The 55873-nt window shown below is 68.6% G+C and carries 53 protein-coding genes (2 of these 53 running past the window's edge); 41 read left to right on the plus strand and 12 right to left on the minus strand.

Annotated features, from left to right (window positions below):
- The 11 genes from AC07OZ_RS22315 to AC07OZ_RS22365 all read left to right on the plus strand — a co-directional run.
- Positions 1 to 214, plus strand: the 3' portion of a protein-coding gene (locus AC07OZ_RS22315; RefSeq protein ID WP_495469255.1) for a methyl-accepting chemotaxis protein. 2048 nt of this gene lie to the left of the window's left edge; the window shows 214 of its 2262 coding nt (coding positions 2049-2262); the start codon falls outside the window, past its left edge; the stop codon is at positions 212 to 214.
- A gap of 88 nt (positions 215 to 302) precedes the next feature.
- A complete protein-coding gene (locus tag AC07OZ_RS22320; protein ID WP_495469256.1) occupies positions 303 to 7094 on the plus strand; it encodes a hybrid sensor histidine kinase/response regulator in 6792 nt (2263 codons plus the stop codon).
- Between the two features lie 62 nt (positions 7095 to 7156).
- The gene (locus AC07OZ_RS22325) at positions 7157 to 8215 is read left to right on the plus strand and encodes a GGDEF domain-containing protein (RefSeq protein WP_495469257.1); all 1059 of its coding nucleotides are present in this window, start codon (positions 7157 to 7159) and stop codon (positions 8213 to 8215) included.
- 4 nt (positions 8216 to 8219) lie between these two features.
- Positions 8220 to 9269 carry an alpha/beta hydrolase family protein gene (locus AC07OZ_RS22330; protein ID WP_495469258.1) on the plus strand — a complete coding sequence of 350 codons (1050 nt, stop codon included), beginning with the start codon at positions 8220 to 8222 and terminating at the stop codon, positions 9267 to 9269.
- A gap of 342 nt (positions 9270 to 9611) precedes the next feature.
- A complete protein-coding gene (locus AC07OZ_RS22335; protein WP_495469259.1) occupies positions 9612 to 11057 on the plus strand; it encodes a CHASE3 domain-containing protein in 1446 nt (481 codons plus the stop codon).
- Complete coding sequence (locus tag AC07OZ_RS22340; RefSeq protein ID WP_377160262.1) at positions 11038 to 11676, plus strand: response regulator; 639 nt, start codon at positions 11038 to 11040, stop codon at positions 11674 to 11676. Before AC07OZ_RS22335 ends, AC07OZ_RS22340 begins: the two co-directional genes overlap by 20 nt.
- Before the next feature lie 17 nt (positions 11677 to 11693).
- Entirely contained in the window at positions 11694 to 12716 is a 1023-nt protein-coding gene (locus tag AC07OZ_RS22345) for a response regulator (protein ID WP_495469260.1), read from the plus strand.
- A 10-nt stretch (positions 12717 to 12726) separates the two neighbouring features.
- Complete coding sequence (locus tag AC07OZ_RS22350; RefSeq protein ID WP_495469261.1) at positions 12727 to 13230, plus strand: Csu type fimbrial protein; 504 nt, start codon at positions 12727 to 12729, stop codon at positions 13228 to 13230.
- 102 nt (positions 13231 to 13332) lie between these two features.
- Positions 13333 to 14091 carry a fimbrial biogenesis chaperone gene (locus AC07OZ_RS22355; protein WP_495469262.1) on the plus strand — a complete coding sequence of 253 codons (759 nt, stop codon included), beginning with the start codon at positions 13333 to 13335 and terminating at the stop codon, positions 14089 to 14091.
- A gap of 34 nt (positions 14092 to 14125) precedes the next feature.
- The gene (locus AC07OZ_RS22360) at positions 14126 to 16576 is read left to right on the plus strand and encodes a fimbria/pilus outer membrane usher protein (RefSeq protein ID WP_495469263.1); all 2451 of its coding nucleotides are present in this window, start codon (positions 14126 to 14128) and stop codon (positions 16574 to 16576) included.
- Entirely contained in the window at positions 16573 to 17082 is a 510-nt protein-coding gene (locus AC07OZ_RS22365) for a spore coat protein U domain-containing protein (protein ID WP_495469264.1), read from the plus strand. The genes AC07OZ_RS22360 and AC07OZ_RS22365 overlap by 4 nt, the downstream gene beginning before the upstream one ends.
- Positions 17083 to 17085: 3 nt before the next feature.
- On the opposite strand, the gene AC07OZ_RS22370 is transcribed toward AC07OZ_RS22365, so the two are convergent.
- The gene (locus tag AC07OZ_RS22370; RefSeq protein WP_495469265.1) at positions 17086 to 18552 is read right to left on the minus strand and encodes a cryptochrome/photolyase family protein; all 1467 of its coding nucleotides are present in this window, start codon (positions 18550 to 18552) and stop codon (positions 17086 to 17088) included.
- A gap of 35 nt (positions 18553 to 18587) precedes the next feature.
- Between AC07OZ_RS22370 and AC07OZ_RS22375 the strand changes: the two genes are divergently transcribed.
- The 7 genes from AC07OZ_RS22375 to AC07OZ_RS22405 all read left to right on the plus strand — a co-directional run bounded on the left by AC07OZ_RS22375 (position 18588) and on the right by AC07OZ_RS22405 (position 24262).
- Positions 18588 to 19166, plus strand: coding sequence for a YqgE/AlgH family protein (locus tag AC07OZ_RS22375; RefSeq protein WP_331615556.1), 579 nt, complete (start codon positions 18588 to 18590; stop codon positions 19164 to 19166).
- A 76-nt stretch (positions 19167 to 19242) separates the two neighbouring features.
- Positions 19243 to 19674, plus strand: a complete 432-nt coding sequence (gene ruvX, locus AC07OZ_RS22380; RefSeq protein WP_495469266.1) for a Holliday junction resolvase RuvX — start codon at positions 19243 to 19245, stop codon at positions 19672 to 19674.
- The gene (pyrR, locus tag AC07OZ_RS22385; RefSeq protein WP_495469267.1) at positions 19671 to 20171 is read left to right on the plus strand and encodes a bifunctional pyr operon transcriptional regulator/uracil phosphoribosyltransferase PyrR; all 501 of its coding nucleotides are present in this window, start codon (positions 19671 to 19673) and stop codon (positions 20169 to 20171) included. Before ruvX ends, pyrR begins: the two co-directional genes overlap by 4 nt.
- Positions 20172 to 20175: 4 nt before the next feature.
- Positions 20176 to 21138, plus strand: coding sequence for an aspartate carbamoyltransferase catalytic subunit (locus tag AC07OZ_RS22390; RefSeq protein ID WP_431260647.1), 963 nt, complete (start codon positions 20176 to 20178; stop codon positions 21136 to 21138).
- Entirely contained in the window at positions 21135 to 22463 is a 1329-nt protein-coding gene (locus AC07OZ_RS22395; protein ID WP_495469268.1) for a dihydroorotase, read from the plus strand. The genes AC07OZ_RS22390 and AC07OZ_RS22395 overlap by 4 nt, the downstream gene beginning before the upstream one ends.
- Complete coding sequence (locus tag AC07OZ_RS22400) at positions 22463 to 23200, plus strand: lysophospholipid acyltransferase family protein (RefSeq protein WP_495469269.1); 738 nt, start codon at positions 22463 to 22465, stop codon at positions 23198 to 23200. The genes AC07OZ_RS22395 and AC07OZ_RS22400 overlap by 1 nt, the downstream gene beginning before the upstream one ends.
- Before the next feature lie 189 nt (positions 23201 to 23389).
- Positions 23390 to 24262 carry a ribose-phosphate diphosphokinase gene (locus AC07OZ_RS22405; protein WP_495469270.1) on the plus strand — a complete coding sequence of 291 codons (873 nt, stop codon included), beginning with the start codon at positions 23390 to 23392 and terminating at the stop codon, positions 24260 to 24262.
- 128 nt (positions 24263 to 24390) lie between these two features.
- Here the strand turns inward: AC07OZ_RS22405 and gpmA are convergent, their stop codons facing one another.
- On the minus strand, positions 24391 to 25134 hold the full coding sequence (gpmA, locus tag AC07OZ_RS22410; RefSeq protein WP_297526590.1) for a 2,3-diphosphoglycerate-dependent phosphoglycerate mutase: 744 nt from the start codon (positions 25132 to 25134) through the stop codon (positions 24391 to 24393).
- A 208-nt stretch (positions 25135 to 25342) separates the two neighbouring features.
- Between gpmA and AC07OZ_RS22415 the strand changes: the two genes are divergently transcribed.
- The 8 genes from AC07OZ_RS22415 to AC07OZ_RS22450 all read left to right on the plus strand — a co-directional run bounded on the left by AC07OZ_RS22415 (position 25343) and on the right by AC07OZ_RS22450 (position 32278).
- Positions 25343 to 26551 carry a porin gene (locus AC07OZ_RS22415; RefSeq protein WP_495469271.1) on the plus strand — a complete coding sequence of 403 codons (1209 nt, stop codon included), beginning with the start codon at positions 25343 to 25345 and terminating at the stop codon, positions 26549 to 26551.
- Positions 26552 to 26572: 21 nt separating this feature from the next.
- Positions 26573 to 27001, plus strand: coding sequence for a type 2 periplasmic-binding domain-containing protein (locus AC07OZ_RS22420; RefSeq protein WP_331615564.1), 429 nt, complete (start codon positions 26573 to 26575; stop codon positions 26999 to 27001).
- A 152-nt stretch (positions 27002 to 27153) separates the two neighbouring features.
- Positions 27154 to 28668 carry a methyl-accepting chemotaxis protein gene (locus tag AC07OZ_RS22425; protein WP_495469272.1) on the plus strand — a complete coding sequence of 505 codons (1515 nt, stop codon included), beginning with the start codon at positions 27154 to 27156 and terminating at the stop codon, positions 28666 to 28668.
- A gap of 184 nt (positions 28669 to 28852) precedes the next feature.
- A complete protein-coding gene (locus tag AC07OZ_RS22430; protein ID WP_495469273.1) occupies positions 28853 to 29272 on the plus strand; it encodes a rhodanese-like domain-containing protein in 420 nt (139 codons plus the stop codon).
- A 73-nt stretch (positions 29273 to 29345) separates the two neighbouring features.
- Positions 29346 to 29603: a glutaredoxin 3 gene (gene grxC / locus AC07OZ_RS22435; RefSeq protein WP_495469274.1), complete on the plus strand. Its 258-nt coding sequence runs from the start codon at positions 29346 to 29348 to the stop codon at positions 29601 to 29603.
- A 120-nt stretch (positions 29604 to 29723) separates the two neighbouring features.
- Positions 29724 to 30194 (plus strand): protein-export chaperone SecB, encoded by a 471-nt coding sequence (gene secB, locus AC07OZ_RS22440; protein ID WP_495469275.1) that lies wholly within the window; start codon positions 29724 to 29726, stop codon positions 30192 to 30194.
- A gap of 102 nt (positions 30195 to 30296) precedes the next feature.
- Entirely contained in the window at positions 30297 to 31307 is a 1011-nt protein-coding gene (locus AC07OZ_RS22445; protein WP_495469405.1) for an NAD(P)H-dependent glycerol-3-phosphate dehydrogenase, read from the plus strand.
- Positions 31301 to 32278: a Bug family tripartite tricarboxylate transporter substrate binding protein gene (locus AC07OZ_RS22450; RefSeq protein WP_495469276.1), complete on the plus strand. Its 978-nt coding sequence runs from the start codon at positions 31301 to 31303 to the stop codon at positions 32276 to 32278. The genes AC07OZ_RS22445 and AC07OZ_RS22450 overlap by 7 nt, the downstream gene beginning before the upstream one ends.
- 6 nt (positions 32279 to 32284) lie before the next feature.
- Here the strand turns inward: AC07OZ_RS22450 and trmL are convergent, their stop codons facing one another.
- On the minus strand, positions 32285 to 32755 hold the full coding sequence (gene trmL / locus AC07OZ_RS22455) for a tRNA (uridine(34)/cytosine(34)/5-carboxymethylaminomethyluridine(34)-2'-O)-methyltransferase TrmL (RefSeq protein ID WP_495469277.1): 471 nt from the start codon (positions 32753 to 32755) through the stop codon (positions 32285 to 32287).
- A 24-nt stretch (positions 32756 to 32779) separates the two neighbouring features.
- Positions 32780 to 33268 (minus strand): ComF family protein, encoded by a 489-nt coding sequence (locus AC07OZ_RS22460; RefSeq protein ID WP_495469278.1) that lies wholly within the window; start codon positions 33266 to 33268, stop codon positions 32780 to 32782.
- 288 nt (positions 33269 to 33556) lie between these two features.
- Between AC07OZ_RS22460 and AC07OZ_RS22465 the strand changes: the two genes are divergently transcribed.
- The 7 genes from AC07OZ_RS22465 to AC07OZ_RS22495 all read left to right on the plus strand — a co-directional run bounded on the left by AC07OZ_RS22465 (position 33557) and on the right by AC07OZ_RS22495 (position 39677).
- The gene (locus tag AC07OZ_RS22465) at positions 33557 to 34474 is read left to right on the plus strand and encodes a biotin synthase (RefSeq protein WP_495469279.1); all 918 of its coding nucleotides are present in this window, start codon (positions 33557 to 33559) and stop codon (positions 34472 to 34474) included.
- Between the two features lie 279 nt (positions 34475 to 34753).
- Positions 34754 to 35938, plus strand: coding sequence for a cytochrome c oxidase subunit II (gene coxB, locus AC07OZ_RS22470; RefSeq protein ID WP_495469280.1), 1185 nt, complete (start codon positions 34754 to 34756; stop codon positions 35936 to 35938).
- Between the two features lie 132 nt (positions 35939 to 36070).
- On the plus strand, positions 36071 to 37702 hold the full coding sequence (gene ctaD / locus AC07OZ_RS22475; protein ID WP_495469281.1) for a cytochrome c oxidase subunit I: 1632 nt from the start codon (positions 36071 to 36073) through the stop codon (positions 37700 to 37702).
- 13 nt (positions 37703 to 37715) lie between these two features.
- Positions 37716 to 37835, plus strand: coding sequence for a cytochrome oxidase small assembly protein (locus tag AC07OZ_RS22480; protein WP_297529912.1), 120 nt, complete (start codon positions 37716 to 37718; stop codon positions 37833 to 37835).
- Positions 37832 to 38473: a cytochrome c oxidase assembly protein gene (locus tag AC07OZ_RS22485; protein WP_495469282.1), complete on the plus strand. Its 642-nt coding sequence runs from the start codon at positions 37832 to 37834 to the stop codon at positions 38471 to 38473. Before AC07OZ_RS22480 ends, AC07OZ_RS22485 begins: the two co-directional genes overlap by 4 nt.
- A 39-nt stretch (positions 38474 to 38512) precedes the next feature.
- Entirely contained in the window at positions 38513 to 38767 is a 255-nt protein-coding gene (locus tag AC07OZ_RS22490; RefSeq protein ID WP_495469283.1) for a DUF2970 domain-containing protein, read from the plus strand.
- 25 nt (positions 38768 to 38792) lie between these two features.
- Complete coding sequence (locus AC07OZ_RS22495; protein ID WP_495469284.1) at positions 38793 to 39677, plus strand: cytochrome c oxidase subunit 3; 885 nt, start codon at positions 38793 to 38795, stop codon at positions 39675 to 39677.
- Between the two features lie 60 nt (positions 39678 to 39737).
- On the opposite strand, the gene AC07OZ_RS22500 is transcribed toward AC07OZ_RS22495, so the two are convergent.
- The gene (locus tag AC07OZ_RS22500; protein WP_297529916.1) at positions 39738 to 39947 is read right to left on the minus strand and encodes a DUF2909 domain-containing protein; all 210 of its coding nucleotides are present in this window, start codon (positions 39945 to 39947) and stop codon (positions 39738 to 39740) included.
- Between the two features lie 67 nt (positions 39948 to 40014).
- Between AC07OZ_RS22500 and AC07OZ_RS22505 the strand changes: the two genes are divergently transcribed.
- From AC07OZ_RS22505 to AC07OZ_RS22525, 5 genes are read left to right on the plus strand one after another with little or no spacing between them, the layout of a single operon-like run.
- Positions 40015 to 40809, plus strand: a complete 795-nt coding sequence (locus tag AC07OZ_RS22505) for an SURF1 family protein (RefSeq protein WP_495469285.1) — start codon at positions 40015 to 40017, stop codon at positions 40807 to 40809.
- Complete coding sequence (locus AC07OZ_RS22510; RefSeq protein ID WP_495469286.1) at positions 40802 to 41518, plus strand: SCO family protein; 717 nt, start codon at positions 40802 to 40804, stop codon at positions 41516 to 41518. Before AC07OZ_RS22505 ends, AC07OZ_RS22510 begins: the two co-directional genes overlap by 8 nt.
- A 19-nt stretch (positions 41519 to 41537) precedes the next feature.
- A complete protein-coding gene (locus tag AC07OZ_RS22515) occupies positions 41538 to 42737 on the plus strand; it encodes a COX15/CtaA family protein (protein ID WP_495469287.1) in 1200 nt (399 codons plus the stop codon).
- Positions 42734 to 43642, plus strand: coding sequence for a heme o synthase (gene cyoE, locus AC07OZ_RS22520; protein ID WP_495469288.1), 909 nt, complete (start codon positions 42734 to 42736; stop codon positions 43640 to 43642). Before AC07OZ_RS22515 ends, cyoE begins: the two co-directional genes overlap by 4 nt.
- A gap of 43 nt (positions 43643 to 43685) precedes the next feature.
- Positions 43686 to 44306: an SCO family protein gene (locus AC07OZ_RS22525; protein ID WP_495469289.1), complete on the plus strand. Its 621-nt coding sequence runs from the start codon at positions 43686 to 43688 to the stop codon at positions 44304 to 44306.
- 68 nt (positions 44307 to 44374) lie between these two features.
- On the opposite strand, the gene rpoH is transcribed toward AC07OZ_RS22525, so the two are convergent.
- From rpoH to AC07OZ_RS22550, 5 genes are all read right to left on the minus strand, one after another.
- The gene (gene rpoH / locus AC07OZ_RS22530; protein WP_495469290.1) at positions 44375 to 45289 is read right to left on the minus strand and encodes an RNA polymerase sigma factor RpoH; all 915 of its coding nucleotides are present in this window, start codon (positions 45287 to 45289) and stop codon (positions 44375 to 44377) included.
- Between the two features lie 157 nt (positions 45290 to 45446).
- Positions 45447 to 48263 (minus strand): ATP-binding protein, encoded by a 2817-nt coding sequence (locus tag AC07OZ_RS22535; protein WP_495469291.1) that lies wholly within the window; start codon positions 48261 to 48263, stop codon positions 45447 to 45449.
- Between the two features lie 88 nt (positions 48264 to 48351).
- Positions 48352 to 49767: an efflux transporter outer membrane subunit gene (locus tag AC07OZ_RS22540; protein ID WP_495469406.1), complete on the minus strand. Its 1416-nt coding sequence runs from the start codon at positions 49765 to 49767 to the stop codon at positions 48352 to 48354.
- A gap of 109 nt (positions 49768 to 49876) precedes the next feature.
- Positions 49877 to 51517 carry an MDR family MFS transporter gene (locus AC07OZ_RS22545; RefSeq protein ID WP_495469292.1) on the minus strand — a complete coding sequence of 547 codons (1641 nt, stop codon included), beginning with the start codon at positions 51515 to 51517 and terminating at the stop codon, positions 49877 to 49879.
- Positions 51510 to 52604 (minus strand): HlyD family secretion protein, encoded by a 1095-nt coding sequence (locus AC07OZ_RS22550; protein ID WP_495469293.1) that lies wholly within the window; start codon positions 52602 to 52604, stop codon positions 51510 to 51512. The genes AC07OZ_RS22545 and AC07OZ_RS22550 overlap by 8 nt, the downstream gene beginning before the upstream one ends.
- Positions 52605 to 52711: 107 nt before the next feature.
- On the opposite strand from AC07OZ_RS22550, the gene AC07OZ_RS22555 reads away from it, so the two are divergent.
- Positions 52712 to 53443, plus strand: coding sequence for a CerR family C-terminal domain-containing protein (locus tag AC07OZ_RS22555; RefSeq protein WP_495469294.1), 732 nt, complete (start codon positions 52712 to 52714; stop codon positions 53441 to 53443).
- A gap of 200 nt (positions 53444 to 53643) precedes the next feature.
- On the plus strand, positions 53644 to 54057 hold the full coding sequence (locus tag AC07OZ_RS22560) for a VOC family protein (protein WP_495469295.1): 414 nt from the start codon (positions 53644 to 53646) through the stop codon (positions 54055 to 54057).
- Positions 54058 to 54110: 53 nt separating this feature from the next.
- On the opposite strand, the gene AC07OZ_RS22565 is transcribed toward AC07OZ_RS22560, so the two are convergent.
- Both AC07OZ_RS22565 and AC07OZ_RS22570 read right to left on the minus strand, forming a co-directional pair.
- The gene (locus AC07OZ_RS22565; RefSeq protein ID WP_495469296.1) at positions 54111 to 54413 is read right to left on the minus strand and encodes a putative quinol monooxygenase; all 303 of its coding nucleotides are present in this window, start codon (positions 54411 to 54413) and stop codon (positions 54111 to 54113) included.
- Entirely contained in the window at positions 54410 to 55090 is a 681-nt protein-coding gene (locus AC07OZ_RS22570; RefSeq protein WP_495469297.1) for a type 1 glutamine amidotransferase domain-containing protein, read from the minus strand. Before AC07OZ_RS22570 ends, AC07OZ_RS22565 begins: the two co-directional genes overlap by 4 nt.
- 151 nt (positions 55091 to 55241) lie before the next feature.
- Between AC07OZ_RS22570 and AC07OZ_RS22575 the strand changes: the two genes are divergently transcribed.
- Positions 55242 to 55873, plus strand: the start of a protein-coding gene (locus AC07OZ_RS22575) for a C13 family peptidase (RefSeq protein ID WP_495469298.1). 742 nt of this gene lie beyond the right edge of the window; only the first 632 of its 1374 coding nucleotides appear in the window; the start codon lies at positions 55242 to 55244; the stop codon falls past the right edge of the window.

Consider the following 55873-nt stretch of genomic DNA (forward strand, 5'->3'; position numbering starts at 1 on the left):
GCGTCGCCTGGACGACCTGATCGGTCAGATCTCGACGGTTGCGCAGAACGAAGCACGCGCCGCCAACGAGGTCGGGGCCAACATCCAGCACATCTTCGCTGTGACCGAGCAGACCTCCGACGGTACGCGGTCCACCGCCCAGATGGTGCATGAGCTGTCGCGGTCGGCGGAAGCGCTGAAGCAGTCGGTGGCCCGGTTCAAGGTCACGTCCTGATCGGGACTGGCCCCCGCCACGTGGCCATACCGGTAGAACAGGGATCACCCCGCACCGCGTCGACAAATAGAAGAGAACAAGAGCGAGCATGGACCTTACGCGCGAATCCGAGTTCCCCGCCGACCTGAGCCCATTGGCCTGGGTCCAGGAGGAGCTGCGCCGCACGCTGGAATCGGTGCACAAGGCCCTTCGCCGCGTGCTGCGCGATGCCGATGCGCGGTCGACGACACTGGGTGGCGACGGCCAACCCAGTCCCGCCCTGCAAGGCGCGGCCCAGCAGATGCATCAGGCCGCCGGCGTGCTGGCGGTCGTCAGTCTGCCTGCCGCCGCGCACCTGCTTCGCGCCGCCGAGGCGACGCTGTTCCGTCTGGCCGAAAACCCGGGCAGCGTGAGCATCGCCGAGGTCGAGGCGGTCGAGCGCGCGGACTTCGCGGTGCTCGCTTTCATCGCCAAGACCCTGGCCGGCGGACAGCCGAGTTCGCTGGCCTTGTTCCCCGCCTATCAGACGCTGCAGGAACTCAACGGCGCGGGTCGGATCCACCCGGCCGATCTGTGGACCGAGGAATTCCGCTGGCGCGAACTGCCGCTGGACCGCGGCGTGCGCGCGCTGACGTCCGAGCAGATGCGCACCCCGTTCGAGGCGCTGCTGCTCAAGCAGATGCGTGCCCCCGCGCCGGGACAAGGACAACTGCTGAGCGACCTGTGCGCCGGTTTGGCGCTCACGCAGAACCAGGCCAACGCGCGGACGTTGTGGATGCTGGCCGCAGGCCAGTTCGAAGCCCAATCGCGCGGCCTGCTGCCGGTGGACACGCTGGTCAAGCGACTCGGCTCGCGCCTGCTCGCGCAACTGCGCGCCGGCAGCGACGCGGCACCGTCCGAGCGCCTGGCCAAGGATCTACTGTTCTTTGCCGCCGCCGCCAAGCATGCGGAGCCCGGCTCCGCGCCGCGTCTGAGCGCGGTGCAGCAGGCCTATGGCCTGATCGAGGCCGACACTGTCGACTACCGTGACGATGCGCTGGGCCGCATCGATCCGAACTGGGTCGCCGCCGCGAAGCGTCGCGTCATCGCGGCGAAGGAATCGTGGGCCTCCGCCGCCGAAGGTGAGACCCATCGCCTGGGAGGACTGGACGAGCAGTTCGCCAACGTTGCCGAGTCGCTGCAGAAGCTGTTCCCGAGCGGCGAAGTGCTGGGCGACACGCTGCGCCGCGCCGTCGTCGCGACGCTGCGTTCGGGCCGCGCGCCCGAGCCGGCTCTGGCCATGGAGATCGCCACGTCGATGCTCTATCTGGAAGCCGCGCTCGAGGACGAGGCCTTCGACCAGCCGGAGCAGGGCGAGCGCGTGAAGAGCCTGGCCCGCCGTATCGAGTCGGTCGGCCACGGCGAAGCGCCGCTGGCGCTCGAGAGCTGGATGGAGGAACTCTACCGCCGCGTCGCCGATCGGCAGACGCTCGGTTCGGTCGTCCATGAACTGCGCGCCAGCCTGTCCGAGGTCGAGCGCCAGTGCGACGAATATTTCCGCGATCCCAGCAAGCGTGACCTGTTGATCCCGGTGCCGGGACAACTGCAGGCGATGCGAGGCGTGTTCAGCGTGCTCGGCCTGTCGCAGGCCGCGCAAGCCACGCTGAAGATGCGCGATCAGGTCGACGAACTGGCCAATACGGAGGTTGATCCGACGCTGTCGGGACCGCGCGCGCAATTCGACAGGCTCGCCCACAACCTGGGCGCACTGGGTTTCCTGATCGACATGCTGAGCGTGCAGCCGCAACTGGCCAAGCGCATGTTCCGCTTCGAGGAAGATACCGGGCTGCTGCAGTCGCTGGTGGGCCGCGAAAGCGAAGCGCAGGCGAATGCGCAGGAATCGGCCGCCGCGGAAGCCGCGGCGCAGCCGCAACTGATCGATCAGTTGCAGGCGACAGCGCAGGCCGTCGCGCAGGGCGATCGTTCGACTGAGGATCTCGCCCGCGATCTGGAGCGGATCTCCCACGAAGCCCGTGCCGCCGACGACCTCGGCATGGCACAGGCGGCACAGCAGGCGCAGCAGCAGCTGTTGTCGGCCGGCGGCGATGCATCGGGCAGTCATGCGGCCGAGTCGCTGCAACAGTTCATCGAGGCTGCCGCTCCCGCCGCGCCTCCGGCGCAGGCGCCGAGCGCGCCGATCCCGCAGGCTGAGGAAGCGATCGACGAGGAGATGCTGGGCATCTTCCTGGAAGAGGCGGCCGAAGTCGTGTCGACGGCGCGCGAGGCCATGACCGCGCTCGCCCGCAACGGCAGCGACAAGGAGCAGTTGACGACCGCGCGCCGTGCCTTCCATACGCTGAAGGGCAGCTCGCGCATGGTCGGGCTGAACGAGTTCGGAGAAGCGGGCTGGGCCTGCGAGCAGCTGTACAACCATCGCCTGTCGGAGCATCCGCAGGCCGATTCAGACCTGCTGCGCTTCAGCAATGAAGCGTTGGATGCGTTCCAGGCTTGGGCTGCGGCGATCGCCGAAGGACGGCCGCACGGCTTCCACAGCGCTCCGTTCCGCGCGTCTGCCGATGCACTGCGTCTGGAGAACCGTTACCTGCCGCTGCAGGTGTCGGCCGCGCCGGTCGCTGCCGTCGCCGAGCCGATCGCTGCCCTGCCGGAGACGATCGAAGTCGTTGAACTGGTCGACGTTGGCACGATCCCCGAAGTGATCGAGACCGCCGAGGTGGTCGAAGTCGTTGAGCTTGCCCCCGTCGACGAGGGGTACGAGCTCGATCTGTCGGGTCTGCCCGAACTGTCGCTCGCCGACGAGGTCGCCGCGCCCGCGCGGTCGACCACGCCCGACGAACAGGCCGCGCTGGACCTGCTCGCCACGCTGGACGCGGAACCGGTCCCGGCGGGCTCGGTCCTGCCATCGCTGGACCTGCCTGCATTGGATCTGCCAGGTCTGGACGTGCCTCCGCTGCCGGTGGCCGACCTTGGCATCGTCACTGCCGTCGAGGCGGCGACGCCCTTGGACCTGTCCGCAGACATCCCGGGCGAACTGCCCGAGTTGACTCAGGCGGTGCCGGATCTGCGCTCCTCGATCGACCTGGACACGCTGTCCGCGGCCGATCTACCTGCACTCGACACGACGATGTCCTTGCCGACCGTGGCCGACGTGATCGACCCGTCGTCGCTGCAGACGCCGTCGACATCCGGGCAGCCCCTCGCCGTCGAGCCGCCGGTCTTCCACGATGAACCGACGCAGGCCTTGGAGCCGACACTGACGTCCGCCGATGACGCGACCGTCACGATGGACCTGCCGGACGGTTGGCCAGCGGATGCGCCGATGGTCGAGATCGAGGCCACGACACCGATGCCGCTGGATGAACTGCCGGCCGCGCCGGTGTTCGACGAGCCGGCTCTCGACCTGCTGGATCTGTCCGGCTTGAACACCGAGCCGGTGACCGCGATCGATGCGGCCTCCACGCCGGATCTGTCGCTGACGCTGGACCTGGGTCAGGAACTGGTCGATACGCCGCCTGAAGGCCTCTCGCCGCGCACGCTGTCTGATCTGGAACTGCCGGATCTCAATCTGGACACGCCGGCTGTGCCCGCGACGCACGCGGCGCCGGCGTTGAGTCTGGTAGGCGGGACGGCGGTGACGCCGCCGGTTGCCGGGACTTCGATCGAATCGCTCGACGAGGAGACCGACGCCGAGGACAGCGATGAAGGCGTCAAGGTCATCGGCCCGCTGCGCATCGGCATTGCGCTGTTCAACATCTTCCTGAACGAAGCCGACGAGCGTTCGCGCCGTCTGCAGGTGGAGCTGACCGAATGGTCGCTGCTGCCGCAATCGCCTCTGCCGCAGGACGCGGAAGCCTTGGCGCACGGTCTGGCCGGCAGTGCGGCGACGGTCGGCTTCGACGACCTGTCGACGCTTGCCCGTTGTCTGGAACATGCCCTGGGCCGCGCCCAGGGGCATGAGGTCGGCGACCCGACGCTGTTCCAACGCGCCTCGGATGAGATCCGGCGACTGCTGCATCAATTCGCTGCCGGATTCCTGAAGGAAGTCGATCCCGCCTTGCTGGTCGAACTGCAGGCTTTCGAGCCGGGCGCGGTGCTGCCCGACGGGCATGCCGACAGCGACGAGGGTCTGCTGGCCATGTCGCTGGAGGAAGTGTCGACGGCTTCGCTGCCGGCCAGCCTGCTGGTCGCTCCTGTCGCGCCGGCCGAGCCCGATTTCCCGACCTCGCAGGCTGAATTCCATCGGGCCGCCGAGGCGACCGACGACGATTTCGACTTCAACCAGCCCGACCAGATCGAGCCGGAGCTGATGCCGATCTTCGAGGAGGAAGCCGAAGACCTGCTGGGTGAGTTGCACGGCGCGTTGCGCGAGTGGGCGGCCCAGCCGGCGGACACCGGTCGTGCCGCAGCCTGCATGCGTGTGCTGCACACCTTCAAGGGCGGGGCACGCCTGTCCGGCGCGATGCGCCTCGGCGAGGAAGCGCACCGCCTGGAATCGCAGATCGAGCGCCTGCTGGCCGACGGCGAGCCGCGCTTCGAGCAACTGCTCGCATTGCAGGACGCAGGCGACAGCCTGGAGCACACCTTCAAGACGCTGCAGCGCACATGGCGCAATCCGGCGCCGCTGGTGCCCGCGCCCATGGCGCCGATCGCCGAGCAGCCGGCCCCCGTGCCTGTCGCGGAAGCTGTCGAGACCATCGAATCGCCCGCAGAAGGTTCGGATGCGATTCCGGATTCAGGCGGTGACGTGATTGCTGAAACGGGAATCACGGTCGAGGAAACCGCGGAACTGGTCGAGCCAGCCGCACCGGTGGTTGAGACGGTTGAAGCGCCGATCGCCGAGCCGGTGATCGATGAACCCGTGGCAGAACTCATCGTCGAGCCGGTCGCTGAAATCGCTCCGGAGGTCGTCGAGGAGCCCGCTCCCGTGCAGCCGGCCGCTATCGCGTCCGCTGTGGTCGTGCCGCCTGCCGATATCGAGATCGACTGGGCCCACTTCAGCGAGGTCGCCGACCTCGGCCAGCCGTTGGAGAGCGCGCCGGTCGCGCCGGCCGCACAAGTGCGTGTCCGTGGCGCTCTGCTGGAACGCATGGCCGCACTGTCGGGCGAAGTGTCCATCCGTCGCGCCCGACTGGAATCCGAACTGGGCCAGATGCGCACGTCGCTGGGCGACCTCGACGACAACCTGGAGCGGTTGCGCACGCAGTTGCGCGAACTGGAACTGCAGGCCGAGGCCCGCATCGCCGCTCGCCAGGAAGCCGCACAGGCCACGGGCAAGGACTTCGACCCGCTCGAGTTCGACCGCTACACCCGCTTCCAGGAACTGACCCGGATGCTGGCCGAGTCCGTCAACGACGTGGCGACCGTCCAGCGCGGCCTGCAGCGCAACGTGGCGGCGGGCGAAGATGAACTGGCCGGCCAGTCCCGTCTGACGCGCGAGTTGCAGGATGACCTGCTGCGCACGCGGATGGTCGAATTCGACAGCAGCCTGGGCGAACGTCTGCATCGCGTCGTCCGGCAAGCCTCCCGCGAGAGTGGCAAGCAGGCGCAACTCGAGATTCGCGGCGGCGGCGTCGAACTGGACCGCGCCGTGCTGGAGCGTCTGACGGGCGCTTTCGAGCATCTGCTGCGCAACAGCGTGGTGCACGGCATCGAGACGCCGGACGTCCGCCAGCAGGCCGGCAAGGCCCCGGTGGGCCGGATCGTGCTGAACCTGCATCAGGAAGGCAACGAGATCCAGGTCCGCTTCAGCGATGACGGCGCCGGCCTGAACCTGGCGCGCATCCGCGCCCGTGGCGAGAGCCAAGGCCTGATTCAACCGGGTCAGGACGTCGGCGATTCACAGCTGATGGATCTCATCTACGAGCCGGGCTTCTCCACCGCTGACGCGCTGACCGAGATGGCCGGGCGTGGCGTCGGCATGGACGTGGTGCGCTCGGAAGTGAACACGCTGGGCGGCTACGTCCTGACGCAGTCGACCCCGGGGCAGGGCGCGAGCTTCGAGCTGCGCGTGCCGCTGACGACGGCGCTGACGCAAGTGGTCGTGCTGCGCTACGGTGACCGCAAGGTGGCCGTGCCCGCGGCGCTGATGCTGTCGGTGCAGCGTCTGCCGGTCGACACGGTGGAACAGGCTTACGTCGACGGCTCGCTGATGGCGGCCGGTGAGCGCATGCCCTTCTACTGGCTGGGCGGGCTGATGCGCCACAGCGACCGAGGCTTCGCTCATGGCAAGACCTTGCCGGTGGTTCTGGTGCACAGCGCGCAGCAGCGTCTGGCCCTGCACTGCGACGAAGTCCTGGGCAACCAGGAAGTCGTCATCAAGAACCTGGGCCCGCAACTGATGCAGGTGCCGGGCCTGGCGGGCATCAGCCTGCTGGCCTCGGGTGACGTCGCGCTGATCTACAACCCGGTGGCGCTGGCCAACCGCTATGGTCATGCCGCGCAGCAACGCGTGCATGACGCCGAAGAGGCGGCGCGCCAGGAGGTGATCGAGGAAGCCAAGGTCCAGCTGGCGCCGCTGGTGATGGTCGTCGACGACTCGTTGACCGTCCGCCGCGTCACGCAGCGCCTGCTGGAGCGCGAGGGCTACCGCGTGCTGTTGGCCAAGGACGGCCTCGATGCGATGGAGCGGTTGGGCGGCGACGAGTTGCCGGCCGTCGTGCTGTCGGACATCGAGATGCCGCGCATGGACGGTTTCGACCTGGTCCGCAACCTGCGCGCGGACACGCGTCTGGCGGGGCTTCCGGTGATCATGATCACGTCGCGGATCGCTCAGAAGCACCGCGAGTATGCACAACGGCTCGGAGTCAACGATTACCTGGGCAAGCCCTATGACGAAGAGCACCTGCTGGGTCTGATCGCCCGATACACTTCGCATCTGTCCGCCGGCCAGCCGGCGAGGGCGTAGCGTCCGGCCTCCCGGACATCGGGAAGCCGGCGCCAGGATCCTCCCTCCACGCTGCAAACACCATGTCCGGGGTAGTTGACCATCTTGCCGAACTGACGGGCTTCCGTGACCGCGATGTCATGGACGTCACGCTCGTCACCGCGCTGCGGGATCTGCTCAACGGTCCGGTCGCCGCGGTGGCGATCTATCGCTGCGTCGGCGAGCCCGGCCAACAGCGCTGGCTGACGCGAGCCCGGCTGCGCTCGAACGATTCCGTGGCCACGGCCGACTCGCTGTGGGTCGATCCCGAATCCCTGCCCCGACTGGCCGAACACCCGCGCCGCCTCGAATGCCTGACGCAGCGCAGCGTGCTGCAGCAACGCGAGGGCGAGGAGTGGGTGACGCTGTTCCCTCTCGCCACCGAGCGCGAAGTCGTGGGCGTGCTGGAACTGCACACGGCGCGTCGCCTCAAGGCCGAGGCGCAGCGCATGGTCTCCAGCGTGCTGCGGATCTATCACAACTTCCAAGGGCTGCTCGACTACAGCGAGCGCGACACGCTGACCGGCCTGCTCAACCGCAAGACTTTCGACGAGAGCTTCCTGAAGGCTGTATCGGAACTGCCGCAACGAGCGCACGGCGAGGCCGGCGCGCAGGACGAGGCGGGCCAGGATCGCCGGCATGCCGCCGTGCATCCGCGCTACTGGCTGGGGGTCATCGACATCGATCTGTTCAAGTCGATCAACGACCGCTTTGGCCATCTGATCGGCGACGAGGTTCTGCTGCTGCTATCGCGCCTGATGCGCAGCAGCTTCCGCTTCAACGACCTGCTCTACCGCTTCGGTGGGGAGGAGTTCGTCGTGCTGATGCGCTGCGAGGATGAGCCCGACGCGGCCCACGCCTTCGAGCGCTTCCGCAACAACACTGCGCAGTACGCGTTCCCGCAGGTTGGCCGGATCACGGTCAGCATCGGCTTCACGCAGATCCGCGGCGGTGATTCGCCGGCTGCGGCTTTCGAGCGCGCCGACAAGGCCGTCTATCACGCCAAGGGTGCAGGACGGAACCAGGTGCAGAGCCACGCCACGCTGGTCGCGCAAGGCGCGATGTCCGAGGCCAAGCATCTGAGCGACGTCGAACTCTTCTGACAGCGTGACCAGCACCAGGCGCTGGACTGCGCTGGCCGCCTCGGCGTTGATGGCGGTCGCGGCGCTGCTGATCGGTTGCGCCTCTCCTCCGCCTGCGAGCGGACCTGACCTGCCGGCGCAGCCCGGCGTGCAACTGGCCGACGACGGCAGTCACCATTGGCAGGACTTCGACTGGACTGATCCCGCCCGCAATCGCGCGGTGCCCGTGCGTGTCTATTGGCCTAGCGGTGCGGCTCCTGTCCGTGGCTGGCCGGTGATCGTGTTCTCGCACGGCATGGGCGGCTCCCGCCGCAGCTACAGCTATCTCGGCAGCTACTGGGCCGCCCACGGCATTGTCGCCATGCATGTCCAGCACATCGGGAGCGATCGCCGCTTGTGGTCCGGCGGCTTCGGCTGGTCCAACTCGCTGAATCTGGTACTGCGACTGCAGCACGCGGCCCAGCCGGAAGAGGCGGTCGACCGCACGCAAGACGTCCGTTTCGCGCTGGACCAACTGCTTGCCGGGCCATTGGGTTCTCAGCTCGATCCGGCGCGGCTCGCGATTGCAGGGCATTCCTACGGCGCCAACACCAGTCTGCTGCTCGCAGGCGCCAAGGTGCCGGCATCGACAGGGCCGCTGGGTGGCGGCGTACCGTTGCCCGCCATGGCCGATCCGCGCTTCAAGGTCGCGATCCTGATTTCCGCACCACCGTTCTATGGCGAGAGTGACCTCACACCGATCCTGGGCAGCATCGCGATCCCCACGCTGCATATCAGCGCCACGGACGACGAGATCACCATCCCCGGCTACTACAGCGGCCCGGCGGACCGCGTGGCGCTGTTCGACGCGATCGGTGGCCAGCACAAGGCGCTGGCGATGTTCAGTGGCGGCTCGCACAGCATCTTCACCGACCGGATGAACACCGGTGGCTTCGATCTCAATCCGAAGGTCAAGGCCGCCACGCGCGAACTGAGCCTGGCCTATCTGCGGCTGGTGCTGGACGGCGAGGACGCCCCGCTGCGCGACTGGCAGCGGCGTCACGGCGCATTGCTCGCGCGCTGGCAGGCCCCCTGACCTGACTCCCGGAGGTGCTGGGGCGAGTCAAGGCCTGACCCCGCGACCATGCCCGCCTGGCCTCAAGCCGCAGTCCCTGAAGCGTCGGCGTGGCTTTCGCGGGACGCGGCACGTGAGCAGGGACTTGCTTTTCCTGCGCTACCCCTCTAGCGTTAGGCCCATGTGAACGGTCTCCGCAGAGAGACGCATCACCGGCCCCGGATGCGAAGGGCCGCAGAGAGAGGCGCGACGACACGTCGCGAGCAACAGAAGCACTGGGGTGGATGTCGACGCGGATGTCATCGCTGTGATGTCGTCGTCCACAGGGTTGTCCTAACACGGGCGAGCAAGCCCGGATCTTCGATGCGCATGCTGACCTTTCCGGTGGCTGCGGGCCTGTTGCTGGCCGGCTGCATCGCTTTCGTGGCCACCGCCTACGGCGAGTACCGCAGTCTTGGCGAATTGACGCGTCAGGAGAACGTGCGCGCCCATGCGCTGCGCACGCAGCAGGTCATTTCCGATCTCAACGCGCTGCTGATCGACCTCGAAACCGGCACGCGCGGTTTCCTGATCACCGGCGATGCCGCATTCCTGCAGCCCTACGAGCGCGCACAACGCGACCTCGACGCCCACTATGCCGAGCTGAAGACCGCGCTGGCGCGCTCCGGCGATCCGCAGGAAACGGCGTTCTCGCGTCTGGACCGCTTCATCGCCGAGCGCCGCCATCAGGTCGAGCGCCAGGTTGAAAGCCGTTGGAAAGAGGGTGAATCCGCCCTGAAGGATCGCCAGGCCTATGTGGCCGGCAAGCAGTTGATGGATGAGATCCGCGGCGAACTCGGCCGTCTGAAGTCCGTGCAGCAGCAACGGATCGATGGCATCGAGGCGGCCGTCGCCATCCAGACGAAGGAGACCACGCTGCTGGCGCAGGTGTTGCCGCTCGCGGGCGGTGTGATGGTCGCCGCGGCGATGGCCGCGTTGTGGATGGAGCGCGAGCGGCGCGATCAGGCCGAACGCGCGCTGCGCGACAGCCACGCGCAACTGGAGGGTGCCGTCGTCGAGCGCACCCGCGAGTTGACCGCGGCGTTGGGCCGGATCCAGACCTTTGCCGCCGAACTGGACCGCGGCGTCGAAGCGGAACGGCGCCGTCTGGCCCGCGAGGTCCACGATCAACTGGGCCAGCTCGGCACGGCGGCGAAGATGCTGGCGTTGTCCATGGCGCGCAAGATCGCACCGGCCAAGGAGCCGATGCATGAGGAGATGCTCGCCATCGCCGATGAAGTCATCGGTGCCGCGCGCCGCATCGCCAACACCCTGCGTCCGCCGCTGCTGGACGACTTCGGTTTCTCTGCGGCGGTGCAGCACTACGTGCAGGGGCTGCAGCGCCAGAGCGATCTCATCGTCGATGTCGACCTGGCGTCCGACGAGGCCCTGACGCCAGAGCAGCACAACCAGCTGTTCCGCCTGCTCCAGGAGGCCGCGACCAATGTGCTGCGGCATGCGCAGGCGCAGCAATTGACGATTGAATCGCGCCTCGAAGAAGGTGAATACCGCTTGCGCATCGAGGACGACGGTGTCGGGCCTGGCCATGTGCGCGTGGACGCGTCAGGTTTACGGAACATGCGGGAACGCGCCGTGCTCGCAGGCGGGGACCTGGTGTTCGGGGCGGCGCCCCAGCGAGGCACTCGGATCGATGTCCGGGTGCCGCTGGGGGCCGGTGCAGGCGAAGCGGAGGACGCGGACGGCACCGCGGGTGGCGCCGCCGCGAGACGGGAGAACGAGGAGGGTTGGGATGAGATTTCTGATCGTTGACGACCATCCGATCATGCGGCTCGGGGTCAAGCAGTTGATTCAGGGCTACTGGCCACAAGCGGTGATCGACGAAGCGTCGACCATCGCCGAGGGGCTGCAACTCGGGCAGGCAAACAAGCCCGACGCGCTGGTGCTGGACCTGTCGCTGCCCGACGCGAGCGGGACCGAGGGTGCCAGCCGCATGCTGCGCGCGATCAAGGGCGTGCCCGTGCTGGTGCTGAGCCTCAACGCGGAATCGGCCTACGCCGCGCGCCTGCTGCAGATGGGCGTTTCCGGTTACCTCCCGAAGGACAAGGCGACCGATGAGCTGGTCGTTGCGCTGCAGCGCCTGCTGCAAGGCGGGCGCTACGTCACCGCGGCGATGGCGGACCACCTGCTGGGGCTGTTGAGCGGCGCCACGCCCGGGCAATTGCCGCATGAACAGCTGTCGGCGCAGGAGCACCGTGTGATGCTGCTGATCGCGGCCGGCAAGACGCCGGCCGAGATCGCCGACACCATGCACCTGTCGGCCAAGACGGTCGGCACCTACCGCGCACGGATCCTGGAGAAGACGGGCTGGCGCAACAACACCGAGCTGACGAAGTACTGCGTCCAGCACGGTCTCACGGACATCCAGTGACCAGGCGGAGGCCGTAGGTGATCGCCCGACAAACCCTGCGGAGGGAACCCGACACTAGCTTGGGCGGGGTGCCGCTGATGCGGGCGGGGGGGCGGGCGCAAGATGCCGGACAGGCGGTGACAACCAGTTGCCGCGTCGATCCGGAGCACCCCTTCATGGACATCTTTCTCGTCGAGGACTCGTCGGCCATCCGCCGGCTCCTGGCACGCCGGCTCGAAGACATGCCGGGCGCGCGCGTCGTGGGCGAGGCGGACTCCGCGCCGCAGGCGATCGCCCTGATCGACTGGCTGCAGCCGGACACTGTGCTGCTGGACATGACCTTGCTGGTGGGCACCGGGGTCGACGTACTGCGCGGGCTGCGCGGCAAGGGCTACCGGGGGCGAATCCTGATGCTCACGCATCACGCGATGGACGCCTACCGCGACCTGTGCATGCAGGCCGGCGCCGACGGTTTCTACGACAAGGGAACGGGGCTGGAGACGCTTTTCGGCGATCTCGATGAACTGATGCAGAGCGAGCTCGCGGGCGGGCGGCAGCAGCGGCCGTCGCCCCTGTTGCGCGATGCCGCGACGGGCCTGCTCGGGCAGGTCGCCTTGCTTGAGCGGCTGGACCAGGTGCTGCGCATGGTCAATGCGGAGGCGGGCAAGGTGGCCGTCACCGTGGTCGTGCTGAAGGGGCTGGAGGCGCTGCTGCGCAGTCAGGGCGTGTCGGCCGCGGCGCCGGTGCTGGTCGAGATCGGCCGGAGGATGTCGGGCTGCGCCGGCCCGGCCGATCTGCTGGCACGGCATGCCAACGAGCAGTTCGCGCTGGTCGTCTCGCGCGCCGGTTCGGCCCAGGAGGCGGAGGTGCTGACGGACCGCATCGCCGAATCGCTGGCCGACCCCTTCGACCTTGGCGGCCACGAGGTGCGGCTGGACAGCCATGTCGGCCTCGCCGTCTATCCCCGCGACGCGATCTCCGCGCGCGGACTGCTCATCCTTGCGGAGGCCCGGGCCCATGGCACGCGGCTGCCCGAAAGGGGCAGCGCCGTGGTGCACTGACGGGACACGGATGCGGAGAAGCCTCCCGCCGCTCCTGATCACGGCCGCGCTCGTCGGCCTGATCGGCGTTGCGCGCGGCGGCACGGCGACCAATACGCTGACCTCGCAGACCACGGTGTCCTCGGCCTGCAACGTGTCGGGCTCGACGCTGGCCTTCGGCTCGGCCATCAATCCGATCGGCGCGGGACCGGTGAACGGCACCTCGACGCTCACCATCGAGTGCACGGCCACCACGGCGTACACCGTGGCCCTGAGCGCTGGCAGCAATGCCGGCGGCGCCGCCAACTTCTCGGCGCGCAAGATGGTCAACGGCGCCTACACGCTCGGCTACCAGCTCTACGTCGATGCCGCGCGGACCTCCGTCTGGGGCAACAGCACCGGGGGGAGCACCGTCTACAGCGGCACTGGCAGCGGGGGTGTGCAGAGCGTGACGATCTACGGGCAGGTGCCGTCGCTGACCGGGGCGGTGCCCGGGGCTTATACGGACACGGTGACGGTGACGGTGACCTACTGAACTTGATCGATGACCGCCCCAGGGCGGCGCGCGAGCAGGACGGCTTCGGGCGGCCGGGATGCCCAGGGAGACATCGGACAACAAGACACAGGAGTGACGCCGATGAACACGATCCGACGCGGCCTGGCCGCCGTTCCGGGCATGACGGCCATGCTGGCGGCATTGCTGTCGGCCCTGCTGGTGACGCCTGCGGCTCATGGGGCCGACGTCAGCATCATGCCGGTCAACGTGCGGCTGGACCGCTCGAACGACCGGGCGACGGTGCAGGTCCAGAACAACGGCACCGAGCCGGTGACGATGCAGGCCGAGGGTATCCGCTGGACGCGGGAGAACGGCCAGGATGTCGACGGTCCGACGACGGACCTGCTGGTCAATCCGCCGATCTTCACCTTGCAGCCCGGACAGGTCCAGGTCTTGCGCGTGGGCTTGAGACGCCCGCCCGACCTGCAGCAGGAAGCGACCTATCGCATGGTGCTGCGCGAAGTTCCGGTGGCGCGCCAGGGCGGCGACACACAGGTCACCGGCGCGGTCCGGGTGCTGGTGGCGTTGAGGGTGCCGGTCTACGTGGCACCCAATCAGGTGCGGCGGGACTCGAGCTGGAGCGTGCAGCGTGCCAGCAGTGGCGAGACGGTGGCGACGGTGACGAACGCCGGCAATGTCCATGTGAAGGTCAGCGAGTTGCGGCTGACCGGCGCCAACGGCGAGGTGAAATCGATGGCGGTGCCGGGCGCGCAGAGCGTGGTCTTCCCCGGCGAGCAGCGCAGCTACCGCATCCCGACACCGGCGGGACCTCCCGGCAACCTGCAGGTCATGACCGACCAGGGACTGCAGCAGGTCACGGCCGGTGCGGCGGGCAAGTGAAGCCGGCCTGCTGCCGGCGGCGGTCTGCGCATGCGTGACCGCCGCCGCGCAGGCCCAGCAGCCTCCGCCGCCGCCCGCACAGCCGGCGTCGGACCCGGCGCAGGCGCTGGCCCAGGCGCCGCGATTCGGCGAGACGTTGCTGCTCGGGCTGAAGATCAACGGCATCCCGCAGCCGCAGACGGTGCGCGCGGTGCGGATGCCGGAGGGCCTGGCCATTCCGCAGGCGCTGTGGACCGAACTGAAGTTCCGCCCGCCGGCGCTGCCGCCGCGGATGATCGACGGCGAACTCCACATGATCCTGGGCGAAGGCCCTGGCGAACTGATGCGCTGGCGCGTCGAGGAGCTCAGCCAGACGCTGGAGATCGACGCACCACCCCAGGCCTTCTCCGACCAGCAGATCGAGGTGGCGCGCGCCGCCACGCAGGTGACCCTGCCGCCGACCTTCGGGCTCTACGCCAACTACGACGTGCAATGGCAGAAGCGCTTGAGCGGCGACGGCAATGTCGACGGGGTCACGGAGCTCGGCGTGCTGACGCCGGGAGGCGACCTCAACCACCAGCAGCTGTACCGCAGCGGCATGGGCGGCGGCTGGGTGCGGCTGGATACGCGCTGGACGATCGACCGTCCCGAGCATCTGACCAGTTGGCGGCTCGGTGACAGCATCGCGCAGCCGGGCACCTGGGGTCAGGCGATGCGTTTCGGCGGCGTGCAGTGGAGCACCGACTTCTCGCTGCGCCCTGGATTCCTGAGCTTCCCCTTGCCGACCCTGCGTGGCGAGGCGTCGCTGCCGTCGACGGTGGACGTCTTCGTCAACAACAGCCAGCGGCTGCAGGGCCGCGTGCAGCCGGGCCCGTTCGACATCAGCGACCTGCCGCTGGTCACCGGCCAGGGGGAGATCCGCACCGTGGTCCGCGATCTGCTCGGTCGCGAGCAGATCGTCGTGCAGCCGTACTACATCAGCCCCTCGCTGCTGAAGCCGGGGCTCTCGGCCTACAGCGTCGAGGCCGGCTGGCTGCGGCTGAACTACGGCATCGACAGCAACCGCTACGGCCGCGCGGTGCTGGCCGGGACCTGGCGCAACGGTCTCACGCCGGCCTTCACGCAGGAATGGCGGGGCGAGCTGACGCAGCGCCAGCAGGCGCTGGGCGCGACAGGCCTGTGGCTGTTTCCCGCGCTGGGCACCGTGAGCCTGGCCGGCGTGGCCAGCCGCAGCGACGATCCCGAGGCGCGCCGCGGCGCGCTCGCGACGCTGGGCGTCGAGCGCCAGGGCATGGACTGGAGCGGCGGCGTGCAGGTCAAGCGCGCCACGGCGGGTTTCACGCAGCTCGGCAACCCGGTGCTGCCCAAGTGGAGCGTCTCGGCATCAGTGGGCACCTCGTGGAAGCAATGGGGATTGGGCCTCGGGCTCGTCCACCAGGGAGCGCCGCAACGGCTCGCGCCCCAGGGGCAGCTGCAGGTGGCCAACAAGCTCTGGTCCTTCAACGCGAGCCGCAGCCTTGGCGGCTGGGGCTTCTTCGGCCTGTCCGCCTTGAAGGCGGGCGACGGCGGCGGCACGGCGATCTCGGTCTTCTGGAGCCTGCTGCTCGACGGCAACAAGAGCCTGTCGACGGCGTGGCAGGGTCAGCGCGGCGGCGGACAACAGTCGCGCGATCTCTGGCAGGTCCAGCTGCAGAGCAACCCGCCGGTCGGCGAGGGCCTCGGCTACCAGCTGCTGACGGAGTCTCACGGCCGGCAGCAGGCGCAGGCGCAGTGGCAGACCAACAAGGTGGCGCTGGATGGGGGCATCTCGCGGCTCGCGGGCCAGACCGACGTGCGGCTCGGCGCGAGCGGCGGGCTCGCCTACATCGACGGCAGCGCCTATGCGAGCCGGCGCATCGACGGCGGCTTCGCGGTCGTGCAGATCGACAACCAGGCCAACGTGCGCATCCTCCACGACAACCAGCCGGTCGCGCGCACCGACTCAAAGGGGCGGGCGTTCCTCCCGGCCCTGCGCGGCTACCAGATGAACCGCGTCGGCGTGGTCGCCGACGACCTGCCGCTGGATGCGGAGATCGAGGCGCTGGAGCTGCAGGTCATGCCGGCGGCGCGCAGCGCGGCGCTGATCCGTTTCCCGATCGCACACAGCCGCACAGCCACCTTCCGCGTGATCGACGAGGCCGGCGAACCGCTGCCGCCGGGCACCGAGTTGCAGGTCGCCGGATCGAAGCGCACATTCCCGATGGGCCTGGACGGCCGGGCCTTCGTGACGGGACTGGCGGACGGCGCCGATGCGGTCAGCGAGGTGCTGGCGCGGCGCGAGGACGGCACGCCGTGCCGGCTCGAGCTGAGGCTGCCGGCCCAGGCGACCGAACTGCCGGACCTCGGCACCGTGGTCTGTCGCAAGATCACGGCCTGGTCGACCGGCGCGACGCCCAAGCCCGGCGCGCCCGGCACGTCGGTCCCTACGGACCCACCCACCACGAACACCCGCAAGGAGTCGCCATGAACGCCATGCCCTTCCGTCCGCTTCGCGCGTTGCCGTGGTTGGTGCTGATGGCGGCGGCTCCCTCGGCGCATGCCCTGTGCGTCCAGGGCCTGTGCTCATGCACCGTCACGACGACGTCGGTGCTCTTCGCCAACTACAACCCGCTGGCCTACGGCAATACCGACTCGACCGGCACGGTCACGGTCAAGTGCGGCGGCGTGGCGGGACTGCTGATCCCGTTCACCATCGCGTTCAACCAGGGCAACGGGCCCGGCATCTTCGCGCGCCGGCTGAGCTTCGGGGCCAATTCGCTCAACTACAACCTGTACATCGACAACACCTACACGACCGTGTGGGGCGATGGCACGACCGGCACGATGGTCGGCGGCGGCCTGCTGCTCGATGCGCTGGGGTTGTCGCCGGGGCTGGTCTACACGGTCTACGCGCGCATCCCGGGTCGGCAGACCACCGTGCCGCCCGGCGGGCCGTACACCGACGCCGTCAGCGTGACGCTCACGTACCAGTGAGGATCACGTCTCGGGAAAGGTCCGGTCCTTCACCACGGCGTAGCGCGCCATCGTTGCCATCCGTGCCGTCTCATGGCGCACGATCGGCTCCGGATAGTCGCGTCCCAGTTCGACCCCGCAGGCCGCGAGTTCCGCCGGCTTCGCCAGCCACGGCGCGTGGATGAGCTTGGCCGGCAGCTTCGCGAGCTGCGGCAGGTAACGCTTGATGAACTTTCCGTCGGGGTCGAACTTCTCGCTCTGATTGATCGGATTGAAGATGCGGAAGTAGGGCTGCGCATCGCAGCCGCTGGACGATGCCCATTGCCAGCCGCCGTTGTTGGCGGCGAGGTCGAAGTCGATCAGCTTCTCGGCGAAGTAGGCTTCGCCGCGACGCCAGTCGATGCCGAGGTCCTTGATCAGGAAGCTGGCCGTCACCATGCGCAACCGGTTGTGCATGTAGCCGGTCTCGTTGATCTGGTGCATGGCCGCGTCGACGAGCGGATAACCGGTGCGGCCCTGGCACCAAGCCTCGAAGTCGGCATCCGCATCGGCGCCGTCGGCCCAGGCGATGCGGTCGTACTCGGGCCGGAACGCGCCCTCGACGACATGCGGATGGTGATGCAGGACCTGGTGGTAGAAGTCCCGCCAGATGAGTTCGGAGAGCCAGGTCTGCGCGCCGGCGCTGACGGCCTGGCCCCCCTTCGGCGCATGGCCCCGTGTCCAGGCTTCGCGCGCCAGGCGGCGGATAGAGATCGTCCCGAAACGCAGATGCGTGCTGAGGTAGCTGGGACCCTTCGCTGCCGGGAAGTCGCGCGTGTCGCCGTAACGGTCGATGCGCTCGAGGAACTCGTCGAACAGCCGCCGCGCGCCCGCGCTGCCGCCGGTCAGCGCCGCGGCGAGGCCGGCCGGCTCGAAGCCGATGTCGCCGAGCGACGGCACGCCCCGTCGTGGGGCCTTCGCCAGGTTTGCCGCGTAGCGCTCGACGGGATAGCTGCTCAGGAAGAACGGATTGATCTCGCGCAACCACGCGTTCTTGTAGGGCGTGAAGACGCCGTAAGGCTTGCGTGATCCCGTCAGGATCTCCGAGCGCTCGAAGACGACATGGTCCTTGAAGCTCTCCACCTGCACGCCGCGTGCGAGCAGCGTTTCACCCACATCGGCGTCGCGGCGGAGCGCGTCCGGCTCGTCGTCGTGGTTGAAGTAGAGCGCGCCGATGTCCAGTTCCGCCGCCAGGGCCGGGATCTGCTCCCGCGCGCTGCCGTGGCGCACGATCAGTCCGGCGCCGGGCGCCAGCGCCGCCAGGTCCGCGTCCAGCACCCGCAGGGCGTCGACGATGAACTCCACGCGGCGGTCCGCGCGCGGCAGCGCGTCCAGGATGTCCGTGTCCAGCACGAAGGCACAGAACACCCGCGGGTGGTGCTTGAGGGCATGGAACAGGGCGGCATGGTCGTCCGCGCGCAGATCGCGCCGGAACCAGACAAGGGCGTTCATGGAGAGGGAGTGTCGGTGAAATAGAATCCGCCCCTATGTCCAAGGAACGCATCGACCTGACCAACCAGTTCCTGATCGCCATGCCCGGCATGGTGGACGAGACCTTTGCCGGCTCCGTCATCTACCTGTGCGAGCACAACGAGAAGGGCGCGCTGGGCCTGGTCATCAACAAGCCGATCTCGCTGACCCTGGGCAACCTGTTCGAGAAGGTTGAACTCGAGTTGTCCGATGTGGACATGGCCGCGCGGCCGGTGTTCTTCGGCGGCCCGGTGCAGACGGAGCGCGGCTTCGTGCTGCACGAGGCGCTGGACGAGCAGGGCAACCATTACAGCGCGACGCTGGCCGTGCCAGGCGGACTCGAGATGACCACCAGCCGTGACGTGCTGGAAGCCTTGTCCAACGGCGCCGGCCCCAAGCGCGTGCTGGTCACGCTGGGCTACAGCGGCTGGGCCGCCGGGCAACTCGAGGAGGAACTCGGCCGCAACGGCTGGATCACCGTCGACGCCACGCACGAGATCATCTTCGACACGCCGATCGAGGAGCGCTACGACAAGGCGCTCGCCTTGCTCGGCATCGATCCCCGCATGCTCAGCCAGGAGGCCGGGCACGCATGATGACTGTGAGCCCCCCAGTCGCTTCGCTCCTGCCCCCGAGGGGCGCTGCCCGCCTAGGGGCGGCCCGGCGGCGGGCATGACCGGAGGCGTCATGAGCACCGTCTCTCCCGCTTCTTCCCCCGCCGCATTTGTTTCCCCCCTCGGTTTTGATTTCGGTACCAAGCGTCTTGGCGTGGCGACCGGCAACCGGATGCTGGGGAGCGCGCGCGGGCTGCGGACTATCACCGAGCAGGGCGACGCCCGCTGGGCCGCGATCACCGCGCTGATCCAGGAGTGGGAGCCCGATGCACTGGTCATCGGCGTGCCGCGCCATCCGGACGGCGCGCCGCACGAGATGACGGCCCGCGCGCTCAAGTTCGCCGGGCAACTGCGCGGCCGCTACCGGCTGCCGGTGGTCGAAATCGATGAACGCTACACCAGCGTGGAAGCCCAGTCGCAGGGCGCGCGCGACCTCGATGCCGCGAGCGCGGCATTGATCCTCGAACAATTCTTCCGGGAACATCCATGAGCACATTGCACCTCGATGCGGAAGCGCTCTACGCCGACCTCGTGCGCGGCGTCCAGCGCCTGCTGCAACCCGACTGCGCGCTGGTCGGCATCTGGTCGGGCGGCGCCTGGCTCGCCGAGCGCCTCCAGCAGGACCTGAAGCTGGCCGGCCAGCACGGCGTGATCTCCAGCGCGCTGCACCGCGACGACTTCGGCAGCAAGGGCATGAACGCCAGCGCCGACCACACGAAGCTGCCCTTCGACGTCGAGGGCCGCCACATCCTGCTGATCGACGACGTGCTCTACACCGGCCGCACCACACGCGCCGTGATCAACGAGCTGTTCGACTTCGGCCGTCCCGCGAGCGTCACGCTGGCGGTGCTGGTCGACCGCGGCGGCCGCGAACTGCCGATCGAACCGGTGTTCTCCGCCGCCCGCGTCGCGGTCGCGGCGAACCAGCGCCTCAGCCTGGTGAAGGGCGACGGTGGCCGATTCAGTTTCGACGTGAAGGAGGACTGACCCCATGCTGAGCAAACGCAATCCGCAGCTGAACAAGCATGGCGAGCTGATCCACCTGCTGTCCACCGAGGGCCTGCCCAAGGCCGTGCTGCACCAGATCCTGGACACGGCGGGGACCTTCCTCTCGGTCAACGACCGCGAGGTGAAGAAGGTGCCGCTGCTGCGCGGCAAGTCGGTGTTCAACCTGTTCTTCGAGAACAGCACCCGCACCCGCACCACCTTCGAGATCGCCGCCAAGCGCCTCTCCGCCGACGTCATCAACCTCGACATCGCGCGGTCCAGCACCGCCAAGGGCGAGACGCTGCTCGACACGGTCGCCAACCTGTCGGCGATGCACGCGGACATGTTCGTCGTCCGCCACAGCGAGTCTGGCGCGCCCTACCTGATCGCGCAGCACTGCGCGCCGCATGTCCACGTGGTCAATGCCGGCGACGGCCGCCACGCGCATCCGACGCAGGGCCTGCTCGACATGTACACGATCCGGCACTACAAGAAGGACTTCAGCAACCTGACGGTGGCCATCGTCGGCGACATCGTGCACTCGCGCGTCGCGCGCAGCGACATCCATGCGCTGACCACGCTGGGCGTGCCGGAGATCCGCGCGGTCGGCCCGAAGACGCTGGTGCCGGGCGACCTCAAGGACATGGGCGTGCGCGTGTGCCACGACATGGCCGAGGGCGTCCGCGATGCCGACGTCATCATCATGCTGCGCCTGCAGAACGAGCGCATGAGCGGCGCGATGCTGCCCAGCGCGGGCGAGTACTTCAAGAGTTTCGGCCTGACGCCCGAGAAGCTGGCGCTGGCCAAGCCCGATGCGATCGTGATGCATCCGGGCCCGATCAACCGCGGCGTGGAAATCTCCTCCACCGTCGCCGACGGCCAGCACAGCGTCATCCTGCCGCAGGTGACCTTCGGCATCGCGGTGCGCATGGCTGTCATGTCCATCCTGGCGGGGAACGAAGCATGAAGATCCTGATCCAGAACGGCCGCTTGCTCGACCCGGCTTCCGGACTCGACAGGATCGGCGATCTCGCCATCGCCTCGGGCCGCATCGTCGGCCTCGGCAGCGTCGGCGACTTCAACGCCGATCGCGTCATCGATGCGACCGGCCTGGTCGTCGCGCCGGGTCTCGTCGACCTCGCCGCGCGCCTGCGCGAGCCCGGCCACGAGCACGAAGGCATGCTGGAGAGCGAGCTCGCCGCAGCGGCCGCGGGGGGCGTCACGAGCCTGGTCTGCCCGCCCGACACCGATCCGACGCTCGACGAGCCGGGCCTGGTCGACATGCTGAAGTTCCGTGCCCGCAAGCTCAGCCGCTGCCGGCTGTTCCCGCTGGGCGCGCTGACGCGCGGCCTGGCCGGCGAATCGCTGACCGAGATGGCCGAGCTGACCGAATCCGGCTGCGTCGGCTTCTCGCAGGCCTACGTGCCGATCCGCAACACGCTGACCGTTCAGCGCGCAATGCAATACGCGGCGAGCTTCGGCTACACGCTGTGGCTGCATGCGCAGGATCCGTGGCTGAGCGGCGGCGTCGCGGCCAGCGGCGCGGTCGCCACGCGCCTGGGCCTGTCCGGCGAACCGGTCGCGGCCGAGACGATCGCGCTGCACACGATCCTGGAGCTGGTCCGCGTGACCGGCTGCCGCGTCCACCTGTGCCGAATCAGCAGCGCTGCTGGCGTGGAGCTCGTGCGTCAGGCCAAGAAGGACGGTTTGCCGATCACGGCGGACGTCTCGATCAACTCGCTCCATCTGACCGACGTCGACATCGGCTACTTCAACTCGTCGATGCGCTTGCAGCCGCCGCTGCGCCAGCAGCGCGACCGCGACGCGCTGCGCGCCGCGCTGGCCGACGGCACGATCGACGCGCTGGTCAGCGACCACAACCCGGTCGCCGCCGACGAGAAGACCTTGCCTTTCGCCGAGGCCACGCCCGGCGCCACAGGCCTGGAACTGCTGCTGAGCCTCGCGTTGCGCTGGGGTCAGGATGAGGGGCTGTCGCTCGCGCAGGCGCTCGACACCATCACCGCGCGTCCGGTGAAGGTCCTGGGCAGCGCGCTCGGCTCGCTGGCGGCGAGTGCAGGCCGGCTGGTCGAAGGCGGTGTCGGCGACGTCGTCGTCTTCGATGCGGAGGCCAGCGGCGCGGTGACGCCGGAGCGTCTTGTCAGTCAGGGCAAGCACACGCCGTTCGCTTTCGACATCACCGGCTTCGAACTGCCGGGCCGGGTGCGCTACACGCTGGTGGCCGGCACGGTCGCCTACGAGTCGCTGGTCACCGAAGCCGAGCGGACCGTCTGATGCGCGCCCTGGTCGGGGCGTGGCGAGCGCTGCGGATGCTCGCGCACATCGGGCACGGGGTGTACCTCGTCCAGTTTCGCTGGGGGCGACTGGAGACGCCGGCCAAGCAGCGCTATGTGGGCTGGTGGTCGGCCAAGCTGCTGCGCGTGCTGGGAGTGCGACTCGAGTCGCCCGGGCCCCAGGCCATGTCGCCGCGCCTCATCACGGCGAACCACATTTCCTGGCTGGACATCGCAGCGATTCATGCGGTGATGCCTGAGGCGCGCTTTGTCTCCAAGGCTGACATTGCGACCTGGCCGCTGGTGGGTGCTCTGGCGACGGCGGTCGGCACGCTCTACATCGAGCGTGCCAACAAGCGCGATGCGCTTCGTGTCGTGCACAAGACGGCCGAGGCGCTGGCCGCTGGCGAGACGGTGGCCGTCTTCCCCGAGGGCACGACGGGTGCGGGCTACCCGTTGCTGCCTCTGCACGGCAATCTGTTGCAGGCGGCGATCAGCACGCACACGCCGTTGCAGCCCGTGGTGCTGCGCTGGCATCAGCCCAACGTGCCGTACAGCGATGCGGCGCAGTACATCGGTCAGATGTCGTTGATGGAAAGTCTGTGGCGCATCCTGACTGCCAAGGATCTGGCGGTCGAAGTACGTTCGCTGCCGGCGATGCCCACCGAGGGTCTTGATCGCCGCCATCTGGCGGGGGCTCTCTCGGACCGCATCAACAACGCACTCCCCAGGCCCTGAGTCCCCGATCGATCGGGGACGGCAAGTCGTGAGGTCTCCGCGCTTGCCGCGGGGGCCTCATGACTTGGCGGCCAAGCGCGCCACCGGTCGCAGGTAGGCGATCCCCCATCCCCCACCTGCCGGGCTCAGTTCGCCCAGCCCGGGTATGCCGGATGCCCTGGGGGGCCGGATTGGTGCGAGGATCCGCCGATGCTGCTTTGTTTCGACGATGAAAAGGAGTTGGCCACGCGCCTGGCGCGTGAGCTGGGGCGTCCGCTCGGCGTGATCACGCGCCACCGATTTCCGGATGGGGAACTTCGCCTGGTCCTACCCAAGCCCTTGCCGTCCGACGTCATCGTGCTGCGGGGTTTGCAGCACCAGCCGAACGATCGCCTGGTCGAACTGCTCATCGCCGCTCCGGCCGCGCGCGGCTGGGGCGTGCGGCATCTGATGCTGGTGGCGCCGTACCTGGCCTACATGCGGCAGGACATGGAGTTCACCCCCGGCGAGGCGGTGAGCCAGCGGCACATCGCCGCACTGCTGTCGACGCAGTTCGATCGCGTGGTGACGGTGGACCCTCATCTGCATCGCATCGCGAGCCTGGACGAGGTCATGCCCAAGGGGAGGGGCGTCGCGCTGTCGGCGGCGTCGCTGCTGGGGCGCTTCATCGCGGCGCAGGTGCCGGGGGCGGTGCTGGTCGGTCCGGACGAGGAGTCCGGTCAATGGGTCGCCGAAGCGGCGCGTGCCGCCAAGCTCGAACATGCGATCGGCCGCAAGGTGCGTTTCGGCGACACGCAGGTGCAGCTCGCCTTTCCGGATCTGGAGGTGCGCGGTCGCGCGGTGGTGTTGCTCGATGACATGGCGTCGACCGGCAGGACGCTGATCGGCTCCGCGCGCGAGGCGCTGGAGCGCGGAGCGGCCAGCGTGGATGTCGCGGTCACGCATGCGCTGTTCAACGGTGATGCGTTGTCGGCGCTGCGCGCGGCCGGCGTGCGTCATGTCTGGAGCAGCAACGCGGTCCCGCACGAGAGCAACGCCGTCTGCATCGCGGAACTGCTGGCGACGGCCTTGCGGCGGAAGTAGGTCGCGCCTTCGCGCGACACGGCGTCTCGCCCGCCATTAACGACAAAGCCCGGCAGTGCCGGGCTTTCGTTCTTCTGCGTCAGCACTCCGCGCCACCACGCGTGGCGCAGGCCGACGTCGCCGGAACCTTATGCCTTGCCCTGGTTCGCCACCGCCGCCGCGGCCTTGGCGGCGGCTTCGGCGTCGCCCAGGTAATAGCTCTTGATCGGCTTCAGGTCCTTGTCCAGTTCGTAGACCAGCGGAATGCCATTGGGAATATTCACGCCAACGATGGCTTCGTCGGCGATGCCGTCCAAATACTTCACGAGGGCCCGGATCGAGTTGCCGTGGGCCGCGATCAGCACGCGTTGGCCCGACAGAATCGCGGGTGCGATCTGTTCGTTCCAGTAGGGCAGCACGCGGGCCACGGTGTCTTTCAGGCACTCGGTCAGCGGAATGTCCGAGGGCTGCAGTCCGGCATAGCGGATGTCGCCGCGCTCGCTGCGCGGGTCCGACGCTTCCAGCGCCGGCGGCGGGGTGTCATAGCTCCGGCGCCAGACGAGCACCTGCTCGTCGCCGTACTGCTTGGCCATGTCCGCCTTGTTCAGACCCTGAAGGCCGCCGTAGTGGCGTTCGTTCAGGCGCCAGCTGTGCTTCACCGGCAGCCATTGGCGATCCATCTGATCCAGGCAATGCCACAGGGTCCAGATGGCGCGCTTGAGCACCGAAGTGTGGGCCACGTCGAAATCGACACCGGCTTCCTTCAGCAGACGGCCCGCCTGCTTGGCCTGCTCCACCCCGGTGGGCGTCAGATCCACGTCGGTCCAGCCGGTGAAGCGGTTCTCGAGATTCCAGGTCGATTCGCCATGGCGAATCAGCACGAGCTTGTACATGGGTCTTGGATGGGTTCGTGAGGTTTGGCCGGGTTCCGGCAGGCCCGGCGGATTCTAGAGGCAGCCCTCCAGGGCCCCCGCCTCAAGAAGCCTTCCGCAGGGCCGACAACTGCTTTCGCACCGGGCGAAAGGCGCACCCGCGCCCCAGCTTGGTTCGTCAAAAGAACACGCTCGTTTTGGGCATTCACGCTGTACAGGAGTACTTGCAATGATGGTGGTGAAGAACTTGCGCATGACGCCGATGGCGCTCGCGTTGGTGGTTTTCGGCGCGCAGGCGCAGGGCCAGTCGGACTCGATGTTCTCGTTCTCCGGCTTCGGCACGGTCGGTCTGACCGGCACGACCAAGGACGGCGCCGAGTACGTCATCCCTGGCCAGGTCCACGGCGCCGACAAGACGGTCAGCGGCGAGGTCGACAGCAAGCTGGGCCTGCAGGGCACGGCGAAGTTCAACTCGCAGTTCTCGGCCACCGTGCAAGTGCTGACCAAGCAGACCGGCAAGGGCGACTGGACGCCGCAGGTCGAATGGGCTTTCGCCAAGTGGCAGGCCACGCCGGGTCTGGCGATCCGCGCCGGCCGCATCGGCGCGCCGTTCTTCGCGGTCTCCGATTTCCGTGACGTGGGTTATGCCAACACTTGGCTGCGTCCGCCGATCGATGTCTACGGCCAGGTGCCGGTGAGCCACTTCGACGGCGCCGACGTGAACTGGACGACGCAGGTCGCCGGCAAGACTGTCTCGCTGCAGGCTTTCGGCGGCGAAGCGTCGTCGTACGTGCGCCAGACCAAGCTCGAGATCAAGAAGATGGTCGGCGTGAACGCCACCATCGAACTGGCCGATGGTCTGAACCTGCGCGTCGGCCATGCGCAGGGCAAGCTGACCGCGCACAGCGCCACGGTCAGTTCGCTGGTCGGCGCGCTGCGTCAGACGCCGTTCGCCTCGGTTGGCAACGAGATCGACCCGACCGACAAGGACGCCAGCTTCTCCGGCGTCGGCCTGAGCTACGACGAAGGCCAGTGGGTCGTCGCCGCCGAGTACACCAAGCGCCGCAACGACTCGTTCGTGCCGGACACCACCGGCTGGTACACGACGGTCGGCTACCGCGTCGGCAAGTTCACGCCGTACGCGACGCTGTCGCAGCAGAAGACCGACAGCAGCAACGTCAACAACACGATCCCGGGCACGGTCGTCGTGGGCGGCCTGCCGCTGCGCGCCGTCGTGGACGCAGTCACCGCCGCGCAGAGCACGCCGCAGAAGACCATCGGCCTGGGCGTGCGCTGGGACGCCTGGCGCAACATCGCCATCAAGGCGCAGTACGACAGCATCAAGACCACCGGCGCCGGCCAGTTCTACAACGTCCAGCCGGGCTTCAACAACGAGCGCGTCGGCGTCTACAGCGTCGCCGTCGACTTCGTGTTCTAAGCATCAGAAGAAGAGGCCCCCATGCAGTTCAACATGATCAAGCCCGTGATCGGGGCGGCGCTGTTCGCCGCCGCCGTGGCCGCGCAGGCGCAAGTCGCCGTCGTGGTCAATCCGAAGAGCCCCGTCGCCAGCATGACCGCCGACCAGGTCGCGAGCATCTTCCTGGGCAAGTCCAACCAGTTGCCCAACGGCAGCGCCGCTCAGGCGGTGGACCTGCCCGACAGCGCCGCGGCGCGCGAGCAGTTCTATTCGAAGGCCACCGGCAAGTCCTCCGCGCAGGTGAAGGCCGCCTGGTCGCGCCTGGTGTTCTCGGGCAAGGGCACGCCGCCGAAGGAACTCGGCAGCGCGGCGGACGTCAAGAAGTTCGTCGCCGCGAATGCCGATGCCATCGGCTACATCGAGAAGTCGGCGGTCGACGGCTCGGTGAAGGTGGTGCTCAGCGTCGATTGACGTGCGCGCCCGGGCGGTCTCGAGGCCGCCAGCGCCCACCGGCGTGAGTCCGCGCAGACGGACCGGCCGGTCGGCGCACCGGTGCCCTGCGCAGAGCGGGCATCGCCGACCTGGGGAGGTCGTTGGAGACACTGGATGAATTGGAGTCAGGCATGAACTTGAAGACCCGTATCGCGATGCTGCCCGTGCTGGCGGCGATCGTTTTCGCGGTGGGCATCGCGGTGGTGCTGTTCTTTTCGTCGCGGACCTCGGGCGCGATCCACGCGCTGGGCGAGGCCGACTATCCGTACCTCGTGGCCACCAACCAGGTGGCCGCGCAACTCGAGGCGCTCGGCGGGACGATCCAGTCCGCCGTCGCGGAAGGTGAGAAGAAGCGTCTGGACGAAGCCGCCGAACGCGCCGCCGCGATGCGCAAGGTGATCGCGGCGATCAAGGCGATCCCGGGCCGCGCCGATGCCGGCGCGAAGCTCGAGAGCGGCTTCGAGGCCTACTACGCCGCCTCGGTCGAGACGGCCCAGCTGTTCCTCGGCATCAAGCAGGGCGACCAGGCGGGGTCGATTCCCAAGATGCAGGCCGCGCAGAAAGCGCTGGAGCAGACGCTCGCCGACGCGCGTGCCGACGCGAAGACGACCTTCGACGCGACGCTCTCCAGCGCCGAGAAGGGCGTCGGCTCCGGCCTGTGGGCGACGGTGCTGAGCGGTCTGATCGTCGTCGTGTGCCTGGGCGCGGGCTCGTGGCTGCTGATCGCGAGCGTGTGGCGCCAGCTCGGCGGCGAGCCGGAGTACGCCCGCGACGTGATGCGCCAGATGGCCGAGGGGGACCTCTCGCAGATCATCCGCGTCGCGCCGGGTGCCGAGGCCAGCCTGCTGGCGGCCGTGCGCGACATGTCGCGGGGCCTGTCCGCGATCGTCGGCAACGTGCGCAGCGGGACCGACTCGATGACCGTGGCCTCGCGCGAGATCGCCGCGGGCAACCAGGACCTGTCGATGCGGACCGAGAAGCAGGCCGGCTCGCTGGAGCAGACCGCGTCCAACATGCAGCAGCTGACCGAAACCGTGCGCCAGAGCGCCGACGCGGCCAGCCAGGCGAACCAGCTGGCTGGCAGCGCGGCGACCGTCGCGAAGAAGGGCGGCGAGGTGGTGGGGCAGGTCGTCTCGACGATGGACGAGATCAGCGCGAGCTCGCGCAAGATCGGCGACATCATCGGCACCATCGACGGCATCGCGTTCCAGACCAACATCCTGGCCTTGAACGCGGCGGTCGAAGCGGCCCGCGCGGGCGAGCAGGGGCGCGGCTTCGCGGTCGTGGCGAGCGAAGTGCGCTCGCTGGCCCAGCGCAGCGCCGAGGCGGCCAAGGAGATCAAGTCGCTCATCGGCGCGAGCGTGACCCGCGTCGAGGCCGGTTCGCGCCTGGTGCAGGACGCGGGCGCGACGATGGAGGAGATCGTGGCCAGCGTGCAGCGCGTCTCCGACATCATCAGCGAGATCACCGCGGCCTCGGCTGAGCAGAGCCAGGGCATCGGCCACGTCAACGAGTCGGTGGTACAGCTCGACCAGATGACGCAGCAGAACGCGGCGCTGGTCGAGCAGGCCGCCGCTGCCGCCAACAGCCTCGAGCAGCAGGCCCGTGCATTGCAGTCCGCAGTCTCGACCTTCAAGCTGAACTGAAGCACGAACCGGTCCGCACGACTCGGTCCGAGTCGGCGGAAGCCGGGGCGGGGCCGACGATTTGTGGAGCCTGCGAGACGTATGAGGAGGCCCCGCCCCGGCTTCCGCCGGCGAGCGGTGTCAGCGATCCCAGGGCGCCTTCCTATAATCGTCGGCTTTTGCATCCAACCGAACGGGCCCCGCCTTGAAGTTCCTGATTGAAAACTGGTATCTCGTGCTGTCGGCCCTGGTGTCGGGCGGCCTGCTGCTGTGGACATCGATGCGCGGCAAGGCAGGCGGCGTGCCGACGGCCGAGGCGGTGCGCCTGGTCAACCGCGAGAAGGGCGTGCTGGTCGATGTGAGCGAGCCGGAGGAGTTTGCGGCCGCCCACGCGAAGGGCGCCCGCAACGTGCCGCTGTCGACCCTGACTGGCACGGACGTCCCGGTCAAGCAACTGCCCAGCAACAAGGCCCTGCCGGTGGTGCTGATGTGCAAGACCGGCGCACGCGCGCAGCGCGCCGCTGGCATCCTCCAGAAACAGGGCTACGCGAACGCGGTCGCTGTCCAGGGCGGCCTGACCGCCTGGCGCGAGGCGAGTTTGCCCGTCGAGACGTCCGCGGCCTGACCGCCCTGGCGACCGCGCCGGCATCCTGATTGCCGGTAGAGGGACGCTCGACACGATTCTTGGAGAACTGGCGATGGCCGCCGTGAAGATGTATACGACCCTGGTCTGCCCGTACTGCGTGCGGGCCAAGCACCTGCTCAAGCAGCGGGGCGTGGACCAGATCGAGGAAGTCCGCGTGGACCTGGATCCGTCGCAGCGCGACGCGATGATCCAGCAGACCGGACGCCGCACGGTGCCGCAGATCTTCATCGGCGAGACCCATGTCGGCGGTTGCGACGACCTGTACGCGCTGGACCAGCGCGGCGGTCTGCAACCCTTGTTGCAGGCCTGAAACCTCGCCACCCGAAGTCGTCGCCGTTCTCCGGAAACCCCTCACCGGACTGTCGCGAACGCTCGGTCATAATGCCCGCCACGGCTCGCCGCTGGCGGGCTTTTTCATTTGGATGACCCCATGGCCGACGACAACAACGCTCCCGTGTTCCAGATCCAGCGCATGTACCTGAAGGACCTGTCGCTGGAGCAGCCCAACGCCCCGGCGATCCTGCTGGAGCAGGCCCAGCCGCAGGTCGACATCAAGCTTTCGCTGGCCGCCGAACCGGTCGCCGAGGGCCTCTTCGAAGTCAGCGTCACCGCCACCGTCACGACGACGGTGCAGGACAAGACCCTGTTCCTGATCGAAGCCAAGCAGGCCGGCATCTTCGAGATCCGCAACCTGCCGCAGGATCAGCTCGAAGGCATCCTGGCGATCGTCTGCCCGCAGATGATCTACCCGTACCTGCGCGCCATCGTGTCGGACGTCTGCACCCGCGCGGGCTTCCCGCCGGTGATGCTGACGGAAGTGAACTTCCAGGCGATGTTCGAGGCCCAGCAGCAGCAACTGGCCGCCAGCGGCCAGACCAACGGCGAAGCGATGCCGAACTGAACCTCGGGTTCATGAACGCGCCGGCCTCGCGGACCTGTCCGCCGGCCGGCGTGTTTCATTGCGAATGTCTTCTCTTTCGAATCGACCATGACTGCTCCGCGCATGAAGATCAGCGTACTCGGCGCCGGTGCCTGGGGCACGGCGCTGGCGATCGCGGCGAGCGCGCGCCATGAGGTGACGCTGTGGGCGCGCGACGTCGACGCGATCGCCGCGATGCGCGCCGACCGTCGCAATGTCCGCTACCTGCCCGATTCGCCGCTCCCGGCGACGCTGGGCCTGACCGATGACCTCGACGGCGCGCTCGCGCATGGCCGCGACGGCCTCATCGTCATCGCGACGCCGATGTCGGGCCTGCGCGGCATGCTGGCGCAGTTGCCGGCCGGGGCGCGGGCGCAGTGGCTGTGCAAGGGCTTCGAAGCCGGTACCGGCCTGCTGGGCCATGAGATCGCCCGCGAGGTCGCACCGCAGCTGTCCACCGGCATCCTGTCGGGCCCCAGCTTCGCGCAGGAGGTGGCCGCGGGCCAGCCGACCGCGCTGGTGTCCGCATCCGGCGATGCGGCGCTCGCGCAACTGGGCGTGTCGGCTTTCCACAGCGAACGGCTGCGTGTGTATTCGTCGGCCGATCCTGTCGGCGTCGAAGTCGGCGGCGCGGTGAAGAACGTGATGGCGATCGCCGTTGGCATTGCCGATGGGTTGCGGCTCGTTGCCGAGGCGAAGGGCGTGAAGGGCCCCGGCCTCAACGCCCGCGCTGCGTTGATCACGCGAGGACTGGCGGAGATGCAGCGGCTCGCGCTCGCGCTCGGCGCGCAGCAGGAAACCTTGCTCGGGCTCGCGGGTCTGGGCGACCTCGTGCTCACCGCCACCGGCGATCTGTCGCGCAACCGTCGTGTCGGCCTGCTGCTCGCCGAGGGCCTGGACCTGCCCGGCATCCTCGTGAAGCTGGGCCACGTCGCCGAAGGCGTCTACAGCGCGCCGACCGTGCTGGCGCGCGCACAGCGTGCCGGTGTCGACATGCCGATCACCGCCGCGGTCGTCGAGGTCCTGGAGGGCCGCATGACCACGCATGAAGCCCTGGACGCGCTGATGGGGCGCCAGGCCAAGTCCGAGTGGTGAATCGCCGCGAGCTCGTCGCCGCAGCCGTGGCCGCGTTTGGCGCGTTGCCGCTGTGCGGTCGGGCGGCGACGCCGTGGCCGTCGCGGCCGATCCGACTCGTCGTGCCGTTTCCCGGCGGAAGTTCGCCGGACCTGATCGCGCGTTATCTCGCCGAGCCGCTCGCGCAGGCGCTCGGCCAGCCGGTCGTCATCGACAACAAGCCGGGCGCCGGCGGCAACATCGGCACCGGCGCGGTCGCGAAGGCGGCGCCTGACGGCCACACGCTGCTGTTCACGATCCAGGGGCCGTTGATCACGGCCCCGCTGCTGGCGAAGTCCTTGCCCTACGACCCGCAGCGCGATCTGCGCGCGGTCAGCTTCATCGCGAGTTCGCCGAATGTGCTCGTCGTGCCGCCGTCACTCGGCGTGGACACGCTCGCGCAGTTCGTCGCGCTCGCGAAGCAGCGCGCGGGCGCGCTGAACTACGGCAGCATCGGCATCGGCAGTGCGGCGCACCTGGCGATGGAGTCCTTCATCGCACGCGCCGGACTGAAGCTGGTGCACGTGCCGTATGCCGGCTTTCCGCAGGTCGTCAACGCGATGCTCGCCGGCCAGATCCACGCAGGGTTCATGGTGCCGGCGATCGCGATGCCGCAGGTCAAGGCCGGGAAGCTGAAGGCGCTGGCGGTGACCAGCGCCGGGCGCTTCGGCGCACTCGCGGAACTGCCGACCGTGGCGGAGTCTGGCTATCCCGGCTTCGAGGCCACGTCGTGGCAGGCGCTGCTCGCGCCGGCCAGTACGCCGGACGCCATCGTGCGTCGCGTGGCCGACGAGGTGATCCGCATCGTCCGCAGCGACGCTTTCCGGCGCGAGCTGCTGCCGCTCTACTTCAGCGCGGCGGGCACGTCGCCCGAAGGGCTGGACAGCCTCATGAGCGACGAGCGCAAGCGCTGGGGCGCGCTGATCAGGCAGTTGAAGCTGGAACGCGAATAGCGTTGCTCAGACGCCGTCGACGTAGCCGTTCTGCCGCCACGCCTCGAACACCGCCACCGCCACCGCGTTGCTGAGGTTCAGGCTGCGCTGGCCATCGCGCATCGGCAGGCGCACGCGTTGCTCGAGCGGGAAGCTGTCGCGCAGCGCCGTCGGCAGGCCCGCCGTCTCGCAGCCGAAGACCAGCCAGTCGCCGGGCTTGAGCGCGACCGACGGCAGCAGCCGGCTGCCACGCGTGGTGAAGGCGAACATCCGCGTCGCATCGGGCTGCTCGGCAGCGATGAAGCGTTCCCAGTCCGCATGACGCAGCACGGGCGCGTACTCGTGATAGTCGAGTCCGGCGCGCTGCAGCAGCTTGTCTTCCATCGAGAACCCCAGCGGTTCGATCAGATGCAACCGGCAGCCGGTGTTGGCCGCGAGCCGGATCACGTTGCCGGTGTTGGGCGGGATCTCCGGATGGACCAGCACGATGTTGAACATGGAGTGAAGCTCTTTCGACAGGGATCAAGGCGTGCGCGCGGCGACCCAGGCCTGCACGTCGCGGGCGCCCGCGCGGCGCAAGGCCAGCGCAGCCTCGTGCAGCGTGGCGCCGCTGGTCATGACGTCGTCGACGACCGCGACCCGCAGCCCGTGCACCGGCTTCACGACGGCGAACGCGCCGCGCAGGTTGCCGCGGCGCTCGTCGAGCGGCAGTTGCGCCTGCTGGTCGGTGTTCCGCACGCGCATCAGCGTCAGCGCGCAAAGGCGGGATTGTCGCTCGACCTCCGGCGGCTGCGGCAGCACAAGGCGGCGCGCAATCTCGTGCGCCTGGTTGTAGCCGCGCTCGCGCAAGCGCTGCGCGGACAGCGGGATCGGCACGATGAGATCGGGCGGCTCGATGGGCGCGAGCGCCAATGCGCCTGACAAGCGAGCCGCGAGCAACGGGGCGTGTTCGAGCCGCTCGCCGAACTTCAGCCCGAGCAGCAGACGGTCCCACGGGAACAAGTAATCCATCGCCGTGACGCATCGTGACAACGGCATTGGATGCGACGCGCAGCGCCCGCATCGCATCGCGTCCGTGGCGCGCGTACCGGCCGGCAGCCGAAGGGCGCAGAGCGCGCAACGCGATCCCGTGTCGACGGGATGCTCGCCCTCGCAGTCCTCGCACAGCGGCCCCCGGCACCAGCGTCGGCAGAACGCGCACTGCCCCGGCCAGAACCGCGCAAGGCCGCTGGCCATCGAGGATCGCGCCAATGCCCGGCGCCGGAACAGGTCAAGCATGGCCGCCTACAATCCCGCCCCATGACTGGAGATGAGGCCTTGCCGCCGAGCACACAGCAGATCGATGCGGGCGCGGCGCTCCGGCAGCGCCGTCGCCTGGCCACGTCGGACCAGGCCCCGTGGCTGCATCAGGAAGTGGCTTCGCGCATGCTGGACCGGCTGCCGGTGATCCGCCTCCAGCCGACGGCCGTGCTGCAGAGCCGCCCGTCGATCGGCGGCGGCGACGAAGGCCTGCGCCAGCACTACCCGCAAGCGACGCAGCTGTGGCTGGAACCTGATGCCGAGGTGCGCGCGCTGCTCGCGCAGCGGCTCAAGCGCGGCTTCATGCAATCGATGGTGGACAAGCTGCGCGGCAGCGCGCCGACCGAGCTCATCACCGAGCCGCCCGCCGGCGCCGCGCAACTGGCGTGGTCCAACATGGAACTGCACGCCGAGGCCGACAAACCCGAACTCGTGAAGCGCTGGCACGCTGGCCTGGCGGTCGAGGGCTGCCTGATGTTCTCGTGCCTCGGCCCCGACAGCTTCATCGAACTGCGCCCGATCTTCGCCCGCGAGGGCTGGGGGCCGCCGGCACCGGACTGGGTCGACATGCACGACCTCGGCGACCTGCTGGTACACGCGGGCTTCGCCGATCCGGTGATGGACCAGGAACATCTGCGCCTCACCTGGGGGTCGCCGCAGGACCTGCTGCGCGATCTGCGCGCACTCGGCGGCAACCTCGCGCCGGCGCGTCTGCGCGGTCTGCGCACGAAAGCCTGGCACGAGCGGCTCCTGCGCGCGCTCGAGTCCTTGCGCGGCGCCGACGGCCGCCTGTCGCTGAGCATCGAACTGGTCTACGGCCATGCGTTCAAGCCTCAACCGAAGGTGAAGATCGCGGCCACCACCGAGGTCTCGCTGGACCAGATGCGGGCGATGGTGCGCGGCGCGGGCAAACACTGACCCCCATCCTTCGCGGGCTCGGCTAGCCCCGCGCTTTCAGAGGGCGAGAGCGCACCATTCTGCGGGTAATCCTGGGCGGTTCAGCCCGCTGCGCCCAGTCATAGTGCGCCAGGGGGGTGGGCTAGAATCCGCCCCCGACTGGAGTACGTCTGCTGGCCCCGTAGGTTTCCGCCATCGCTTGGCGCCGGAGCCCGCGCTACGAGCGGGCTCGAGCGCCGAAGCCGCCTGGAGGAGACCTGGGTGACAAGAGCTTGAGAAAGACTGGATAAAGAGACGACCATGACGATTGAACACAGTTGTGTGCAACTGGGGCGCCGCTGCAGCCAGCTCGCGTTCGGCCTGACGGCCGCGCTGGCCAGCCAGGTCGCCTTGGCGGTCAACGACCTCCCCGGAGGTCCGGCCGTCAACCAGCTGAATCTGCACCCGCCGGTCACCAAGATCGCGCATGAGCAGATGTGGCTGCACAACATGATGCTGATCCTCTGCCTGGCGATCTTCATCGCCGTGTTCGGAGTCATGTTCTATTCGGTCTTCAAGCACCGGAAGTCCAAGGGCGCCGTGCCCGCGAACTTCCACGAGAGCGTGAAGGTCGAGATCGCGTGGACGGTCGTGCCCTTCATCATCGTCATCCTGATGGCGCTGCCCGCGACCAAGGTCGTCGTGGCGATGAAGGACACCACCAATTCCGACATCACGATCAAGGCCACCGGCTACCAGTGGAAGTGGGGCTACGACTACCTGAAGGGCGAGGGCGAGGGCATCGGCTTCGTCTCGACGCTGGACGCCTCGCACCGTGCGCTGTCGGACTCCGGCCACCCCGGCCAGGTCGACAACTACCTGCTCAAGGTCGACAACCCGCTGGTCGTGCCGGTCGACAAGAAGATCCGCATCATCACGACCGCCGACGACGTCATCCACGCGTGGATGGTGCCGGCCTTCGGCGTCAAGCAGGACGCGATCCCGGGCTACGTCCGAGACACCTGGTTCAAGGCCGAGCAGGTCGGCGACTTCTACGGCCAGTGCGCCGAGCTCTGCGGCAAGGAGCACGCCTACATGCCGATCCACGTCAAGGTGCTCAGCGCCAAGGACTACAGCGCCTGGGTCGGCGAGGAACAGAAGAAGATCGCCGCCAAGGCGGACGATCCGAGCAAGGTCTGGACGATGGACGAGCTGCAGGCCCGTGGCCAGAAGCTGTTCGACGCCAACTGCGCGGTCTGCCACAAGGCCGACGGCAAGGGCGCGGGCCAGTTCCCGGCGCTGGACGGCTCGGCGATCGTGAAGGCCGACGACCATACCCAGCAGCTCCACCTGGTGCTGAACGGCAAGGGCCAGATGCCGGCCTGGAAGACGGTGCTCAAGGACAGCGAGATCGCCGCCATCGTCACCTATACGAAGAACGCCTGGTCCAACAAGACCGGCCAGATCGTGCAGCCGTCGGAAGTCGTCGCGGAACGGGCCAAGTGACGCGCGGGCCGAGGTGCTTCACTCGCCTCGGCGCCACGACCTTGACCCGCTCCTGACGCGACCGTTGCCGCCGAAGCTGCTTGATCGATTGAATGCCAGCTCGCACCCGCGACTAGCCACCGAGGATTTGACATGAGTGCAGTGCTCGACCACCCGACCGGTCATGCCCATGACCATGACGATCACCACGACCATCACGCCCCGACGGGCTGGCGGCGCTGGGTCTTCGCGACGAACCACAAGGACATCGGCACGATGTACCTGCTGTTCAGCTTCACGATGCTGATGGTCGGCGGCATCCTGGCGCTGTGCATCCGTGCCGAGCTGTTCCATCCGGGCCTGCAGTTCTTCAATCCTGAGCTGTTCAACCAGTTCACGACGATGCACGGCCTGATCATGGTGTTCGGCGCGATCATGCCGGCCTTCGTCGGCTTCGCGAACTGGATGATCCCGCTGCAGATCGGCGCGGGGGACATGGCCTTCGCGCGGATGAACAACTTCAGCTTCTGGCTGATGATCCCGGCGGCGCTGATGCTGGTGGGCTCGTTCTTCATGCCCGGCGGCGCGCCGGCGGCCGGCTGGACGCTCTACGCGCCGCTGACGCTGCAGATGGGCCCGTCGATGGACGCCGGCATCTTCGCGATGCACATCCTGGGCGCGTCCTCGATCATGGGCTCGATCAACATCATCGTGACCATCCTCAACATGCGCGCCCCCGGCATGACGCTGATGAAGATGCCGATGTTCGCGTGGACCTGGCTGATCACCGCCTACCTGCTGATCGCGGTGATGCCCGTGCTGGCCGGCGCGATCACGATGACGCTGACGGACCGCCACTTCGGCACCAGCTTCTTCACACCCGCGGGCGGCGGCGACCCGGTGATGTACCAGCACATCTTCTGGTTCTTCGGCCACCCCGAGGTCTACATCATGATCCTGCCGGCGTTCGGCATCGTGAGCCAGATCGTCCCGGCCTTCGCCCGCAAGCGCCTGTTCGGCTACGCCTCGATGGTGTACGCGACGGCCTCGATCGCGATCCTGTCCTTCATCGTGTGGGCGCACCACATGTTCGCCACCGGCATGCCGGTCACGGGCCAGCTGTTCTTCATGTACGCGACGATGCTGATCGCGGTCCCGACCGGCGTGAAGATCTTCAACTGGCTGGCGACGATGTGGCGCGGCTCGATGACCTTCGAGACCCCGATGCTGTGGGCCGTCGGCTTCATCTTCGTGTTCACGATGGGCGGCTTCACGGGCCTCATCCTGGCGGTCGCACCGGTCGACATCCAGCTCCAGGACACCTACTACGTGGTGGCCCACTTCCACTACGTGCTGGTTGCCGGCTCGCTGTACGCGCTGTTTGCCGGCGTTTACTACTGGGGTCCGAAGTGGAGCGGCGTCATGTACTCGGAGACGCGCGGAAAGATCCACTTCTGGGGCTCGCTGATCTTCTTCAACCTGACCTTCTTCCCGATGCACTTCCTCGGCCTGGCCGGCATGCCGCGACGCTACGCCGACTACCCGATGCAGTTCGCCGACTTCAACGCGGTGGCCTCGATCGGCGCCTTCGGCTTCGGGCTGATGCAGGTCTACTTCTTCCTGTTCGTGGCCGTCCCGATGATGCGCGGCAAGGGCGCGAAGGCGCCGCAGAAGCCGTGGGAAGCCGCTGAAGGCCTGGAGTGGGAAGTGCCGTCGCCGGCGCCGTTCCACACCTTCGAGACGCCGCCCAAGCTCGACGTCACGGCCACGAAGATCATTGCCTGATCGGGAGCGAGCGATGTCGCCGACGCCCGAGCAACGCAAGAGCAACCTGCGCCTGGCGCTGATCCTGGCCAGCGTGGCCGCGATCTTCGGGATCGGCTTCGTGGTCAAGATCGCGTTCCTCGGGGTGTCATGAGCAACGCGACCCCACGCGCCCGCTGGATCCGCCGCGAGAACCTGCGGATGACCGGCAAGCTGCTGGTCGTGGTGGCGGTGATGTCGTGCTTCGGCTACGCGCTGGTGCCGATGTACCGCGCGATCTGCACGGCGCTGGGCATCAACGTGCTGTCGCTGTCGGAGCGCCAGCACGCGGTACGCGCCGAGGACGTGAAGAACACGCAGATCGACTACAGCCGGACGATCTCGATCGAGTTCGACGCCAACGCCCGCGGCCCGTGGGACTTCAAGCCGGCCACGCGCCACCTGACGGTCCATCCGGGCGAGCTGACGACGGTGATGTACACCTTCCAGAACATCCAGACGCGGACCATGTCGGCGCAGGCGATCCCGAGCTACGCGCCCAAGCAGGCGACGCCGTATTTCAACAAGCTGGAGTGCTTCTGCTTCAACGAGTACACGCTGACGCCGGGCGAGCAGAAGGAGTGGCCGGTGGTGTTCGTCATCGACCCGAAGATCCCGAAGGACGTGCGCACGATCACGCTGTCGTACACCTTCTTCGAGGTCGCGGGGAAGGGCAAGGCGCAGGCGAACCTGTCGGCGCCGACCACGGTGAAGACGCCGGCGGGCGAAGTGAAGATCCAACCCGGCGCCTGAGCGGCGGGTGGTGCGGAACGACGATAGACGACGATGTAGATGATGTCCGATGACCTGAAGCCGGGCGAGGATCTGAAGCAGGCGATGCAGCGCAAGGGGTCCTTCTGGGCCACGCTGCGCGCGGTGGCCTGGTCCTTCTTCGGCGTGCGCAAGGGATCGGATTATGAGAAGGATGTATCGCAGCTCAATCCGCTGCACGTGATCGTGGCGGGCGTCATCGCCGCGGCCCTGTTCGTGGTCGGATTGATCCTGCTGGTCCGCTGGGTGGTGAGCAGCGGTGCGGCAATGAACTGAGAACCGAGTTCGAGGAGAAGAACGCATGTCGGCAACGACGACTCATGGCAACACGCCTTATTACTTCGTGCCCAGCCCGTCGCGGCATCCGGCGATGGCCGCGTTCGGCCTGTTCTGGGTGATCCTGGGCGCGGGCCAGTGGGTCAACGGCCACGACTGGGGCAAGTGGTCGCTGCTGTTCGGGCTGCTGTGGTGGGCGTTCACGCTCAAGCAGTGGTTCGGCGACGCGATCCGTGAAAGCGAGACCGGCCAGTACAGCGACCGCATCGATCTGTCGTTCCGCTGGAGCATGGGCTGGTTCATCTTCTCGGAGGTGATGTTCTTCGCGGCCTTCTTCGGCGCGCTGTTCTGGTCGCGCGGCTACAGCATCCCGACGCTGGGCAGCCTGGACAACGCGCTGCTGTGGCCGGACTTCAACGGCCTGTGGCCCAGCGTCGCGGCGGGCGCGACGGCCTCGCCGGCCGGCACGGTGGACGCGTTCGCGACGATGGGCCCGTGGCCGATCCCGACGATCAACACCGCGCTGCTGCTGACCTCGGGCATCACGCTGACCATCGCGCACCATGCGCTGATCGCCGGCCAGCGCGCCAAGACGATCGCGTGGATGTGGATCACCGTGATCCTGGGCGTGACCTTCCTGGGCTTCCAGGGCTACGAATACCTCCACGCGTACCACGAGCTCAACCTGAAGCTGAACTCGGGCATCTTCGGCTCGACCTTCTTCATGCTGACGGGCTTCCACGGCTTCCACGTGTTCGTCGGCATGCTGATGCTGCTGTTCATCACGCTGCGGCTGATGAAGGGGCACTTCACGCCGGACCGCCACTTCGGCTTCGAGGGCGCGGCCTGGTACTGGCACTTCGTGGACGTCGTGTGGCTGGGCCTCTACGTCATCGTCTACTGGATGTGACCGCGCCGCGCGGCACACAATGAAGAAGCGCCGCTCGAAGCGGCGCTTTTTATTTCCCGATTACTTCCCGATAGGCAGGCCCGTGGGGTGGATCCACCCCATCCAGGCGCTGAAGAGGATGAACAGGAACAGCGCCACCGACAACCCGACGCGCACCGCCAGCGCGCGGGCCATGGTGGCCTTGCCCTTCTGCTTGCGCAGCATCAGGATGCCGGCCGAGAAGAGCGCGGCCAGGATGCCGATGAACGCGATGAGGACGATGACTTTCATGGCGGACGATTATTCCCATCCGGCCCCCTCGGGGCCATCGGGCCGGGCCCGAAGGCGTCACGCCGTCGTGGTGATCGCGACGATCGCCGGCGTGGCGGCGGCGCTGTCGCTCGGGGCCTGGCAACTCGATCGGGCCGATCAGAAAAAGACGATGCAGCGGGCGATCGACGAACGCGGGCAGGACGCCCCGCTCGCGACGGCCGCGCTGCCGCGGGCGGACCAGCCGCCGCCGCCCGCGCTCGAACACCGCCGCGCGACGCTCACGGGTCAGTGGGACTCGGCGCACACGGTCTACCTCGACAACCGCGTGATGGACGGCCACGCCGGTTTCTACGTGGTCACGCCGCTGAAGCTCGCCGGCCGCAACGATGCGATCCTGGTGCAGCGCGGCTGGGGGCCGCGCAACGCGGCGCAGCGCGAGGCGCTGCCGCCGGTGTCGACGCCGACGGGCGAGGTGCGGATCGAGGGCCGCCTGGCCGCCTCCGTGTCGAAGGCCTATGCGCTGGGCCGGGACGCGGAGACGGGGCCGATCCGGCAGAATGTGGACCTCGCGGCCCTGCAGGCCGAAACCGGTCTGCGACTGCTGCCGCTGGTGCTGCTCCAGACGGAGCCGGACCGGGTGGCGCCGCCTGGCGGCGCGGCTCCCGCAGCGGCCCCGGCAGCGGAAGCCGCCGACGGTCTGCACCGCCACTGGCCGCCGCCCGCGGTGGATGTCCACAAGCATTACGGCTACGCATTTCAATGGTTTGCGCTCGCGGCGCTGATCCTGGGTCTTTATGTCTGGTTCCAAGTCCTCGCTCCCTACCGCGCTGGCCGAGCCGCCCGTGCCACCAAGGTCTCCGATGAACAGCGTGATGCGTGACGAACACGACCATGGCCGCGATGCCGCTCCCGCGCCCATCGACACGCCGCTGCCCCCGGACGGTCCGGTGACGATGGCGGTGCATTCGCTGCCGGTGCCCGACCTCGATCCGCCCAAGCGCACGCGCTGGACGCTGTGGCTGGTGATGCTGGTCTGTGCGGCGCCGGTGATCGCGTCCTACTTCAGCTTCTACGTGCTGGACCTGCGCGGCCGTGCCTACAGCGACCTGATCACGCCGACGCGCGATCTGCCGGCCGCGATGGCGCTGACGACGCTGCAGGGCGCGCCGGTGGCGGCCGAATCGCTGAAGGGGCAATGGCTGCTGACCTACGTGCCGGACCGCGCCTGCGACGAGGCCTGCGAGCGCATGCTCTTCATGCAGCGTCAGCTGCGCGAGATGCTTGGCAAGGACCGCGACAAGCTCGACAAGCTGGTGCTGCTGCCCGACGACGTCACGCTGACGCCGGCGCAGATCGACGCGCTGACCGGTCACGGCGCGCCGGCGACGGTATTGCGCGCGCCGCGCGCCGCGATCGAAGGCTGGCTGATGGCCGCGCCCGGCCGCCGGATGGGCGAGCACCTGTTCCTGGTCGATCCGATGGGGCGCTGGATGCTGCGCTCGCCGGCCACGCCGGAACCGTCGGCGCTGAAGAAGGACCTCGAGCGTCTCATGCGCGCCAACGCCGGCTGGGACAAGCCGGGCCGATGATGACGAGGACGGCCCGCGCATGAACGGATTGGCGATCGGTTTCGATTTCGAGCCGCTGCTGGAGCTGCTGGCGATGGCCGCGCTCGTCGGCGCGGTACCGCTGGTCTGGTGGCAGTGGCGTCATCGCGGTGACGCCGCGGCGAAGCGCCTTCGCGCGCTGACGGTGCTCGCGACCTTCCTGACCTTCGACCTGATCCTGATCGGCGCGCTGACGCGGCTGACCGACTCCGGCCTCGGCTGCCCGGACTGGCCGGGCTGCTACGGCAGCGCCTCGCCGATGGGCGCCAAGGCCGAGATCCTCGCCGCGCAGACGGCGATGCCGACCGGCCCGGTGACGCACGGCAAGGCGTGGATGGAGATGCTGCATCGCTACATGGCGGGCGGCGTCGGTTTCCTGCTCGTGGTGCTGGCGGTGCTGAGCTGGTGGATCTGGTGGCGCGGCCGCCGCACTGGCGAGGCCACGCCATCGCCGTGGTGGGCGACCTTGTCGCTGGTCTGGATCCTGGTGCAAGGCTTCTTCGGCGCCTGGACGGTGACGATGAAGCTGTTCCCGGCGATCGTGACGACGCACCTGCTGCTGGCGCTCGGCTTGTTGATGCTGCTGGCCTGGCAAGCGGAGTCGTACGCGCCGAAACCGCTCGCGTGGCCTGCCGGCCTGAGACGTGCGTTCATGGCCTTCACGGCACTGGCGATCGCGCAGGTGGCGTTGGGCGGCTGGGTCAGCACGAACTACGCGGTGCTGGCCTGCCAGGACTTCCCGACCTGCCAGGGACAATGGCTCCCGCCGACCGACTTCGAACACGGCTTCACGCTGTGGCGCGAGCTGGGGCGCGGTGCCCACGGCGGCTGGTTGCCGTTCGAGGCGCTGACGGCGATCCACCTGGCGCATCGCGGCGGCGCGATGATCGTGTTCGCCGCATTGCTGGCGCTGGCCTGGGCCCTATGGCGCCAGGGCGGCACGGGCACCGGTGGCGATGGTCTCGAGGCCCGGCGCTGGGCGCGCCGCCTGCTGGCGGTCGGTGCCTGGCAACTGGCCTCCGGCCTTTCCAACGTGGTGCTGGGGTGGCCGCTGGTGGCCGCGCTGGCCCATACCGGCGGCGCCGCGGCGCTGCTGCTGATGTGTGCGATCGTGCTGGCGCGGCTGCGTGCCGGCCGGACGACAACTGTGATTGAGCCGGTGCCCGTGCGCGCCGGCATCCTGACGATGGGTTCGAAATGAGTTCCGCGACGCAGGCCGCCATGCCCTCCCGCTGGTGGCAGTTCTACCAACTGACCAAGCCCCGGGTCGTGCAGCTGATCGTGTTCTGCGCGTTCATCGGCATGGCGCTGGCGATCCCCGGCCTGCCGCAAGGCGAGGAGTGGGTGCGGCTGATCGCCGGCATCGCCGGCATCTGGCTGGTGGCCGGTGCGGCGGCGGCGTTCAACTGCCTGATCGAGCAGCACATCGACGCCAAGATGAAGCGCACCGCTTGGCGTCCCACCGCGCGCGGCGAGCTCAGCCGCAACCAGACGCTGCTGTTCTCCGGCGGACTGTGCGCGCTGGGGTCCGCGATCCTGTACGTGCTGGTGAATCCGCTGACGATGTGGCTGACCTTCGCGACCTTCGTCGGCTACGCGATCATCTACACGATGATCCTGAAGCCGATGACGCCGCAGAACATCGTGATCGGCGGCGCGTCGGGGGCGATGCCGCCGGTGCTGGGCTGGGCGGCGATGCGCGGCGACCTGGGCTCCGAAGCCTGGCTGATGTGCCTGATCATCTTCCTGTGGACGCCGCCGCACTTCTGGGCGCTGGCCTTGTACCGCAGCGAGGATTACCGCAAGGCCGGACTGCCGATGCTGCCGGTGACGCACGGCAACGAGTTCACCCGGCTGCAGATCTTCCTCTACACCTGGATCCTGTTCGCGGCGACCCTGCTGCCCTTCCTGACGGGCATGAGCGGCTGGATCTACCTGGCCGCGGCCATCGTGCTGGGGCTGATGTTCTGCCATCACGCGTTCAAGCTGTGGAAGGCGTATTCGGAAGCGCTGGCGCGCAAGACCTTCATGTTCTCGCTCCTGCACCTGTCGCTGCTCTTCGGCGCGCTGCTGCTGGATCACTACGTCAGTCCCTGGATCAGCTGAGCTGACTCGGACCTCGGGACCTTCTTTCGGATCGGATGTGCGGATGATCTCGCGACGTTCTCTCGGACTCGGCGCCCTGGGCGCACTCGGCGCAGCGACGCTGCTGTCGGGCTGCGACAAGCTGGGCTTTTCCTCGGCGCCCAAGGCCAGCTTCCAGGGCGTGGACCTGACTGGCGCGGCCTACGCGCGTGGCTTCAGCCTGCCCGACCAGAACGGCAAGACCCGCACACTCGAAGACTTCAAGGGCAAGGTCGTGGTGGTGTTCTTCGGCTTCACGCAATGCCCGGATGTCTGCCCGACCACGCTGGCCGAACTGGCACAGGTCAAGAAGGCCCTCGGGCCCGATGGCGACAAGGTCCAGGGCGTGTTCGTCACCGTCGATCCGGAACGCGACAAGCCCGAACTGCTGAAGGCCTACCTCGAGAGCTTCGACCCCGGCTTCGTCGCGCTGCGCGGCACGCCGGAGCAGCTCAAGGAGACGGCCAAGGAGTTCAAGATCTACTACGCCAAGGTGCCCGGGAAGACACCGGACAGCTACACGATGGACCACACGGCGGCGAGTTTCCTGTTCGACCCTCAAGGGCGGGTGCGGGTGTTCTCTCGCTACGGCGCGGGGGCGTCGGCGTTGATGGGCGACATCAAGGCGTTGATCGCCGGCCAATGAAGACGAAGGCCCCGCATCGCGGGGCCTTCGTCATGGCGCGTCGATCAGGTGATCGAGCGACTCTCCGATCAAGCGGCTTCCGCCACCATCGCCTTGCGCATCTTCTTCATCGCGGCGACTTCGATCTGCCGGATGCGTTCCGCGGAGACGTTGTACTCGGCGGCCAGCTCATGCAGCGTCATGCCGCCGGAGCCGTCGTCGTTGACGTTCAGGTAGCGCTCCGTCACCACGCGGCGGCTGCGGTCGTCGAGCAGGTCGAGCGCCTTCTGCAGACCGTCCGTGGCCAGCCGGTCGCGCGACTTGGATTCGATCACCCGCGTCGGTTCCTGCGTGTCGTCCGCCAGGTAGGCGATCGGCGCGAAGGTCTCGCCGTCGTCGTCGGTCTGCGGCTCCAGGGCCACGTCGCCGCCGGACAGGCGCGTCTCCATCTCGACCACGTCCTCGGGCTTGACGTTGAGCTCCTCGGCCACCAGGGCGATCTCGGCTTCCGTCAGCGAGGTGCGCTGCTGGTTCTCGGCGTGTTCCTTCAGCGCGTGCTTCTTCGAGCGCAGGTTGAAGAACAGCTTGCGCTGCGCCTTGGTCGTCGCGACCTTGACCATGCGCCAGTTCTTCAGGATGTACTCGTGGATCTCGGCCTTGATCCAGTGCATCGCGTACGACACCAGCCGCACGTTCTGCTCCGGGTCGAAGCGCTTGACCGCCTTCATCAGGCCGACGTTGCCTTCCTGGATCAGGTCGCCCTGCGGCAGCCCGTAGCCCAGGTACTGGCGCGAGATCGACACCACCAGCCGCAGGTGCGACAGCACCAGCCGGCCCGCGGCGTCCACGTCGCCATGCGTCTTCAGACGCGTGGCGTAATCCTTCTCTTCTTCCGGCGTCAGCAGCGGGATGTGGTTGATCGCCGTGATGTACGCATCCAGGTTCCCTAGCGATGGCACCAGGGACCAGGGATCGCGGACCTTCAATGCAAGGGTGTTGGACATGTCTTCTTTGCTCCTGTATCGGGCCGGTCCTCCGACCCGACGCCGAAGATATTAGCACTCATGGGGGATGAGTGCTAAAGCGCCCGGAATCGGGTTGGTGAGCGGAGGGCTACCCCTGAAACCGAGTGTGAGCCTGCCGTCTTAGGACCAACTTAAGTCATTGATCTAGCGAAGAAATCGGCAGCTCAAAGCTGAACGTCGAGCCCTCGCCGGCGGTGCTGGTCACCCGCAGCCGGCTCCCCATCAACTCCAGCAGTCGCTGGGTGATCACCAGCCCGATCCCGGTGCCTTCGATCCCGCCGACCTCCCGGCCGAGACGGTTGAACGGCTGGAACAGCTGGGCCTTCTGCGCCTCGGTCAGCCCGGGACCGGTGTCGGTGACGCTGAGTTCAACCTGCGAATCCCCGACCCGCCGCGCCCGGAACCAGACGCGCCCGCCGTCGTGGTTGTACTTGACGGCATTGCTCAGCAGGTTGGTCAGCACCTGCTTGAGCCGGGTGGCATCGGCGCGCAGCCGGTCGAGGGCGGGGTCGAGTTCGACATCGACGGTCACCCCGCGCCGCTGGCGCTGGGTCTCGATCATCGCCAGGCTGTCCGACACGATCGGCGCCAGGTCCTGGTCGGCGATCGTCACGCGCAGGCCGCCGGCCTCCAGCCGCGAGAGGTCGAGCGTGTCGTTGATCATCTCCAGCAGATGCCAGCCCGACTGCTGGATCTGCGCCAGCCACCCGCGTTGCCGGGCGCTGAGCGCCGACTCCGGGTCCGACTCCAACAGCTGCGAGAAGCCCAGCATCGCGTTCAGCGGCGTGCGCAGCTCGTGGCTCATCCGGGAGAGGAACTCGTTCTTGGCGCGGTTGGCGGCGAGCTCGGCTTCATGGATGCGCTCCAGTTCCGCCAGGCGAAGCTGCTCGCCGATGTCCTCGACGACGCCCAGCAGCCGCGACGGCTGGCCTTGCGCGTCGCGCAGCAGGCTGACGGTGGCGCGGACGGTGATGACCTGACCCCCGGCGCCGAGGTAACGCTTGATGCGGCTGTAGCGCCCGAGCTCGCCCCGGATCAGCGCCATGCCCAGCCGGCTGTCCTCCGCGCGGTCCTCGGGATGGGTGATCGCCATGATCGACCGGGCGTGCAGCTGCTCGGCGCTCATGCCCAGCAGCTGGCAGAAGTAGGGGTTGATCTCCTGGGGCCGGGCATTGAGGTCGCAGGTGACGACACCGATCGGCGCGTTCTCGACGATGGTCCGGAAGCGCTCCTCGCTGGCGCGCAGGCGCTGGGTGGCCTCCTCCACGCGCCGCGCGACGCGCGCGGTGCTGCCGGTGACCGACAGCAGCAGCAGGCCCAGCAGCGCCGTCCCGATCAGCCCCGCGATCGCGAAGGGCAGGGCGGCGCTGCCGTCGAGCGCGGGCAGCCCCGTCGGGTTGTAGACGATCAGGCGCCACGCCCGGCCGGCGAAATCGAAGTCGCGCGACTGGCTCGGCAGCGCGGCGGGCAGGTGCAGGCAGCGTTCGTCGCCGGCCAGCAGCGGGCGACGGGTTCCGGCGGTAGTGTCGATCAGGCAGTAGTCGAGCCGCCCGGCGCGCGCTGGCAGTGCGTCGTGCAGCAGCGCTTCCGGGCGCAGCGTCGCGAAGGCCACGCCGGCCGGCCGGCGGGCACGGCCCGCGGCGTCGTGCGGATCCGTGGAGCCGCCCTCGTAGAGCGCGCGGTAGACCACGACGCCCATCAGCGTCACGCCCGCGTCCTGTGAGAGCGGGAAGCTCTCGCTGGCCGACGGCTGGCCGGTCGCCATCGCGCGTTCCTGCGCGGCGCGCGCCTGCGGGATGTTGCGGACGTTGGCGCCCAGCGCCGGCCGGTTGCGCGCGAACGGCGCGATGAGGCGGATCGGCAGCCGGTCTTCGGCGGGATCGGGGGTCAGGTCGCCCGGCCGGCGACGTTCGTAGACGCGATAACCGACATAACCGTCGGCCTGGGCCGCATGCTCGAAGGCGACCACATCTTTCGCGCGCACCAGCGGCGCCCAACCCACCGCGAACACGGCGCCGCCGGCGCGGGCCCGCTCGGCATGGGCGCGTTCGAAGTCACCGCGGCTGATGTCGGGCGCGACCAGCAGGAGGCTGTGGTTGGCCTCGAGCGCGTTCAGCGGCATCGACAGCGTGTCCGACAGCGAGTTCAAGGCGTTGACCGCCTCGAGGTCGAAGGCGTGGCGCCGTCGGCCCTCCTCGTTGCGGGCGACGTGCAGGGTGGCGCCGAAGAGCAGGGCGCACGCGACCAGCAGCGGCAAGGCGACGCTCATCCGCCGCGGCGCCCAGTGCCTGCGCGGCAGGCCGAACAGCGCCAGCGACACGGGCGCGCCGATCAGCACGCCGATCGCGTCGCCCACCCACCACGCGAACCAATGTCCGATCACCTGCGAGGGCCCGATCGCGCCGGTGATCCACAGCGCCGCGACGCCGAAGCTCGGGCCGACGAGGCAGGCGATGCCGGCTGTCGCGGCGAGGAAGCGCACGAGCTCGGCGGGCTCGCACAAGGGCGGCTGCTCGCCGGTCCAGCGCCTGGCGAGCCACGCCCCCAGCCACGCCTGCAGCGCGCCGCCAACGCCGACCAGCAAGGGCTGGAGCGGCTGGAGGTGCGAGCGTTCGATCCCGATCGTCAGGCTGACCGCCGCACCGCCGAGCGCGATGCCCGGCAGCACGGCCGGTCCCCAGCGCAGCGCGGCGGCGACCGCGAGGCCGGCGGCGGGATAGATCGGGGAAACGAAGTCCGGCGGCAGGATCAGCTTCAGCGCCAGGACGCCGAGCGCGGCGTAGGCCAGCGCGAGGGCCATGTTCAGCAACACCCGCGCGATCGTGCCGCCTGTGCCGCCCGGCGGCGGATCCCCACCGGCCTGCTCGAGCGCGAGCGCGATGGAAGCGGACGTGGCGGGCGCGGCGCCCGTGGTGCCGGAGGCAGACGGAGCGGGGGAGGGCGCGTCGGTCATGAACCCCAGCCTACCCCCGCCGTGACCCCGCCGATATGCCGGAATGCCCCCCGGATCGGGCGCTTGTCCGAGGAATCCAACGGGGACTTCAGGTCGGCAGGTTCCAGCCCAGGCCCAGGCTCTTCTGCAAGGCGACGAAATCCTTCAGCAGCGCGGACTGGCCGTCCAGCGCCTTCAATCGCGCGTCGGCGTCGCGGCGCTGCGCGTCGAGCAGGTCGATCTGGCTCGCGACGCCGGCCTGACGGCGTTGCCGCGTCAGGTCCAGCGACCGCGCCGTGGAGTCCTGCTGCGCGAGCAGGTGCTGCACCGACTGCCGCTGCCGGCCGAAGCGCGCCAGCGAGGTGTTGGCGTCCTGCAGCGCGCCGAGCACGGCGGCCCTGTAGTTGGCGACGGCCTCGTCGCGGCCCGCTTCAGCCTCGCGCACCGCGGCGGCCGTGCGGCCGAAGTCGAGGAAGTTCCAGCTCAGGTACGGCACGGCGGCCAGCGCCAGGTTGTCCGTGCGCAGCAGCTTGCCCGGCTCGGTGCCGGCGACGCCGAGGTTGCCCAGCAGGCTGAGCTTGGGGAAGTACTTCGCCTTCTCCTGGCCGATCTGCGCGGTGCGGCCGGCCAGGCGGCGCTCGGCCGCGCGGATGTCCGGACGGCGCTGCAGCAGCGACGCGGGATCGCCGATGGCGACGTTCTCCGGCACCTGTGGCAGCGCCTGTGGTTGCGCATTTGGCAGCACATCGGGCAGCGCGGGCGTGGCGGCGGCCAGTTGCTCATCGAGCGCGCCCGGCACCTGTCCCGTCAGCAGCGCGAGTCGGTCGAGCGAGGCGGCGATCTCCGCCGCCACATCGGCGAGCAAGGACTGCGTCGCTTCTGCCTGCTGGGCGCGTTGCTCGACGTCATCGGCCGTGGCGACGCCCTGATCGCGCCGCTGGCGCACGAGGGTCAGCGCCTGCGTGTCGACTGCGGCCGTGTCTCGCAACAGCGCCTGCCTGCGTTGCTGCGCGCGAAGGCCGACATAGGTGGAGGCGACCTCCGCCGTCAGCGACACCTGCGCGTCGGCGAGGTCCGCCACCACGGCCTGCGCCTGAGCCGAGGCCGATTCGATCGCGCGGCGCGTGCCGCCGAAGAGATCGACTTCCCAGGTCGCATCGAAGCCGACGCTGTAGAGATGGAGCGAGTTCTCGTGATCGGTGCCCGGGCCTTGCCAGACGCCCGCGCCGAGCGCCGACGCCGAGCCCTTCGGCCGACCGTTGGCCTCCTGTTCGTTGAACGCGGCGCGCGCGGATCGCAGGCGTGCCTGCGCGGCCTGCAGTGTGGGACTCTGGCTCAGGGCCTGCTCGACGAGCGCATCGAGCGTGGGGTCGCCCAGTGCGCGCCACCACTGCGCGGCGATAGGCGCGGCCGCATCGGTCACGTCGTCGCGCTTGTAGCGCGATTGCTGAAGGGCATCGGCCGCCACGACTGGCGCACCCTGATAGTCGGGGCCGACCGTCGTGCAGCCGGCGAGCAGCAGCATCGCCGCGGCGGCCGCCACGGCCGAGAGCGTCGTGAACGTGGTGAGCCCGAGCCGGAAAGGGCCGGGCCATCGGAAATGGGAGAGAGGGGACATTGGGGTCATGAGGATCTCAATGCGCATCGTTGGACACGGGGGCCCTGCCGGGCTGCTGCGGTGTCTTGAGCGTCAGCGCCAGCGGCACGCAGAGCAGCAGCGCGGCCGCGAGCACGTAGAAGGTTTCGGAGAAGGTCATCACGCTGGCCTGCTGATGGATGGTCAGCACCAGGTCCTTCATCGCCTGCAGCTGCGCGTAGGCGAAGTCGCCGACCTGCGCGAAGTGGCTGGCCGCGCTGCCGGCGAGGCGCTCCTGGACCAGCGTCGAGTTCGCGTTGAGCGACTCGCCGAGCCGGTCGATGTGCAGGCTGTTGCGCCGGTCGATGAAGGTGCCGATGACGGCCAGTCCGACCGATCCGCCGAGGTTGCGCGCCATGTTGTAGATGCCGGCGGCGTCGCCCGATTCCTCGCGCGTGACCGTGGCCATCGACGCCTGGTTGAGCGGCATCATGCAGAGCATTTGCCCGACGCCGCGCAGCAGTTGCGAGCCGATGAAGTCGTGGCCGACGCTCTGCGCGGTGAGGCTGATGTCGAGCAGGCAACTGGCTGCGAACGCGGCCAGGCCGAGGATCACCATCACGCGCAGGTCCACGCGCGAGATCAGCCGCGGCAGGATGGGCATCATCAGGAAGGCCGGCACGCCGGCCAGCAACATGATCGCGCCCGATTGCTGCGCGTTGTAGCCGGCGATCAGCGCCAGGAACTGCGGCACCAGGTAGGAGATGCAGTACAGCCCCGCGCCGACGGTGAACACGATGACGATGACGCTGGCGTAGTGCCAGTTGCGCATCAGGCGCAGCCGCAGGATGGGCCTGGACGCGTAGCGCTGCGAGAGCGCGATCATCGCCATGCCGATCGCCGAGACCAGGCTCAGCGTGACGATCAGCGAGGACTCGAACCAGCGCTCGCGCTGGCCCTCCTCGAGCACCACGGTCAGTGTTGACAGGCCGACCGCGAGCCCGACGATGCCGAGCCAGTCGGCGCGGATGAACTCCTCCAGGTGCATGCGCTGCGCGGGCAGGCCGAGGAGCAGCAGCGCGAGCAGCGCGGCGCAGACCGGCACGTTGATGAAGAAGCACCAATGCCAGCTCGCGTTCTCGGTCAGCCAGCCGCCGAGCACCGGGCCCAGCAGCGGTCCGAGCAGCACGATCAGTCCGAACAGCGTCATGCCGACGGGGAGCTGATGGCGCGGCAGCCGCGTGCGGATGATGGTCTGCGCGGTCGGGATCATCGCCCCGCCGGTGAAGCCCTGCCCGATGCGCGCGAGGATCAGCATCGGCAGGCTGCCCGAGAGCCCGCACAGCACCGAGAAGAAGGTGAACAGCGCTGCATTGCCGACCAGGAAGTTGCGCAGCCCGAAGACGCGCGTGAGCCACGCGGCCAGCGGGATCATGACGATCTCCGACATCAGGTAGCCGGTGGAGATCCAGGTGCCTTCGGTCCCGGTCGCGCCGATGGCGCCCTGGATCTGCGGCAGCGCCGAGTTGGTGATGGAGATGTCCAGCGTCGCCATCAGCGCGCCCAGCGCGCCGGCCGCGACGGCGATCCAGTCGCCGGTGCCGGCGTTGGGCTCCGCAGGCGGGGCCGCGCCGGGCGCGCTCGGCGCACTCCCCGTGATTGGCGGCGTTGGTGTGGCCGGCGAGGCGGCCTCAGCCATGGCTTGCTCCGCGCGTGTCGACGTCGGTCGTCACCGAGAGTCCGGGCAGCAGGCGATCGCGCATCGCCGCATCCGCCTTCGGATCGAGCTGCACGCGGATGCGCACCGGCACGCGCTGGACGATCTTCGTGAAGTTGCCGGTGGCGTTCTCCGACGGCAGCAGCGCGAACTGCGCGCCGGTGCCGGGCGAGAAGCTCTCGACGGTGCCGTGCAGGTCGAGGTCGGGCAGGGCGTCGACGTGCAGCGTCACCGGCTGGCCGGCGCGCATGCGGCCGATCTGCGTCTCCTTGAAGTTGGCGACGAGGTACACGTCCTGCGTCGGCACGACGGTCATCATCCGCGTGCCCGGCTGCACGAACTGGCCGACGCGCACGGTCGTATCGCCGATGCGGCCGTCGATGGCGGCGCGCACGACGGTGTCGTCGACGTCGAGGTGGTTCTGGCGCAGCGCGGCTTCGGCGCCTTCGACCTGCGCCTTCGATTGCGCGACCTGGGCCTCGCTCGACTTGAGGCGGCCATCGGCGGCTTTCACCGCGGCCTCGGCGGCGGCCAGGCTGGCGACGGCCTGATCGCGGGTGTTGCGCAGCTCGGCCAGGCGCTCGGCGGTCGTCGCGCCGGTGGCGGCCAGCGGCGTGTGGCGCGTGACCTCGTCCTGCGCATGCGCCAGCGCCAGACGCGAGGCCTCGGCCTGGGCGCGGGTCTGCGCGAGCTGGCCCTGCTGCTGGAGGATGTCCGCCTCGAAGCGGCGGATGTCGGCCTTGCGGCCGTCGATCGTCGCCTGCGACTGGTCGGCGGCGGCCTGGTACTGGCGGGCATCCAGCTTCACGAGCGGGTCGCCGCGCTTCACCGTCTGGTTGGCGACCACGTAGACCTGCGTCACATAGCCGCCGACCTTGGGCGCGGCGGTGACGCTGTCGGCCTTGAGGTAGGCGTCGTCGGTGGTCTCGATGAAGCGACCGGTGGTCCACCAGTGCACGCCGTATGCGCCGGCGGCGAGGAGCGCCGCCGCGGCGATGACGAGCAGCACAGGCTTGCGACCGGAGGGGGATTTCGGCCCGTTCGGGCCGGCGGGAGTCTGGGAGGACATGGCGGTGGCCGGGTTCGCCGGCTCGAAGAATTATTCCGGTCGCTATCTTTTTCCAGTTGGAAGATTTCTGTCAACTGGTATATTTTTGACTTGCGACTTCTTTACACATGACCGAACGTCCCGTCCGAGCTCCCCGACACCGCGCCGATGCCGCCTACGCGCGCGGCGAGGAAACGCGCCGCCGCATCATTGACGTGGCGCTGCGGCTGTTCAGCGAGCGCGGTTTCGAAGGCGCGTCGACGCGCGAGATCGCGAAGGCGGCCGGGGTGAACGCGCCGGCGCTGCAGTACTACTTCGACAACAAGGAAGGCGTGTACCGGGCCTGCGCGCAGTACATCGCGGACAGTTCGGCGGCGCACTTCGGTCCGGTGGTCGAGCGGACGAAGGCGGTGCTTGCCGACCTCAAGGCGACGCCGGATGAGCTCTTCGAGGCCTTCGGCGTGATGCTGGACGCGCTGACCGATTTCCAGCTGCTGCCCGACGATGCCGAGTACCGCCGGCTCTTCATCGCGCACGAGCAGATCGGGCATGCGCCGGGCGTGCTGTTCGAGATCTTCGACAAGACGATGCGCCCGCAGATGGGCGAGATGTCTGCGCGCGTGGTCGCGCGCTACTGCGGCATGCCGGAGAAGGATCCTCTGCTGGCGATGCGCGTGATGATGCTGTGCGGGCAGGTGATGGTGTTCTCGCTGGGGCGGCGGACCATGCTGACCAAGCTCGGCTGGGAGCGCTTCGGGCCGGAGGAGGTCGCGACGATCAAGCGCTCCTCCCGCGAGCACAGCCGCGTGCTGATGGACAGCTGGCGCGAGGAGTCGCGCAAGGGCGCCGCCAGTCGCTGAAGCACGCTGGCGGCGGCGTATCGCCGTCGTGCGCGTTGCCAGGTCGCGCCTATCCCGCCGCGTTGCCGAGTCATGTCAGCAGACCCTGCTGCCACGCGCCTGCCATCGCGCTTCCTACATTGAACGGACCGATCGCCCCGTGCGTTGCAACGCAGCGCAACGCACGCGATCGGGCTTGTTCAACGATCCCAGGAACGACCATGGCACTGACCGTCATCCCCCACCTCAACTTCCGCGCACAGGCCCGCGAGGCGCTGAACTTCTATCACGGCATCTTCGGCGGCGACCTGATGGCCGTGACCTACGGCGAGGCACATGCCGCACGCTCCGAGGCCGACACGGCACTCTTGCTGTTCGGGCAAGTCGTGGCCCCGAACGGCTTCCGCGTCATGGCCTACGACGTGCCGACCGACCTGAGCTGGGACCGCGGCGACCGCGCCTTCCTCGTCTCCATCCAGAGCGGCGAAGCCGACGAGATCTCGGCCTTCTGGAAGCAGTTGGCCGAGGGCGCCACGATCCTGCAGGATCTCGCGCCCTCGGCCTGGTCGCCGCTCTACGGGATGCTCACCGACAAGTTCGGCGTGACCTGGGCGCTCAGCGTCGCCACGTTCTGAGCGGGCCGTCGCTGGTCGACCCAGGCCGCGCCGCGGGCGTCAGGTCTTGCGCCTCACGCCTCTGGCCGGAGCAGCTCCACTTGCCGAGCTGTCAGCAGCGGCAGGATGCGCTGCACGACCAGCTCCTTGTAGTGGGCGGAGGCGCGGTGCGCCTCGATGGCGGCGTGGTCGGCGTAGCGCTCCAGCAGGAGCAGTTCACCCGGCACGCCGACGCTCTGGAACGCCTCGTAGCCCTGGCAACCGGGCTCGGCCAGCGATTGCTCGCGCAGGCTCGCGACCAGTGCGAGGACCTCGGGCACCGCCTCCGGCGCCATGCGCCAGCGGGCGACGACCACGATCGGGCTGCCGGCGCTCATGCCGCGTCCTTGTTCAGCGCGGCCACGATCGCCTTGGCCAGCGGGGCGCCGGACGCCGGGTTCTGGCCCGTCATCAGGCGGCCGTCGACGACGACCTTGGGCTGCCACACGTCGGCCTTGTCGTAGATCGCGCCTTCCTCGATCAACGCGCTCTCCAGCAGGAAGGGCACGTCGGCGATGGCGTAGCCTTCTTCCTCGGCATTCGAGAAGGAGGTGACGCGGCGCCCCTTCAGGAAGGGCGTGCCGTCATCGAGCTTCGCGCCGGCGAAGGCCACGGGGCCGTGGCAGACGGCCGAGACGATCTTGCCGCCGTTCCAGGCGCGGATCACGGCCTGCTTGACGTCGGGATCGGTCGCGATGTCGGCCATCGGGCCGAGGCCGCCGGGAAAGAAGATCGCGTCGTAGTCGAGCACGTCGACCTCCGACAGCTTGCGGCTGCGCGACATGCGGCGGAAGGCCGCGCTCTCGCGGAAGGCGCGCTGCGCCGGATCCGTCTCGTCATACGCATCCGAGGGCGGCGTGCCGCCCAGCGGCGACACGAAGTCGACCGCCACGCCGGCATGGTCGAATACCTCGAACGGATGCGCCACCTCGGCGAAGAAGTAGCCGGTCGGGCGGTGGTTCGGGCCGATCTGAGCGGTGTTGGTCAGGACGAAGAGGACATTCTTGACAGTCATGATGAGCTCCTTGGCGGTGCCCGCGAGGCGGGCGATGTGAAGGTCGTCGCTCCTGTGGGGGAGATGAATTTCGACGTCGCCAGGGAATGATGGGCTCTCGACTTCAATTCATGAAATTTATTCGATGGATATCAGTCATTCACGTCGGAGCATGAATCCGGGATTCGTTTGGCTCAGCGAAGCCGCGCGCGTGCTGTGCTTCCGCGCGCCGCGCTGGGACCGCCTCGACGGCGGTCCGTGGACGCTCGTCGTGCTCGTGCTGCTGTCGCTGGCCGTCGGTCTCGGCCTGCAGCGCGAAGCGATCGACGGTGCCGCCACCTTCGAATGGAGCGCGATCTACAAGAGCTGGAGCGCCACGGTCGTGTCCGTGTGGATCTGCTGGCTGTTGCTCGCGTCGCCCAATCGGCGGGAGCCTGGCCCGGCGAACGTCGGCACGCTGGTGTCGCTGCTGGTCGCCGTCACGCTGCTGCTGAACGTCGCCGACGGCGTCGTCTCCCAACTCGCGCCCGCGGTATTCAGCCCGGCCGACGCCTGGCCCGACTGGGGCCGGTGGGTCGCGTGGCTGTTCCCGATGGTCTGGGAGGGACTCGCGAGCCTGCGCCTGTGGTGGCGGCTCACCGCCTCGAACGCAGTGCGCCTGATCGCGATCCTGCTCACGCCGCTGCCCATCGCGATCAGCGGCTGGCTCGATCCGATGTACTTCTGGTGGCCTGCCCGCTCCGCCGATGCGCGGGAGGAGTACGCCGGGCTTTCGTTGAGCGAGGAGATCCTCGACACACAGTC

It is taken from the genome of Roseateles sp. GW821-FHT09G03 (assembly GCF_059416045.1).

Coding starts and splice junctions, on each gene's coding strand:
- AC07OZ_RS22320 (WP_495469256.1), top strand. CDS start 303: ATGGACCTTACGCGCGAATCCGAGTTCCCCGCCGACCTGAGCCCATTG.
- AC07OZ_RS22325 (WP_495469257.1), top strand. CDS start 7,157: ATGTCCGGGGTAGTTGACCATCTTGCCGAACTGACGGGCTTCCGTGAC.
- AC07OZ_RS22335 (WP_495469259.1), top strand. CDS start 9,612: ATGCGCATGCTGACCTTTCCGGTGGCTGCGGGCCTGTTGCTGGCCGGC.
- AC07OZ_RS22340 (WP_377160262.1), top strand. CDS start 11,038: ATGAGATTTCTGATCGTTGACGACCATCCGATCATGCGGCTCGGGGTC.
- AC07OZ_RS22350 (WP_495469261.1), top strand. CDS start 12,727: ATGCGGAGAAGCCTCCCGCCGCTCCTGATCACGGCCGCGCTCGTCGGC.
- AC07OZ_RS22355 (WP_495469262.1), top strand. CDS start 13,333: ATGAACACGATCCGACGCGGCCTGGCCGCCGTTCCGGGCATGACGGCC.
- AC07OZ_RS22365 (WP_495469264.1), top strand. CDS start 16,573: ATGAACGCCATGCCCTTCCGTCCGCTTCGCGCGTTGCCGTGGTTGGTG.
- AC07OZ_RS22370 (WP_495469265.1), bottom strand. CDS start 18,552: ATGAACGCCCTTGTCTGGTTCCGGCGCGATCTGCGCGCGGACGACCAT.
- AC07OZ_RS22375 (WP_331615556.1), top strand. CDS start 18,588: ATGTCCAAGGAACGCATCGACCTGACCAACCAGTTCCTGATCGCCATG.
- ruvX (WP_495469266.1), top strand. CDS start 19,243: ATGACCGGAGGCGTCATGAGCACCGTCTCTCCCGCTTCTTCCCCCGCC.
- pyrR (WP_495469267.1), top strand. CDS start 19,671: ATGAGCACATTGCACCTCGATGCGGAAGCGCTCTACGCCGACCTCGTG.
- AC07OZ_RS22390 (WP_431260647.1), top strand. CDS start 20,176: ATGCTGAGCAAACGCAATCCGCAGCTGAACAAGCATGGCGAGCTGATC.
- AC07OZ_RS22395 (WP_495469268.1), top strand. CDS start 21,135: ATGAAGATCCTGATCCAGAACGGCCGCTTGCTCGACCCGGCTTCCGGA.
- AC07OZ_RS22400 (WP_495469269.1), top strand. CDS start 22,463: ATGCGCGCCCTGGTCGGGGCGTGGCGAGCGCTGCGGATGCTCGCGCAC.
- AC07OZ_RS22405 (WP_495469270.1), top strand. CDS start 23,390: ATGCTGCTTTGTTTCGACGATGAAAAGGAGTTGGCCACGCGCCTGGCG.
- gpmA (WP_297526590.1), bottom strand. CDS start 25,134: ATGTACAAGCTCGTGCTGATTCGCCATGGCGAATCGACCTGGAATCTC.
- AC07OZ_RS22415 (WP_495469271.1), top strand. CDS start 25,343: ATGATGGTGGTGAAGAACTTGCGCATGACGCCGATGGCGCTCGCGTTG.
- AC07OZ_RS22420 (WP_331615564.1), top strand. CDS start 26,573: ATGCAGTTCAACATGATCAAGCCCGTGATCGGGGCGGCGCTGTTCGCC.
- AC07OZ_RS22425 (WP_495469272.1), top strand. CDS start 27,154: ATGAACTTGAAGACCCGTATCGCGATGCTGCCCGTGCTGGCGGCGATC.
- grxC (WP_495469274.1), top strand. CDS start 29,346: ATGGCCGCCGTGAAGATGTATACGACCCTGGTCTGCCCGTACTGCGTG.
- secB (WP_495469275.1), top strand. CDS start 29,724: ATGGCCGACGACAACAACGCTCCCGTGTTCCAGATCCAGCGCATGTAC.
- AC07OZ_RS22445 (WP_495469405.1), top strand. CDS start 30,297: ATGAAGATCAGCGTACTCGGCGCCGGTGCCTGGGGCACGGCGCTGGCG.
- trmL (WP_495469277.1), bottom strand. CDS start 32,755: ATGTTCAACATCGTGCTGGTCCATCCGGAGATCCCGCCCAACACCGGC.
- AC07OZ_RS22460 (WP_495469278.1), bottom strand. CDS start 33,268: ATGGATTACTTGTTCCCGTGGGACCGTCTGCTGCTCGGGCTGAAGTTC.
- AC07OZ_RS22465 (WP_495469279.1), top strand. CDS start 33,557: ATGACTGGAGATGAGGCCTTGCCGCCGAGCACACAGCAGATCGATGCG.
- coxB (WP_495469280.1), top strand. CDS start 34,754: ATGACGATTGAACACAGTTGTGTGCAACTGGGGCGCCGCTGCAGCCAG.
- ctaD (WP_495469281.1), top strand. CDS start 36,071: ATGAGTGCAGTGCTCGACCACCCGACCGGTCATGCCCATGACCATGAC.
- AC07OZ_RS22480 (WP_297529912.1), top strand. CDS start 37,716: ATGTCGCCGACGCCCGAGCAACGCAAGAGCAACCTGCGCCTGGCGCTG.
- AC07OZ_RS22485 (WP_495469282.1), top strand. CDS start 37,832: ATGAGCAACGCGACCCCACGCGCCCGCTGGATCCGCCGCGAGAACCTG.
- AC07OZ_RS22490 (WP_495469283.1), top strand. CDS start 38,513: ATGATGTCCGATGACCTGAAGCCGGGCGAGGATCTGAAGCAGGCGATG.
- AC07OZ_RS22495 (WP_495469284.1), top strand. CDS start 38,793: ATGTCGGCAACGACGACTCATGGCAACACGCCTTATTACTTCGTGCCC.
- AC07OZ_RS22500 (WP_297529916.1), bottom strand. CDS start 39,947: ATGAAAGTCATCGTCCTCATCGCGTTCATCGGCATCCTGGCCGCGCTC.
- AC07OZ_RS22510 (WP_495469286.1), top strand. CDS start 40,802: ATGCGTGACGAACACGACCATGGCCGCGATGCCGCTCCCGCGCCCATC.
- AC07OZ_RS22515 (WP_495469287.1), top strand. CDS start 41,538: ATGAACGGATTGGCGATCGGTTTCGATTTCGAGCCGCTGCTGGAGCTG.
- cyoE (WP_495469288.1), top strand. CDS start 42,734: ATGAGTTCCGCGACGCAGGCCGCCATGCCCTCCCGCTGGTGGCAGTTC.
- AC07OZ_RS22525 (WP_495469289.1), top strand. CDS start 43,686: ATGATCTCGCGACGTTCTCTCGGACTCGGCGCCCTGGGCGCACTCGGC.
- rpoH (WP_495469290.1), bottom strand. CDS start 45,289: ATGTCCAACACCCTTGCATTGAAGGTCCGCGATCCCTGGTCCCTGGTG.
- AC07OZ_RS22535 (WP_495469291.1), bottom strand. CDS start 48,263: ATGACCGACGCGCCCTCCCCCGCTCCGTCTGCCTCCGGCACCACGGGC.
- AC07OZ_RS22540 (WP_495469406.1), bottom strand. CDS start 49,767: ATGCTGCTGCTCGCCGGCTGCACGACGGTCGGCCCCGACTATCAGGGT.
- AC07OZ_RS22545 (WP_495469292.1), bottom strand. CDS start 51,517: ATGGCTGAGGCCGCCTCGCCGGCCACACCAACGCCGCCAATCACGGGG.
- AC07OZ_RS22550 (WP_495469293.1), bottom strand. CDS start 52,604: ATGTCCTCCCAGACTCCCGCCGGCCCGAACGGGCCGAAATCCCCCTCC.
- AC07OZ_RS22555 (WP_495469294.1), top strand. CDS start 52,712: ATGACCGAACGTCCCGTCCGAGCTCCCCGACACCGCGCCGATGCCGCC.
- AC07OZ_RS22560 (WP_495469295.1), top strand. CDS start 53,644: ATGGCACTGACCGTCATCCCCCACCTCAACTTCCGCGCACAGGCCCGC.
- AC07OZ_RS22565 (WP_495469296.1), bottom strand. CDS start 54,413: ATGAGCGCCGGCAGCCCGATCGTGGTCGTCGCCCGCTGGCGCATGGCG.
- AC07OZ_RS22570 (WP_495469297.1), bottom strand. CDS start 55,090: ATGACTGTCAAGAATGTCCTCTTCGTCCTGACCAACACCGCTCAGATC.